Origin of the sequence: Ramlibacter monticola, assembly GCF_016722785.1 — a bacterium.
GTDB classification, from domain to species: Bacteria; Pseudomonadota; Gammaproteobacteria; order Burkholderiales; family Burkholderiaceae_C; genus Ramlibacter; species Ramlibacter monticola.
Genome location: NZ_JAEQNE010000007.1, coordinates 165,964 through 222,628, shown reverse-complemented (window position 1 = coordinate 222,628; position 56,665 = coordinate 165,964). Strand labels below are relative to the sequence as shown.

The window sequence follows — 56,665 nt, the reverse complement described above, 5'->3', positions numbered from 1 at the left end:
GAGCTCGTCGGCCGCCTGGCGACGAACTCGATCCACGACAACTGCTTCACCCAGGGCTGCGGTATGCGCGACCTGTCGGCCTCCGGCAAGGTGGGAATCGGGCTGGACAGGGCCAATCGCTTCCGCATCGCCGCGGGCATCACGGACGTCGGCGGCTCGGTGACGTTTTTCCGCTCCGCCTACGGCGTGCTGACGTACTCGCGGGACACCGTCGAAGTGAGCGGCGGTTACGCGCGCCGAAGCGGGAGCGGAACCGTGACCGCGAGATCGCCGCTCGACGGCGTCTTCGGCAGCGCCGCCTGGCAGCCCTTGTCCTGGGCGCGCGGCCATGTGGAGTACACGGACGGCAACGCGTGGGCGGGCGTGCGGCTGTTCGCGCCGGCCTCCTGGCTGCCGCAGGGCTGGGCCGCGCACGTCGGCGCGAACGCGCGGCTGACGAACGCGACGGTCACCGATCGCACGTGGTTCTCCGCTGGGATCACCATTCCCCTCTACAAGGTGCCGGAGTTGCGGTCGGCGACTCCGGCGCCGCTGGCCGCGCCTGCGCCCGCCGCCGTCCCAAGCGCACCCGTCGTCCAGACCGCACCCGTCGTCGGCGCAGCACCCGTGCCGCCGCAAGCTCCCGCCGCCTCGCCGGCACCCGCCCCCGTGCGCAGCGCCAGTGACGCGGACCTCGAAGCTCTCGCACGCGACCTGCAGTCGCGCGGTCTGGAAGACATCTGGGTCGGCCGCCTGCCGGACGGCTCCATCGCGATCCGCGCCAACAACGCCACCTACAACTGGAATGCCGTGGACGCGCTGGGCGCGGCGCTGGGCGCCACCGCGAGCAGCCTCGGCGCGCAGCGCACCGTGTACCGGCTCGTGCTGACGCAGCGCCAGGTGCCGCTCGTCGCCGTCACCGGGCAGGCCGATTGCCTGCGGCAGTGGATCGAGCAGCCGGCCAGCACGTGCGCGGGAGGAGAGTTGTCCACGCCCGGCACCCTGTCGATGGACGCGGTCCAGCAGGGCGCGGCCTGGGTCGTGCGCGGCCTGCAACCGAGCTGGAAGACCTTCCGGGTGCAACTCAGCCCCGTCCTGCGCACCGCCATCGGGACGGAAGTCGGGGCCTTCGACTATTCGGCCGGCGTCAACGTCGGTTTCTCGCAGCCCCTGTGGGCCGGCGCCACCGCGGACTGGCGCATCCAGGGCGAAGTGGCGCATTCGGATGACTTCGGGCCCGGCGGCGTCTTCGAGCGCCGGCACGTGCTCCAGGGCACCGAGCGCCTCGCGCTGACCCAGACCGTGCAGTTCCCGCTCTCCCGTTGGCTGGGGGGCGCGAACGAAGCGGGCACGAGCCCGGGCGGCCTGTCGGCGGTCTCGGCGCAAGGCACGATCGGGCGCATGGGCCATCACTTCGACGGCGTGCACGGCTCGCTGCGCTGGGAGCCGGGCCAGGGCCGCCACCGCTGGACGGCGCAGGGCGGCTGGTTCCACAACAGCAAGTTCGGGCTGGTCCCGGGCGAGCCGGAAACCGCGACGCCCCTGCTTCTTTCGTATCGCTACAACCTGAATACGACCCGCACCTACCTGGAGGCGACCGGCGGGCGCTTCATGAACAACGATGCCGGCCTGCAGCTCGGGATGCGGCAGTGGTTCGGGGACGTCGCCGTGCAGGTCTACGTGCGTCGCACCAGCTTTTCCAACACGAACGCCCGCAGCTTCGCCGGACTGGAACTGTCGGTGCCGATCGGGCCGCGCCGCGACATGCAGCCTTCCGCCTTCCAGGTCACGGGCACGCCGCGCTTCTCGCACTCGATCGAGACCCAGGTCAATGCCGACGCCCCGGGAAACCCGATCGTGGTCGGCCTCGGCGTCCTGCCGCCGGCCCCTTCCATCGAAACGGTTTACAACTCCGACCGCGCGAGCCTGGTCTACTTCGAGAGCAACCTCGGCCGGATCCGGGACGCTGCAAGATGAACGACCTTCGGGGCAGCCCTCCCCGTTAGGAGGAACACCGTGAAGGGCCCGTGCAAGCACGGGCCCTTTGCGTCTGGCGCGCAATGATCAAAAGGATGAGGCCCAAGTAGAAGAACGTACTCGGCCGCAAGTTAAGATGGCGCGCCCCCATGAAGTCCCTCGCCCCACGCGCCTGCGGCCGTGTCCGCGACGTCCGTCCGCCGGCGCAGTGGACTCCATCTCGCCACCGGAGATTCCACCGGATGCGGCTTCAGGCCCGACGCGCGCGTGGCGGATCGCCATCGATCCCCCTCGCAAACCCGAATGTGCTCGACCACGGCGTCCTGCCGCTGGCGCCGTTCATCGAACGGCTTTACAACTCAGGTCGCCGGGCCCCATTCAAGATGAAAGACGCCCTGTGCAGCCATCCGCATTTCTGCAAGTATTGGGAACTACCCTCCCGCAGACGCAAAGTACTCTAAGCTACATTTCCGCGCTACCTAATATAAAGATGATGGGAACCTTGAGCCTCCGCTCCCTTTTCTGTTTCCTGCTCGCCGCAGCGACCCTGGCCCTGCACGGGTGCGCAGCACCGGGCTTCGACATCGTCGATCCGTCGTACCAATCCAGCGTCACGTTCGGCCAGTCCGCGCCCGCGGACCCGAATGCGCCTCCGCAGGGCGTGATCACGCCGATCACCGCGACCCTGATCCAGGCCCAGCGGGTGTCGCTGCCCAAGGGCGTCCCGCCGGGCGTCCAGAGCCTGTTCGCGGAGCCGGTGCCGTACACGATCGGCCCGGGCGACATCATCAGCGTGTTCGTGTACGACCACCCCGAACTGCAGCCGCTCGGCGCGCAGGTGATCGGGGGCAGCAGCGACCCCACGGGCATCAGCGGCGCTCCCGGCTTCATCGTCGACGCCCAGGGCGACGTCTTCTATCCGTATGCCAAGCGGGTGAAAGTGGCCGGCCTCACGGAATCGCAGGCCGCCGAACTGATCGAGCAGCGGATCCGGCACGTCATCAAGGACCCGCAGGTGACGGTGCGGATCACCTCCTTCCGCAGCCGCCGGGCCTACGTCGACGGCGAGGTGCGCACCCCCGGCACCCAGATCTTCACCGACGTGCCGATGACGCTCAGCGAAGCGATCAACCGCGCGGGCGGGATCACCCCCGCGGGCGACCGCTCCTTCATCACCCTGACGCGGCACGACGTGACGACCGTCATCGACCTGATGCGCCTGCAGGACCTCGGGATCAACCCCAGCCGCATCCTGCTGCAGCCGGGCGACCTGGTCACGGTCCGCAACCGCGAGGATCGCAAGGTGTTCGTCATGGGCGAGATCAGCCGCCCGTCCGCCCTGGCCATGCGCAACGGCCGCCTGAGCCTCAACGAGGCGCTCGGCGAAGCCGGCGGGCCGAACCTCGGGACCTCCAACACGGGCCAGATCTACGTGATCCGCAATTCGGGCCAGGAAGCGCCCACCCTGTTCCACCTGAACGCGAGCTCGCCGGCGGCGCTCGCGCTGGCGGAAAACTTCCCCCTGCAGCCGCGCGACGTGGTCTACGTCGACTCCGTCCCGCTGGTGCACTGGAACCGCATCATCAGCCTGATCCTGCCGAGCGCGCAGGCTGCGACGATCGGCCGCGACCTGATCATTCCGTGAACACGCTCCTCGTCGTGTGCATCGGCAACATCTGCCGCAGCCCGATGGCGCAGGGGCTGCTGGCGGCGCAGTTGCCCGCCTGGCAAGTGCAATCGGCGGGCCTGGAGGCCCTGGTCGGCGCGCCGGCGGACGACATCGCGGTCAGGCTCCTGGAAGAGCGCGGCCTCGACATCAAAGGCCACCGCGCGAGCCAGGTTACCCGTAAGATGTGCCGCGATGCAGACATGGTGTTTGTCATGAGCCGAGAGCAGCGCCGCCAGCTCGAGGGCTTGTATCCGGAAATCTGCGGTCGCGTGTTCCGGCTCGCGGAGCACTCCGATCGCGACATCCCGGATCCCTACCGCCAGCCGGAGGCGGCCTTCCGCGATGCGCTCAAGCTCATCGATGAAGGAACGGCCTCCTGGGTGCAGCGTATCCGCAGACTCTGATTGAAAGATCATGAACGCTCCCCATCCCCTGCAGACCACACTGGCACCCGCGCCGGCCGGCCCGCCCGGGCAGGAGGAGGGGATCAACCTCGTCGAATACTGCGACATCCTGCTCGATAACCGCTGGCTCGTGCTCGCGGTGACGGCGCTGGCGGTCACGGCCGGGGGTACCTACGCGTACTTGGCGCTCCCGATCTACGAGGCCAACCTGCTGGTGCAGGTGGAAGACAACGTCGGCAATACCAAGAGCCTGCTCGGCGACGCGGCCGCCTTCGTGGACGTAAAGACCGCCACGTCCGCGGAATTGGAGATTCTGCGTTCCCGACTGGTTATCGGCCAGACGGTGGACAGCACCCGTCTTTACATTCATGCGCGGCCCCGCTACCTGCCGATCGTTGGCGCGGCCATGGCGCGCTACGCAGAAGGTCTGTCCGTCCCCGGGTTCCTCGGGTTTGCGGGCTACGTGACGGGCCGCGAGACGATCTCGGTGCCGGCATTCACCGTGCCGCACGTGCTGGAGGGCAGCACTTTCCGCATCACGGCGCAACAAGGCGGTGAGTACACGCTGTCGCATCCTCGCCTGTCCGCATCCCTGCACGGCCGCGTGGGTACGCCTCTCGCGGGGAACACACCGCTAGGCCGGATTGAACTCACGGTCGCCACCCTGGAAGGAAATCCGGGTGCCGAGTTCACGGTCGCCCGCCGCTCGCGCCTGGCCGAGATTGGCGCACTGCAGCGCGATCTGAAACTAGCAGAGAAAGGCCGGCAATCGGGGGTTGTGGATGCGACCCTGCGGGGCTCCGATCCCGACCAGTTGGTTCGCGTGCTCAACGAAATCGGCCAGCAGTACGTGCGGCAAAACGTCGAGCGCAAGGCCGCCGAGGCGGAGAAGACTCTCGCCTTCCTTGACGTGCAGGTGCCACAGTTCAAGAAGCAGCTGGTGCAGGCGGAGGACTACTACACCAAGTACCGCAACCAGCAGGGCACCATCGCGCTCGATGAGGAAGCGAAGATCGCATTGAGTCAGGCGGTCGACCTGCAAAGCAAGATGTTCGAGGCGCAGCAGAAGCGGCGCGAGCTGATAGTGCGTTTCACGCCGGATCACCCTTCGGTCAAGATGCTGGACTCGCAGATCAGCGCATGGAATGAAGAACTGGGCCGACTCAACGCGCGGATCCGCAAGATGCCGACGGTCCAGCAAGATGCGCTGCGCCTGGAACGCGACGTCAAGATCAACATGGATCTCTACCAGCAGTTGCGCAACAGCGCCTTGCAACTGCAACTCGTGCGTGAAGGCAAGATCGGCAACGTGCGGGTGATCGATCAGGCCACGAAACCCGAGGAGCCGGTGGGTCCGAACCGCCTCGCCATCGTCGGTGTCGCCGCCCTCCTCGGCCTCGTCGGCGGCGCGATGCTGGCGCTGGCGCGGAACGCGTTCTTCCGCGGCATCCGTAGCGCGCTGGAGATCGAGGCCGAGACCAACTTGAACGTCTACAGCACGATCCCGATCAGCCCCGACCAGGGGGAACTGAGCCGCAAGGCGGTGGAGAAGCAGCCCGGGGTGCACGTGCTGGCGGTCACGCAGCCGGAGGATCCCGCGATTGAGAGCCTGCGCAGTCTGCGAACCGCGCTTCAATTCGCGATGATTGATGCCAGTTCCAACCTCATCCTGATCACCGGTGCCACGCCCGACTTGGGCAAGAGCTTCGTGTCCTGCAACTTCGCCACGGTGCTAGCAGGGGCCGGCAAGAGAGTGCTGCTGATCGACGCTGACCTGCGAAAGGGCCACCTGAACCAATACTTCGGCGTGCCGCGCCAGGGCGGCCTCTCCGAACTCGTGGCCGGCACACTGCAGGCCGCGGACGCCGTCCGGCGCAACGTGCTGCCGAATCTCGACCTGTTAACTACGGGAGTGATGCCGCCCAATCCGGCGGAACTGATGATGAGTGGCGCGCTCGCCGCGCACTTGCAGCACTTCTCCGCCCGCTACGACTATGTCATCGTGGACACGCCTCCCGTGCTGGTCGCTGCGGACACTCCTGCGATCGCTGCGCAAGCCGGAATCCTGCTGCTCATCGCCCGAGCAGGCGAGACGCAGATGGGGGAGATTCACGAGGCCGCCAAGCGCCTGTCGCATGCGGGCAAGGCTGTGACTGGCGTGCTGCTGAATGCACTAGACCTGAGCCGCCGGCATTACGGCAAGTACGCGTACCGGTACGGCGGCTACCGATATCGCCAATATTCCTACTCGACAGGCAAGTAAGTTCCCCGCGGATTCACCCGGAAGCGCGCTGACCGCGCGATACTCCGGTGCTGACGTTCAAGTGGATCTCGCACCTGCCGGGAGACGGCCCCTGGGTCTCCCCGCTAGATAGTGCGTTGCAATCTGTTGAAGGTTGAAATAGAGTGCGTCCCTCTGTCACATCCACAATGGATTTGGCGGAAACGGGTGTGGTCCTGCCCCGACGACGACTGGGAGGAATACGTGGTGCTTTCCGTGAGTTCGCCCATGGCCATCGCGATAACGCTCCTCGCCTCGTACGTGATCGCGGAGGCGCTGGTCCTCAGCGGACACAAGTACGGCCAGATGACGATGGACTTGCCGGACGGGATCCGAAAGTTCCATGTCGATCCAACGCCCCGCGTGGGCGGCATCGCGATCTACATCGCCATCACCGCCGCGTGGATCGTGCTGCCCGGGCGCGCCGAGGGCAAGCTGCTGGCCACGGTGCTGCTTGCCGGCATGCCCGCCCTGATGATCGGCCTGATGGAAGACGTGACCAAGCGCGTGAACGTCGGCGCGCGCCTGCTGGTCACCATGGGCAGCGGCGGCGTCGCCGCGCTCTGGAGCGGCATGGGGATCACGCGGGTGGACATGCCCCTCGTCGACGCGCTGCTGGCCTACTGGCCCGTGGCGGTTCTCTTCACGGCTTTCTGCGTGGGCGGGGTGGCGAACGCGATCAACATCGTCGACGGCTTCCATGGCCTCGCCAGCGGCACCGTGATGATCTCGCTGCTGGCACTGGCCGGGATCGCGTTCTCGGTCGGCGACGCTCCGCTGGCCATCGTCGCCATCGTCGTGGCCACCGCGGTCGCCGGCTTCTGGCTGGTGAATTTCCCCTGGGGCCGTTTGTTCCTGGGCGACGGCGGCGCGTATTTCTCCGGCTTCACGCTGGCCTGGCTCAGCGTCGAATTGCTGGCGCGCCATCCGAAGGTGTCGCCGTGGGCCAGCGTGCTGCTGTGCGGCTATCCGACGGTCGAAGTGATCTACAGCATCGCGCGGCGCCGCAAGCAGCATCGCTCGCCGACGCAGCCGGACCACCATCACCTTCACAGCCTCGTGGCGATGCACGTCGTGCAGCCGCGGCTGCGGCAGCTCCATCCCGACTTGTGCAATTCGGCGGGCTCGCTGACGATGTGGACCTGCGCGATCATGCCCGTGCTGCCGGCGATCTTCTTCCCCACCCGGCCGGACGTGCTGTTGCCCTGGCTGGCGGGTTTCTTCCTGATCTATCACCTTTCCTACCGCCGGGTCGCCTCCCTGGAGTCGCCCGGCGAGCGCAAGGCGGCGACCCAGGAAGAAGGCGCGGTGGACGCGCAGACGTGAGAAAAGGGCGCGCTCAGCGCCCGTTTTTCACCGCGAAATCCTCCAGGCTGCGCCCGTCCTTCAACGCCTGCACCACCCATTGCGGCTTGCGGCCGCGCCCGCCCGACCACGCTTCGCCATTGGGGCCGCGGTATTTCACCGCCGATTTCGTCGCGGGTTTCGCCGGCTTGGCGCGCGAGGTCCCGGGGCCGCCGGAATTTTTCCCCAGGCCGAGATCCACCGCGGTCAATCCATAAAGCTCGATTTTTCGTTTGATCTCCGCGATGGCATCGGAGATTTCCTGCTCGCGGACGCGTTCCGCTTCGGCCATCAGTTTTTCGGCCTGTTCCTTCAGTTCCTGATAAGTCGCCACGAATATTCCTTTTTAATTCGGTGCGCGAATTATGCAAAAAGATTGGCGCGCCGGCGCATGGACGCGTGCTGCCGGACGGCGGCGGCGGGTTGCGCGCCCGCTGCTTTTGACGCATCCTGAACGGCCTACTCCAGGGGATCGGCCATGGCCTTTTCCGCCTTTGCCCGGGCTGCCGCCCGGTGCCTGTGCGCGCTGTCGATCTGGGCGGCGGCGGCGTTCGCTGCCACGCCGGCGGCCGCCCAGCAGGAAGCGATCGACGCCCTGACCCGCGCGGTGGACGCCGTGGTGGGCGTGCAGGTCACGGCAGCCGAGGACGCACGCTCCGCCGAGACCCTGGGGCGCCGTCGCAGCGGCTCCGGCGTGGTGATCGGCACCGACGGCCTGATCCTCACCATCGGCTACCTGATCCTCGAAGCGGACGCCATCCAGGTCACCACGCAGGACCATCGCGTGCTGCCGGCCCGTGCCGTGGCCTACGACCTCGCCACCGGCTTCGGCCTGATCCGGCCCCTGCTGCCCCTGCGGGTGCAGCCCGTGCCGCTGGGCACCGTCGCCGGGACGGCGGCGAGCGCGACCCTCATGGCGGCCATCGGCGGCGACGACGGCGGCGTGGCGGCCACGCAGCTCGTGAGCACGCGGCCTTTCTCGGGCTACTGGGAATACCACATCGAAAGCGCCCTCTTCACCAGCCCGCCGGTGGGCAACCACAGCGGCGCGGGCCTGTTCAACCGGCGCGGCGAGCTGGTCGGTATCGGCAGCCTGTTCGTCGGCGACGCGGGCGGCGACCGGGGCGCCGTGCCGGGCAACATGTTCGTGCCGGTGGACCTGCTCAAGCCGATCCTCACCGAGCTGCAGGAGACCGGCAGCACCCGCAGCAGCCGCAGGCCCTGGCTGGGGATCAACTCCACCGAGACCGAGGGGCGCGTGCAGATCATCCGCGTCAGCCGGGACAGCCCCGCGCTGGCGGCCGGCCTCGTCGCCGGCGACATCGTGCTCGCCATCGACGGCGAGAAGGTGAGCACGCTGGAAGGCTTCTACAAGAAGTTGTGGTCCCGTCCGCAAGCGGAGGGGGAAGTGGTGCTGACGGTGCTGCAGGGCTCGCAGATCCGGCAGGTTTCGGTGAAGACCGTCGACCGCATGACGACCATGCGGCGTCCGGCCGGCATCTGAGTATCTGCCAGCCCCGTCCGACACGGCCTCCGGAGAATTCCTGACAGGGAAGCGGGCAGCAGTCCTTAGCCTTGCAAGCTGCGCGGCAGATGTCCGTCCGCGCGCGTGCTGGCGAACCGGCACGAAATGGGGGGAAGCGATGTCGGCCGAAGTACCTGGATCCACGCAGCAGCCCGTCCGCGCGGGCTGGCGCGAGTGGCTGCGATTGCTTGCCGTGGCGCTGGCCTTGCTGGCGCTGTCGGAGGCCCTGTGGGTCTGGCAGACCTGGCCCGTGCGCGAACTGCTGAACCCGGCCGCGGCGGCCCCGGGAGGGCAGCGATGAAGGCCTGGCTGCGATCCCGCTTCGCCTCGCCCTCCGCGGCGGCGCTCACGCTCGGCTGGCTGCTGGTCGGCCTGTGGGGGCTCGGCGTCGCGGTGGCCGCCATCCAGCTCGGAAGCTGGCGGCAGGAGCTTTCGCGCACGCTGCTGCAGCTCAATGCCGATGCGCAGTTCCGCGCGCGCGTCCGAAGCCGCGACGCGGTCGATCCCGAGTGGTACCGGCACAAGGCCCTGGCGCTGCTGTCCGCCACGCAGCGCCTGCAGCAGGACGCGTTCTGGACGCTGTTCGTGCCGGGGTCCTGGCGCCCGTTCGACAACCTCGAGGAGCAGGTGCAGGACCGCATCGAGCGCGAGTTCGCCGACATCGTGGTCGAGACCATGCGCCGCGAACTCCACGCGCGCGCCAGCAAGCTCACCGGCGTGCCGCTGGTGCGCGGCTCCGGCGAGCTGAATTCGGGCGGCGAGTGCCAGTCGCCGGTACCGCAGAACCTGGATCGCAAGCTGTCCGCATCGGCGGAGGACCTGCCGGAATTCGTCGCGGTCACCGACTACGTCGCCGCCGTGGAGCGCCTCGACGACGCGGTGCAGTCCTTCCTCTCGCTGCAATACAGCGGCGGAGAGCCCGAGCAGCTGCGCAAGCTGGTGGCCTACACGCTGGACCAGCGGCTGCCCGGCGCGCTGGCCGGCGCGGTGCGCATGTTCCAGTCGGCCGACGACGAGGTGAAGCTGCAGCCCGTGCTGCTGCAGACGCGCCTGCAGTGGGCCACCCGCTGCGCCATGGGCAAGGCGATGAGCGCGCTGCACACGCGCCTCCTGAACACCAACGACCTGTTCGCGCTGGAACAGGGCTACGTGGAACGCAGCAACGGCCTGTTCGACACCCCGGTGAGGCCGGCGACCTTCGACCGCACGCTGGAGCGCTATCGCGCGGTGCACGCGCTGCTGGACGACCAGCATGCCCTGCTCTCCAAGGGGCACAACGACTGGATGGGACAGGGCACGCTGCAGCTCGGCCCCGCCTACCAGCAGGTGCTCTCGCGCATCGCGCGCACCCGGCTGCTCGGGCCGGAAGTGGTGCAGCAGTTGCAGAGCCAGTCGGGCGAGGCCTTCGCCGAATTCCGCCGCCAGTTCGCGCTGGCCTTCGGCAGCCGCGGCGAACCGGGCATCGTGTGGCTGGAAGGCGAAGGGCGCTTCGGGCTGTCGACCGAGCGCGCGGCGCTACGTGAGGGCCTGGGCGCCCTGCTCAAGACCTCGTTCATGGGCGAGGAGGCCGCGCGCGGCGCGCGCTCCAGCCGCGAATCGGCCTCGCTGGCCAAGGTGGTCCAGGACTCCCGCGCGCTCGCCGAAGAACGCGAGCAAGCGGTGGCCGCCATCGTGCCCACGTTCCCGCGCCCGGCCCAGCCCGTGGTGCAGCGCGTGATCGACACGCGGGTGTCCGAACTGATCTACCAGCGCGCCTTCCGCACGCTGAAGGCCGCGCTGCCGCCCGACGTGCACACCGCGATCGACCCGGTGACCTTCCGCCAGCAGCGCGAACAGGTGCTCGCGCTGCAGTCGGTGCTGAAGGAAACCGGCGGCGCGGCCCTCGGCGACAAGCTGGTGGGCACGCTCGACAGCGAGCTGCTGCGCCGGCTCGCCATCCTGCAGGAGGACTGGATGAAGCAGCCGCTGCAGGGTCCGCGCGCCGACGACTTCAACTGGTGGCAGGGAGAGCCCTTCTCCGTGGCCCAGACGGTGGGCGCCGGCGAGCCGCCCGCCGCGCCGTCGCTGGCCCGCATGGCGACGCGCCTGGACATCCTCACCCAGCAATCCAAAACCCTGCTCTCCCTCGGCAGCCCGGGGATGGCGGGCGATCCCGCCGCGGCCCGCTGGCAGCAATTGCGTTCGGAGCTGGAGCGCTACCAGGCGCGCGCGGCGGACAGCAGCCTGCTGCAGCTGGAGCGCTACCTGGCCACGCTCGGCCCGGACCTGCGCCGCGAGAACTGCCTCGAGCGGCTCGCCACGCAGCCCGCCGCCGCGCACGAGGACGAGATCGCCCAGCGCCATCGGCAGTTGCACCACGCGCTCTCGCGGCGCTGCCAGGAGCTGCGCACGGTGCCGCCGCCCCTGCCGTTCACGCCCGCGGCGAGCCTGACGCAGTAGCCGCGGCGCTCAGGCGCGCAGCCCGGTCTCCACCGTGGGGTGCCGCAGCCGCACCCGCAGCTCCTGCTTCATCCTGCGGTTGTCCAGCCGCCGCGACTCGCTCATGAAGCTCAGGAGCACGAGCGGCAGCGACTCCTGCGCCGCATTGCGCGGCACCCGCGGCGGCCGCGGCAGCCCATACAGGTCGGCGGCGAGGTCGAAGTAGTCGCCCATCTTCAGCGCGCTGTCGTCGCTCGCGTTGTAGACACGCTGCGGCCGGCCGCGCCACAGCGCCGCCAGCACCGCCCGCGCGAGGTCGTCGGCGTGGATGTGGTTGGTGTAGACGTCGTCGCCGGCCTCGAGCACCGGCGTGCCCTTCTCCAGCCGCTCTCGCGGCGTGCCGCCCACGCGGTCGCTGGCGTAGATGCCGGGGATGCGCAGCACGCTCGTGCGCGTGCCGCTGCCGCGCCCGAAGAAGCGCACCAGCCGCTCGGCATCCACGCGCCGCTGCGCCCGCGGCGTGTGCGGCGCGACCGGGCGGTGCTCCGGCACCCACTCGCCGGCGCAGTCGCCGTAGACGCCGCTGGTGGAGGCGTACACCAGCGCCGCCGGCGCGCCGCGCAGCCGCAGCGCGCGCAGCAGGGCCTCCGTGCGGCGGTCGCGCCACCATTGCTGCGCGGGCTCGGTGGATGGCGGCGCCAGGTGCACGACGCGGTCCGCGAGCCCGGCGATGCGGGCCAGCGTGCGTGCCTGGTCGAGGTTGCCGTGCAGGGGCGTGATCCCCTGCGCGCGCAGCTGCGGCATCCGCGCGGGCGAGGACGTCAGGCCCAGCACCCGCACCCGCGAGGGGAGCGCGCGGGCCACGCGCAGCCCCACGTCGCCGCAGCCGACCACGAGGATGCGCTGGCGGCGGAAGCGCGCGGGCAAGGCGCCGAGGGGGGTCTGGTTTGAGGGCAAAATCGGGGCGGCACGATACCGACAGCGCACTAGGATACCCAAAGCATGACCGCCGCCCCGGCCCCCACGGGCCCCTTCCAGATCACCGTCCAGCCCAGCGGCCGTCAGTTCAGCGTCGAATCCGGGGAAGCCATCCTCCCGGCGGCGATCCGCCAGGGCGTCGGCATGCCCTACGGCTGCAAGGACGGCGCCTGCGGCTCCTGCAAGTGCCGCAAGCTCGAAGGCACCGTGGTCCATGGGCCGCACCAGGCCAAGGCCCTGTCGGCCGAAGAACAGGCCCAGGGCCTGATCCTCACCTGCTGCGCCGTGCCGCAGACCGACGTCGTGCTCGAATCGCGCCAGGTCACCGACGAGAGCGCGTTCCCGGTGCGCAAGATGCCCTCGCGGGTGACGACCCTCGAGAAGGTCTCGCCCGACGTGATGATCGTGAAGCTGCAGCTGCCGGCCAACGACACGCTGCGCTTCCACGCCGGCCAGTACGTCGAATTCATCCTGCGCGATGGCGCGCGCCGCAGCTACTCGATGGCCAACGCGCCGCACATCGGGCCCGGCATCGAGCTGCACATCCGGCACATGCCGGGCGGCAAGTTCACCGACCACGTGTTCTCCGCGATGAAGGAGAAGGAGATCCTGCGCCTCGAAGGGCCCTTCGGCAGCTTCTTCCTGCGCGAGGACTCCGACAAGCCCATGATCCTGCTGGCCTCGGGCACGGGCTTCGCGCCGATCAAGGCGTTGATCGAGCACATGCAGTTCAAGGGCATCCAGCGCGAAGCCACGCTCTACTGGGGCGGCCGGCGCCCGGCGGACCTCTACATGGATGCGTGGATGCGCGAGCGCCTGGCCGAGATGCCGAACCTGCACTACGTGCCGGTGATCTCGAACGCGCTGCCCGAAGACAACTGGAAGGGCCGCACGGGCTTCGTGCACAAGGCCGTGATGCAGGACTTCCCCGACCTCTCGGGCCACCAGGTCTACGCCTGCGGCGCGCCCATCGTGGTCGATTCGGCGCGCGCCGAATACTCCGCCGCGTGCAGGCTGCCGCCGGAGGAATTCTTCGCCGACTCGTTCACCAGCGAGGCCGACAAGCACGGGAAGCAGGCCTGAGCCCGCTTCCCGGGGCGTGGCTCAGCGCCGCGCCTGCAGCCTGCGCCAATCCTCGTAGGCCGCGTTGATCCGGTCCTGCCGCCCCCGCGCGTTGAGGTCCGTCACCGGGCCGGAGGGGCCGGCGCCCATCGCGTGCGTGTTGTGATGCTCGGCGTGGGCCCGTGCATGCATCTCGTGGTGCTGGTGGTGCGCCGCCTTCGTGTGCATCTCGTGGTGGTTCTTGTGGTGCGTCGCGCTGGCGTGGTGCTGCGCGTGGTCCTTCTTCGCCTTGGCCGAGACCTTGTTCTTGTGCACCTTGGCCGGGGCCGCCTCGGTCGTCTTCGCGGTGGCCGAGCTGTCGCTGTAGGACCCGGAAGTGCCGTACGACTGCGCGAACGCGGTGCCAGTGGCGGCCAGGGCCATCGCGACCAGGAGGGCGTGGATCTTCATGGTGTCTTTCCTTTCTGGATTGGTGTGTGGGCCTCTACTCAACGCGGTGCGCCGATGCCGGCTTGTCGGAGCGCACGGATGCGATGCGTCAGCCCGCTCCGGCGCGGGGTTTGCCCGGCTTGAGAGAATGGATGGCATGAAACGCCGTCAACTCCTCCTCTCCTCGGCCGCAGCCGCGGCGGCCGCTGCCGCTCCCGCCGTCTTCGCCCAGGGTCGCCCCATCCGCCTGATCGTCCCCTACGCGGCGGGCGGCCCGATCGACGTCACGGCCCGGCTGCTCGCGGAACGCGTGAAGGACTCGCTGGGCACGGTGATCATCGACAACAAGCCGGGCGGCGGCGGCAACATCGGCGCCGACGCGGTCGCCAAGGCCGCGCCCGATGGCCTGACCATCGGCATCTCCGCGGTGGCCACCCACGCCATCAACCCGTGGCTGTTCTCGAAGATGCCCTACGACCCGGTGAAGGACTTCGCCGCCATCACGCAGATGGTCCGCGTGCCCAACGTGCTGGTGGTGAACGCGGAGACGGCGCAGCGCCTGAAGATCGAGACGCTCGCGGACCTGATCGCCTACGGCAAGCGCAATCCCGGCAAGCTCAATTACGCCAGCGGCGGCAACGGCAGCGCCGGCCACCTCGCAGGCGAGATGTTCAAGCGCGACGCCGGCCTCTTCGCCGTGCACATCCCCTACAACGGCGGCAACCCGGCGCAGCTGGCGCTGCTTTCCGGGCAGGTGGACTTCAACTTCGACAACCTGGCGACGGCCGCGCCCAACATCCGCTCGGGCAAGCTCAAGGCGCTGGCGGTGACCACGCTGAAGCGCTCGCCCAACCTGCCGGAGGTGCCCCCGGTGGCCGACACGCTCAAGGGCTTCTCCATCGACACCTGGTGGGGCCTGGTGGCGCCGGCCGGAACGCCGCGCGATGCCATCCAGAAGCTCAATCACGCCTTCGTGGCGGCGCTGAACTCCCCGGAAGCGAAGACGCGCTTCGCCACGCTGATGGCCGAACCCGTGCCCACCAGCCCGGAGGAATTCGCCTCCTTCATGAAGGCCGAACTGGCCAAATACGAAAAAGTGGTGAAGGCCTCGGGTGCTAAGGTCGATTAACGGCTGAGCCGTTGCGCCTACAGTGCGTGTGGGACTTGTCCGACACGCCCTGTCGCGGTGCCCCTCCACATTGGCTCTACCAAGCAAAACGAGGGAGCCCGCGATGTGGTCTCGGCGCAATGTCCTGCTGTGGGTCCTGGGCTTCGCCGCCGTCTCGGCGGCCTGGGCGGAGCCGGAGGGCAACGGGGCACTGCGATGGCGTGGAGGCGGCGCCGCGCTGGGGCTGCAACCCGCGGCGGTGACGCCGCAACTGCAGTGCGGCCCCTTCTCCCTGGCCTGCGGCTCCTCGACCATCGTGCCGCTCTATGCCAGCCCCGTGACGCCCCGCAGCGTCAGCCTGCAGATCGGCCCCGGCGAGGAACCCGCCACAACCCTGAAAGTGGCGCGCACGCAAGGGCTGAGCCTCGCGGTCGTGGGCAAGCCGGGCTTCTTCTCCGAACTGGGCGTCTATGGGCGCGTGGGCACCGTGGGGGGCCGCGGCAGCGGCCTGGTTGCCCTGCCAGGCGCGGACGGCGGCCTCACCTACGGCGTCGGCCTGAGCTGGGACTTCTCGCGCCGCGCCTCCGCCGTGCTCGGCTTCGACAGCTACGACTTCCGGGGCGCGAGCGGCGAAATGCGTGACGTGCGCTCGACCAGCCTCGGGCTGCAGTGGCGGTACTGATTCCGATCAGGAAAACGGCATTGGCCGCCTCCTGATGCTTAAGCGCGTTGCCTAAGCACGACAGGCAACGGTGAAAAAGACCTGAAATGCCGGTTGGCCCCCCATTTGGGGAGGTGCATTTTGCTCGACCGTGGATTACAACATGGTACATCTACGTCGGTCGATCAGAGTTCATCCCGAATGAAAAAGTACACAAAAGTCGAGAAAGCGGTGTTTCCCGTCGCCGGCCTAGGCACGCGCTTCCTGCCTGCCACCAAGGCGCAGCCCAAGGAGATGCTGCCCATCGTGGACAAGCCCCTGATCCAGTACGCGGTGGAAGAGGCCTACGACGCCGGCATCCGCCACATGATCTTCGTGACGGGCCGGAACAAGCGCGCCATCGAGGACCACTTCGACACCGCGTACGAGCTGGAATCCGAGCTGGAGGCCAGCCGCAAGACGGAGCTGCTCGATCTGGTGCGGTCGCTGGCGCCGGCGGACATGGATTGCACGTACGTGCGCCAGCCGCGCATGCTGGGGCTCGGCCACGCCGTGCTGTGCGCGGCCCCCATGGTGGGGAATTCGCCTTTCGCGGTCCTCCTGGCGGACGACCTGATGAAGGGCGCCAACGGCGGCCCGAACGTGCTCGCGCAGCTGGTGGAGGCGTTCGATCAGGTCCAGACCTCCGTGATCGCGGTGCAGGAAGTGCCCCTGGAGCACGTGAAGCGGTACGGCATCGTGGCCGGCGAGGCGAAAGGCGAGCGCCTGGTCAAGGTGCAGCGGATGGTGGAAAAGCCTTCTCCCGAGAACGCACCCTCGCGGCTCGGCGTTGCGGGCCGCTACGTGCTCACGCCCTCCGTGTTCGAGAAGATCCGCAATCAGCCTCGCGGCAGCGGTGGCGAGATCCAGTTGACCGACGGCATCGCGCAGTTGATCGAAACCGAAGGCGTGCATGCCTATCGGTACGAAGGGAAGCGCTACGACTGCGGGACCAAGCAGGGATTCCTGGAGGCGACGGTGGAGTTCGCGCTGGAGCATCCGGAAGTGGGGCAGCACTTCCGTGACTATCTTCGCTCGGGGCAACTTGCTCCGTAGCCGTGTGCGCTCGCGTATCCTCAGTCGATGCTTTTCAAACGACCGTTTGCCGCCCTGGGGGCGGCGATAGTGCTTCTGCTTGTGGGTACGACGATGCCAGGCAGCCTGAAGGCCGAGATCGAAGGCCAGTTGTGGAGCGCATGGCCATGGTCCGCCTCCGCGCACTTCGTGATGTTCGCGGTGATCGCGGCCATTCCGGCCTACGGTGCGGGGCGATGGTGGCCGGCTCGCGTGCTTGCGCTGGCGATCGGCCTCGCGCTGCTCACCGAAACGCTCCAGAGTTTCGTGCCTGGGAGGCACCCTCTGCTGAGAGATGGCTTGATCGACCTGGCCGGCACTGCCACCGGCCTCCTCGCTACCTTCGTCTGGGCCAGGACCCTGACCTCACACTGAAGAACGAATGACCACCAGAAAAGAAATGCTCTCCTCCCCGCCGAACATCCGCCCCGTGATCCTCTGCGGGGGTTCGGGCACGCGCCTGTGGCCTCTTTCGCGCAAGGCGTTCCCCAAGCAGTTCATTCCGCTGGTGGGTGGCAAGAGCCTGCTGCAGCTCACGGTGGAGCGCCTCGCCGCATTGGGCCCCCAAGCCGCGGCCAACATGCTGGTGGTCTGCGGCGAAGAGCACCGGTTCATGGTGCAGGAGAACCTGGAAGCCGCCGGCGGAGCCGGTCAACTGATCCTGGAACCTGCCGCGCGGAATACGGCGCCCGCGATCGCCCTCGCCGCACTCGCGGCGCACCCCGGCGACCTGCTCCTGATCTGCCCCTCGGATCACCACGTGCCTGACAGCGCTGCGTTCGCGCAGCTGGTGAAGAGCGCGGTGCCGGCCGCGGAGGAAGGCGCCATCGTCACCTTCGGGGTGGTGCCGAGCTTTCCGAGCACCGCGTACGGGTACATCGAGCAAGGCGAGCCGCGCGCCAGCGGCGGCAGTAGCGTCGTGCGCTTCATCGAGAAGCCGCCGGCCGAACTGGCCGAACAGCTGGTCCTCGGAGGCAAGGACCTGTGGAATGCGGGCATCTTCTTCTGCCGCGCCGACACGCTGCTCGACGCGCTGCTGCTGCACTGCCCCGACATCCTTGGTGCGTGCGAAGTCGCGGTCCAAGCCGCGGTGCGTGACGGTTCCTTCATTCGCCCGGATGCCGGCAAGTTTGCGGCCAGCCGTTCCGAAAGCATCGATTACGCGGTGATGCAGAAGCACCGCAACACGGTCGTCTTCCCCTTCAGCGGCGCATGGAGCGATGTCGGCAGCTGGAATGCCGCCGCAGACCTGACGCCGGCTGACACCGAGGGAAACCGCGTCGTCGGCGCGGGTCGCACCGTCCGGTCCCAGAACACGTTCATCCACGCGCCCCATCGGCCGGTGGTGGCCCTGGGCGTGAGCGACCTGCTGATCGTGGACACGCCGGATGCAGTGCTGGTGGCCGCGCGCGATGCCGCCGAGGAAGTGCGCCAGGTAGTGATCGATCTCGAAGCGAGCAACAACAGCCAGGCCGTCATGCACCGCAAGGTGTTCCGCCCCTGGGGCTGGTACGACTCCGTCGACAACGGGGATCGCTTCCAGGTCAAGCGGATCTGCGTCAAGCCGGGGGCTTCGCTCAGCCTGCAGATGCACCATCATCGGGCGGAGCACTGGATCGTCGTCCGCGGGACGGCCGAAGTCACCTGCGGCGGCAAAACATTCACGCTCACCGAGAACCAGTCCACGTACATCCCGATCGGCGAGACGCATCGGCTGCGCAACCCGGGTAGGATCGGGCTCGAGCTGATCGAGGTGCAATCCGGCAGCTACCTGGGCGAAGACGACATCGTGCGACTGGAAGACACGTATGGGCGCGCGCCGGCGAGTGCCGAGAGCAATTGAGCACCGGGTGAGGGGCTTCGCAGGAGGACGCGTTCGGCGCTGTCGCCGCAACGCCTCGGCCACCTTCACGATTACCACAGCTTCCCACCGCGTCGGTCGGCAATGCCAATCCCGCATTGCGCAACCGCGATAATCCTGGGTTCACAAAGTAAGAAAATGACCAAGCGCGCACTGATCACCGGCGTCACGGGCCAGGACGGCTCCTACCTTGCCGAATTCCTTCTGGAGAAGGGCTACGAGGTGCACGGCATCAAGCGCCGCGCCTCGCTGTTCAACACGGACCGCATCGACCACATCTACCAGGATCCGCACGTCGATAACAAGCGGTTCATCCTGCATTACGGCGACCTGACGGACACGTCGAACCTGACGCGCATCCTGCAGCAGGTGCAGCCTGACGAGGTCTACAACCTGGGCGCCCAGTCGCACGTGGCGGTCAGCTTCGAATCGCCCGAGTACACGGCCGACGTGGACGCGATCGGTACTCTGCGCCTGCTGGAAGGCATCCGCTTCCTGGGCCTGGACAAGAAAACGCGCTTTTACCAAGCCTCCACCTCCGAGCTGTACGGCCTGGTGCAGGAGACCCCGCAGAAGGAAACCACGCCCTTCTACCCGCGCTCGCCCTATGCCGTCGCCAAGATGTATGCCTACTGGATCACGGTGAACTACCGCGAGGCCTACGGCATGTACGCCTGCAACGGCATCCTGTTCAACCACGAGTCGCCGCGCCGCGGCGAAACGTTCGTCACCCGCAAGATCACGCGCGGCCTGGCCAACATTGCCCAAGGCCTGGAGAAGTGCCTGTTCATGGGCAACATGGATTCCCTGCGCGACTGGGGACATGCGAAGGACTACGTGCGCATGCAGTGGATGATGCTGCAGCAGGACCAGCCGAAGGACTACGTCATCGCCACTGGTGCTCAGATTTCCGTGCGCGACTTCATCCGAATGACGGCGGAAAACCTCGGCCTGCGGATCCGCTTCGAGGGCAAGGGCGTGGAGGAAAAGGGCATCGTCGACGCGATCACGGGCAACAATGCACCGGCGCTGAAGGTGGGCGACGTTGTCGTCTCGGTCGACCCGCGCTACTTCCGTCCGGCCGAAGTCGAGACCCTGCTCGGTGATCCGTCCAAGGCCAAGCGCGAACTGGGATGGACGCCGGAGGTCACGGTCGATCAGATGTGCGCCGAGATGGTGGCATCGGACCTGCTGGAAGCCAAGCGGCACGCGCTGCTGCGCGCGCACGGCTACAACGTGCCGGTGTCCGTGGAGAACGGGTCGTGAGCGCAGTCTTCGTCGCCGGCCATCGCGGGATGGTCGGTTCCGCCATCGTGCGGCAGTTGGAGGCCAAGGGTCACAAGAACATCCTCACGGCCACCCGCGACGAGGTGGACCTGACCCGCCAGGAACAGGTGGAGGCGTTCTTCCGCAGTCACAACATCTCGCAGGTTTACCTGGCCGCTGCCAAGGTGGGTGGCATCCACGCCAACAATACATACCCTGCGCAGTTCATTTACGAGAACCTGATGATCGAGTGCAACGTGATTCACTCAGCGCATCTGACGAACGTGCAGAACTTGCTACTTCTGGGGTCCTCGTGCATCTATCCGCGCGCGGTACCGCAACCGATGCGGGAGGACGCGCTGCTCACCGGCGTCCTGGAGCCGACGAACGAGCCCTACGCGGTGGCAAAGATCGCCGGCATCAAGCTATGCGAAAGCTACAACCGTGAGTACGGGCGGGATTACCGGAGCGTGATGCCCACGAATTTGTACGGCCCGAACGACAACTTCCATCCCGAGAACAGCCACGTGATCCCGGCGTTGATCCGGCGCTTCCACGAGGCGGCGCAGAAGGGAGCCGAGGTGGTGACGATCTGGGGGACCGGGACGCCGAAGCGGGAATTCCTGCATGTCGACGACATGGCAGCAGCTTCTGTGCACGTCATGGAACTGCCTGTTGAGCGTTATCGGGAGTTCACACACCCGATGCTGTCGCACATCAATGTTGGTACGGGCGCGGACTGCTCCATCCGGGAGTTGGCCGAAGCTATTGCGGATGTCACCGGCTTTAATGGAACCATCGTTTTCGATGCGAGCAAGCCGGACGGGGCACCTCGGAAGTTGATGGACGTAACCAACCTTCGCGCTCTCGGCTGGACCGCGAGGATTGGACTCCATGAAGGACTTCGCCAATCTTATGCTTGGTTCTTGGCGAACCAGAGCGAAGTCCGACTCTGATGGAAGTCGCACGGCCAGCGTCGGCTATCTCCCGGGATGCGACACGGCGCATCCAAACACTTTGACATTCGCGTCAGCGCCATGAATGCACCCCACCTACTGCAGCGCCAATTCGGGCCTGCGACTGAAACTAAAATCCTGGAAGAGGACACCCACGCGAACGTACGAGAGTACTGGGACATTGTCGTTGACAATAGGTGGCTCATTGCAGGCATCACCTCCCTAGCAATCGGTATAGGCGCCGCCGTCGCCTTCCTTTCGCGACCCACGTACGAAGCTAACCTGTTGATCCAGGTTGAAGACTCGGCGGGCTCTGCTGGGAGCTTGCTGGGTCAAGCTGGCGCACTCTTTGAATTAAAAACACCCGCCATTGCGGAGATCGAGATTATTCGCTCGCGTATGGTCATTGGTGAGGCGGTCGACAAGACGCGCATGCAAATTCAGGCCAAGCCGCGATACCTTCCTTTGGTGGGGGAATGGCTCGCAGGTCGCGCTAATGGATTGTCGGAGCCTGGTTTTTTTGGATTGCCCGGCTATGTGGCGGGAAAGGAAACCATCGACGTCGGGGAGTTCAGCGTCCCTGAACTGTTTGAGGGAACACAGTTTCGTTTGCGGCTCTCTTCCGCCACCACCTTTGTTCTAAGCCACCCCGAATTAGACGGAGTACTTACGGGAACCGTCGGCACTCCGCTTGCAGCTGAGACGCCCGTAGGGAAGGTCTCCCTTTCGGTTACTCAAATCACCGCTCTTCCCGGCGCTGAATTCGATTTGGTCAGCAACTCCCGAGTCGAAACGATAGAACGACTACAAGATGGCTTGAAACTCTCAGAAAAGGGCAGGCAATCGGGCATCATTGAGGCGCGTCTCGAGGGGTTTGATCGCATTCAGGTAGCGCGTTTACTGAATGAGATCGGCCGGCAATACGTTCAGCAGAATGTCGAGCGCAAAGCTGCGGAAGCTCAGAAGACCTTGGCCTTTTTGGACACGCAACTGCCGCAATTTAAGAAGCAACTGAATCAGGCAGAAGAGGCCTATAATAGCTACCGACATCGGCAGGGAACGGTTGCGCTTGACGAAGAAGCGAAGCTGATTTTGAGCAGATCTGTTGAGCTCCAAGCCAGACTGCTGGAAGCGCAACAGAAGCGCCGCGACTTAGTAAGTCGATTTACGCCTCAGCATCCTCTGGTGACTACCCTGGACGGGCAAATCGCCGCTTGGAATGAGGAGATTAATGCCCTAAATGCGAAGGTCCGCAGCCTTCCCGCGGTACAGCAGGACGCGCTCCGGTTGGAGCGTGACGTGAAGGTAAATAACGAGCTTTACCAACAACTCAGGAACAATTCCCTCCAACTACAGCTGATTCGCGAGGGCAAGATTGGCAATGTTCGCGTAATCGATGCAGCAGTTCAGCCCAAGCAGCCCATCCGCCCGCGCCGAGGAATAACTTTGGCTCTCGCAGCTGTGTTGGGGTTGTTTGGGGGCATTTTGGGCGCCTTTTTCCGCAGTTCGTTTCTCCGCGGCATCCGCAATGCTCAAGAAATTGAAGCACGCACCGGCCTAAGCGTGTATAGCACAATACCTCTGAGCAAAGGCCAAGAGGGGCTCGTGGCAAAGGTGAAGGGCAAGCAGAAGGGTACTCATCTACTGGCATCCACTTCACCGCAAGATCCAGCTATCGAGAGTATGCGGAGTCTTCGAACTGCCCTTCAGTTCGCTATGTTGGATGCCCCAAATAACCGCGTTTTGATTACCGGTCCGACCCCCGGCGTTGGAAAAAGCTTCTTGTCTGCGAACTTCGCGGCCGTGGTGGCCAGTACCGGTAAGCGCGTTCTGCTAATTGACGCGGACCTCCGTAAGGGCTACCTGAACAACTACTTCGGCGTCTCTCGCGATCGTGGGTTGTCTGAAGTTATAGCTGGAAGTGCCAGCCCTGCAGAGGCGATTCACCCAGGCGTAGCGCCGCACTTGGATCTCTTAACTACCGGCGTGCTTCCGCCGAACCCTGCTGAGCTGCTAATGAGTAGCGCGCTGGCCTCATTGCTTGCGCAGTTCTCCAATGCTTACGACATCGTGATCATCGATACCCCGCCGGTCCTAGCAGCGGCGGATACACTCAATGTCGCACACCAAGCGGGCACGTTGCTACTTGTCGCGCGCGCGGGGGAAACCCAAATCGGCGAACTGTTGGAAAGCGGCAAACGCTTATCTCAAGCTGGCAAGGTGGCCAGTGGAGTGATCTTCAATGCGCTTGATCTAAATCGCCGGCACTACGGGCGATATGGGTACCGGTATGACAGCTATCGATACCAGCAATACGCGTATGAGGGCGCGAAAGTTTAGCCATATGCTAGGCGCCGCCATTGTGCCGATTTCGGGTTCGGTGTGTAGTACTACGCGTGGCGCCTGCATCGGCCCTGAAAAGGCTCTAGCCCGAATGTGTTGCAGCACGTCTATTCGGAAGCCCAACTGGGCGCGGGGGCCACTCAGAAGGTTCAACTGGCAATCGGATGGCAGCTGTTTCTGGTCCGGGGCTGAGGTCCTTAAGAGCCTGCGAGGACGGATCTCGTTGTAGTACGCCCGCCGCTGAGCCGCCAAGGTATGCCGCGCCTCGGTCCGCGAACACCGCCCAGTTGACGTTCAGGCGTTGGTCGCGCAGCAATTCATCGAAGGTTTCCAATTGCTGTTGACCGTGAGTACTCGGGCGGCTGGAAAACCGCAGTATGCGTTTGAACCGGCACTTACCGGCGCAGTTGTTCTCCAGCGGCTTCAGGCGCACGCGCCTGAAGCCGCGTTCGAAGACAAACACCTCCGGACGATTCAACGAGCTCTGGAGAAGTGGAGGTCTGAGGCAGGCCGCTCATTGATCCAGCGAATCCATGACGAACAACAAGCCTCTACGCTCGCAGAACCGTCCCGGTAACATTCCTCCCTGAGGCAACATGGGGGTAAGCGGCTGGCCGTCCCACCTTGAGACGTGAGGTCAGGACGGCGACGATGGTGTCCATCTAAGTTTGATGGACGTCTATGCGTGCCAATCAGAAGCCGCGCCGCCGGCAGAGCGAGCAGTTCAAGGCCCAGGTGCTGGCGGCCTGCGCCGAACCTGGCGCGTCGGTTTCGGCGGTGGCGCTGTCGTTCGCGTTGAACGCCAACCTGATGCACCAATGGCGCCGCGGCCGAGGGTACAAGGAGGAACGCCCAGCCCCGCCAGAGGCCGCGAGCGCATCGTCGCCGCAGTTCGTCGCACTGGCGTTGCCGGCGCCGCTGCCCGCCACACCACCCGCCGTGGTCGCTGCGCCGGCAGCGGCCGACTCGATCCGCGCGGAAATCAAGCGCGGTGCTCTGGTCGTGAGCGTGACATGGCCGGTGTTGGCGGCTGGCGAGTACGCAGCATGGCTGGGCGAGCTGCTGCGGTGATCCGCATCGACGCGATGTGCTGGCGGTACACCCGGTGGACCTGCGCTGCGGCCCGGAGCGCCTGCTGGCGCACGTCGTGCAAGTATTCGGCGCGGCCAGGGCGCACCACGGATACCTGTTTGCCAACCCCCGACACACGCGCGTGAAGCTGCTGGTGCATGACGGCTTCGGCCTGTGGTGCGCAGTGCGTCGGCTCAATCAAGGCAGGTTCTGCTGGCCCGATGGGGATTATTGGAAGACCACTGACAGCGATGCTCGACCCGGGCGCGGGCAAGACCAAGCGCGCCTACGTGTGGGCCTACGCTCGCGGCGAATTCGACCCGACGCCGGCCGTGGTGACCTGCTCCCCTCCTGCCGTTACCAGCCGATAGTTTGCGAAGTCCGTCAACCAGGAGAATGACGGACATGAAGAAGAGCAGATTCACGGAGGAGCAGATCATCGGGTTCATCCGCCAAGCCGAGGCGGGGATACCGGTGAAGGAGCTATGCCGCAAGGGCGGCTTCAGCGACGCCACGTTCTACAAGTGGCGCGCCAAGTACGGCGGCATGGACGTGCCCGACGCCAAGCGACTGCGTGAGCTGGAGAGCGAGAACGCCAAGCTGAAGAAGCTGCTGGCCGAGGCCCACCTGGACATCCACGCGCTCAAAGGCGTCTTCGGGGTAAAGCGTTAGCCCCACAGGCCAAGCGCAAGACGATCGCGACCATGGTGGATCAGTTCCACCTGTCCGAGCGCCGCGCCTGCCGTCTTGTGGGGCTCGCCCGCGACAGCTACCGACACCCGCCCGAGGAAAGCGAGATGAACCAGGCCCTGAGCGCCAAGATCATCGAGATCGCCCATGTGCGCCGGCGCTTTGGCTACCGTCGCATCCACGATCTGTTGCGCCCCTACTTCGCCGGGGTGAACCACAAGCGGCTGCTGCGGCTGTATCAGCAGGCCAACCTGTCGGTTCGCAAGCGCAGGAAGGCCAAACGCCCCGTGTCCGAGCGCGTGCCGCTGCAGCTGGCCAGCGTCGTCAATGAGGTCTGGAGCATGGACTTTGTCAGCGACAGCCTGGCCAACGGGCGGCGGATTAAGTGTTTGACGGTGGCGGACGACTTCACCCATGAGTGCGTGCAGATCGGCATCGACTTCGGCATCTCCGGCGAGTACGTCACGCGGCTGCTGGACGAAGCGGCCCGATTCCGCGGCTACCCCTTGGCCGTGCGGACCGATAACGGTCCGGAGTTCACCAGCCGGGCATTCATGGCCTGGGCGCAAAGCCACGGCATCCGCCACCTCCTCATTGAGCCAGGGCGCCCTATGCAGAACGGCTACATCGAGAGCTTCAACGGCAAGTTCCGCGACGAGTGCCTGAACGAGCACTGGTTTCAAACGCTGACCCAGGCCCGTGCTGCCATCGCCGCTTGGCGCCAGGACTTCAACGAGGTCAGACCACACAGCAGCCTTGGGCGCATTCCGCCGGCCAGGTTCGCCGAGCAGCATCGCCAGCGAGCTGGCGATGCTGCGGAAGACCAATTAGTCAACAGCCAAATCGATTAACCTTTCAACCCCGGACTTCGTACCTTGGATTGGTACGGCGGAGGGGGGCAGGTCAGTGGTGTACGACTTCTGCCTGGGACGCGGGGCGCAGTACCCCATCGAGTTCCTGCGCGGCGAAGACCGACCCGGAGGCCGACGAAGTTGGCAGGGCACGCTGGTGCGCGACGAATACGCGGGCTACGACAGCGCCCTGGATCCGGAAAGCTGGCCCGGACGCACCGGGGCAGGTTGTATTGCGCACGCCAGACGCAAGTGTGACGAACTGCTCAAGGCCGGCGGCGGCAGCAGCGTGGCCGACGAGGTCCTGCGACGGATGGCGCGGATCTGGCGGCTCGAACGCGAGTTCGCGGGCATGGGCGCACCGCGGCGCCTGGCCGCACGCCAGGAGCTTGCCAAGCCCCTATGGCAGGACCTGCACGAGTGGCTGCAACTGGAACGTGCCCGGGTGGCTGACGGCGGCGCGACGGCCAAGGCCATCGACTACAGCTTGAACAACTGGCCGGCGCTGACGCGCAACCTGGACGACGGCGAGTGCCGGTTTCGAACCACCACATCGAAAACCTGATACGTCCCTGGGCGGTCGGCCGGAAGGCGTAGTTGTTCTGTGGCAGCGAACTCGCCGGCCAACGCGCCGCGATGGTCATGAGCCTGGTGCAGTCCGCCTAGCTCTGTGGGCGCGATCCGCACGCCTACCTGCGAGACATCCTGCAGCGCCTACCCGAGCATCCGGCCAGCGCCCTCAACGAACTGCTGCCGCATCGCTGGAAATCCCAGGACTGATCGCCTCCGCTCGCGACCGTCAAGGTGGTGCGCCCAGCCGCTTACACATGGGGGGTCAGTTTCTCGTGTCTCCTGACACAGCTTGAGCGCAGATGCACTTGCTGAATCGATGCGGCAAGGATGCTGCGACCCTCGATCCCCCCTTCGCGTCGCACCAAGACTATACGCATGCACCAGAACCTGGGCGCCTGCTTGCTCCGCAGTTGGCCATTAGAAGCGACCACCTTTGCCCCCTCGAGGCCTTCGACCAAGGTCGCATCCGACAGGTGGCGAATCATGGCAGGCGAACTTTACCCGTTAGGTGTCGGACGGCTTGCGCGAGCTCGGATTCCGGTCCCGCAGGGCGCCGCTCGGCCACCCACAAGCCTGCGAGAGCCGCGCAATGCGCTATTGCCCCAACCAGTACGGTCCCCGCCAAGTTCAAGACGGGATTGTCGGCAAGCACGTGCCCAAGAAGCCTTTCATAGGTGAGGATTGCCGCCACCATAATGGCAGTGGCTGCAAAGGTCCGTCGGCTTGCCCACACCTGCGCACGTATACCCGGACCCGCCAACTTCCGCGCCAATGAGAGGTTCAAAACCGTGCCTAGCACACCGGCAACAGCGCGGCCAAGAAGCAGGCCCGGGATCCCGTAGGCGAAGAGGCCGAAATACACAACAGGAACTCGTACCAGAAGGTATTGAACTTCGCGAATGAAAATAGACCTCGGCGCGCCGAGCGCTAATGCCAGCGGCTGAACCTGGGACGATAGTGTTTGCAGCGCCATCACCGGCGCTGCGATCTTGATAACTAATGCAGCGCCCGCCCACTGCGGGCCAAGCACCACAGCCACGAACAGATCCGAAACCGCGGCAAAGCCGACGCCTAGGGGAAGCGCTATCGCGAATAGTGCGGACTGCGCCCTTCCATACGCACTGGCGAGTCGCAGCCGATCACCTGAAATTTTGCTGAACGAAGGCAAGAGCGTAGTAGCTACTGGTTCTGACACCTCGCGGACAGCGATCAAGCTAAAGCGCTCACCAACACTGTAGCTGCCTAAGACGGACTTACCTAGCACGTATCCGATTACCAGTTCGTCAAGCCTGACAGCCGCAGTTATCACCATCTGCGATAGAGACAGCCAAACGGAAAACGACAGCATCTCCTTCGCCCTGCTAATAGACAAGCGCGGCCGATAGTGAACTTGCATGTAGGAATACACAACAGTGGCTATTCGACCCATCAGAGGTCCGAGCACGAGCGCCCAGTACGAGAGATATAGCGCCGCAATGGCGATCCCAACGACGATCCCAACTAACCGCTCAGTGAGGCTTCTCGCAATTTCAGCACGGAAATCTATGTCGCGCGTGAACAGCACTATTTTTGGATTCAGCAGGCCACCGATAAAGGTCGTCAATGCAATGACCAGCATGATGGCGACGAGCCGCCGATCACCATACAAGGAAGCAAGCGGGCTTGCCAGCGATGCAAGAAGGCCACCCAAGAGAGTTGAACGAATCGCCTCAAGCGTAAACGCCGTAGCTAGATGGTCATCCGAAATTACAGGAACGCGAATGAGGGCCTTTACCAACGACAGCTCTGTAAGCGAGTTGGAAATTGCGAGCACGCTGATTGCAATGGCAACCAAGCCGAAATCTTCTGGCGTGAGAAATCGGGCGAGTAAAATCGTGCTAAGCGTGGCCAGCACGTTCACCACAGCGCGAGCGGCCGCGACCGTCATTACGCCGGACCGTACGCGCCCGGATATTGTCATTTCAGCGCCTCACCGCCCGCCTGCCTAGTTCGGGGATTCATTGAGGACTCCAACCGTCACCGCTGAATGTGGGGGGCATATTTCTTCAGGATCGCACAAGCACGCTCATTAAGCCGACCGACAGCACGTTCTATTGATTCGTCGCTACTCAGGCTTGGCGTGACATTGGTTAACATGGCCAAGCTTTCCGCTGCCCGCTCTGTCATGCGGCGGTCTAAAGTCTGAAGGAACCGGCGGCGTAATCCCGTCACGCCATCCAGGCGGCGGCCACTTCGCCCCCAACGCACCAACTGTTCCTGCACTGAGGAGGCACGAATTGGGCGCGGCCTAAGATCAACGTCCAACGCGCTAGCCCAATCGTTCCACTTCACATGGTGAGCCTTGCTAAACGGAAGAATTGGCACCCAGGGAACTCGGAGTGCGTCTGCAACAATCGCGCCGTGCATGGCTTCCGTAAGGACAACTTCCGACGCCTCAATTGCATGTAGCACCTCGGGGACCGGTGCGGTCGGGTCAATAAAGTGGACATTTGCAAGTCGGCAAGCCTCCTTCCAGCAGCCGCGTTCGAGGCTCTCCCAATGGGGAATGAAGGAAAACTTGTGCTGCTTGGTCCGGGTTGGGTTCCGGTAATCGTAAATTAGGATGCCACTATCCCCGACTGAGTAGCTCGGGTCCAAACCTAACGTACGAGCTGTAAAGTCACCGCGCACGCAAAATATATCCCAAGTCTCGTCCAATACCGGAGGAGCCGTATATCCACCATAGCCCGAGCCGAACACCACCTTTACCACACCGGCAGGATGATGATCAAACAGTACGGAGCCAATACCGAGCATCATGGCACTCGGGTCGTCATTGAAGAGACCGGGGAATACTTTCGGAAGAAGATAGTGATTTAGCTCGTCTCCAAAATTCGGAGATTTACCTCTGTAGAAATAGAGCCTCACGCCGAATGGGACCTTTCGTTGAAAAAATAGCTCATCACACCCCGAGTCAGCGCCCCAACTCTCCCCGGCTGCACTCGTGCATGCCATGCGTCCTCTGCAAAAGCGCGTACAACTCGCGCAACTTGGGCGCTGACCAAGTGTTTGGCGTATGTCGCGCCGGCTCCGTAGTCGTAGAACTGAAGCCGGTCAAGCGCGTCTTCTTCGCCTCGCCCGTGGTCATGCGCCACGACCGGCCCTGGAAAGAGTCCGCCCCTCCATCCGTGCCGAAGAGCCCTAATGGCCATGTCCCAGTCCTCACCGGCCCATGGAGTGCCCGCACCGAAGCGCTCATCAAAAGAGCCGATATCCGTCAAACAACGAGCGGCAAATGCCATGTTTGACCCCTGAATTACTCCCCGAGGAATCCATTCTGAAGAGGCATACACGCGCTCGGAATGAACAGGCCTACACCCGAGGGGGGAATGCTCAGTATTAAATCGCTCAATTGAACCAGTTCCAAACCCAATCCGCGGGTCTGCAAAAACATCAACCCAGGCATCGATAAAACCCGGGCGCACATAACAGTCATCGTCGATGAAGATGAGAAGACTTGAATTTGCAACACGGATCGCGTCGTTTCGCGCAGCAGAGTTTCCAGGGCGGACGCAGGTAAGTAAAGTAGTACGCCCGCAAAACCGGGCGGCAAACTCATTCAACACATCTGGCGTGCGATCCGACGAGCCATTGTCGACTAGAATGACTTCAAAGGGTCGCTTGCTTTTTATTCCAAGCACGTAAGCCAGAGCTCTCTCGAGTCCCGAGGCTCGATTCTTCGTGGCAAGAATCAAGCTCGCGCAGATTTCAGCTTTCACCGAGTTGCTCCCAGGCCTCGACACATTGCCAGCGATTTTGCGTAGCATAGACCTTCATTGGCGGCCCCACCCAATGTCCAAATCAACGTCTACGCATTCCCGTGGTTTCACGGGCTTGCACGGACTTCCAAAGCAGACGTAATTCTTGGGAAGATCCGAGAAAACGGAACTTCGCGCACCGACCACAACGCCGTCTTCAATCTTAACCCCTGGCGCAACAAATACGTCTGCAGCGAGCCAGGCCCCTGAACCGACAGTAATCGGTCGCGCGCGGATGGGAAACGAGCTCACGCGATAGTCGTGATCGCCCGCACAGAGATAGCACCCCTGAGAGACGACGGAATCGCTTGCAACGGTGATTTCACCTAGGCTATATAGGACGGCATTATCTCCGACCCAAACATCGTCGCCGAGGGTAATCTTCCAAGGGTATGTAAACTTGGCTGACGGTCGCAGCAATACTCTTCGACCCACGGTGGCGCCGAACCGCCTCAACAGCCAAGCGCGAAACGGATAAGCGAATTGCGGAGACCACGCAAAGATCGTCTCCTGAACAATCCACCACAATTGAACTTCGACCTTGCTTCGCCCTCGAAAACCCTCTGGAACACGAAAATGCCGCAATTTTTGAGGCATGCCATTCACCGTCGACCGAGGACACTGAAAGTCACAAGCACCGCCAGTCCCGTTAACACCCGTCTGCACGCCGACGTTATTCGGACAGGCAATCCCAATCCGAGTACCTGATCTTGAACAGCCCATGCTTCGGAAGCGAGCCTCAAAAAGGACCCGGTAGACACGCCGCCTAGCGCGAATATAGACACTACTTTGGGAATAGAACGGTGGGTACACCCTTGCCGCAGAAGTTGCGCAGCCAAGAAGTAGTCACCACAAATCTTGTAGTCGACAGGCCACTGAAGCCCACGCAGGATTTCCACATTGTAGAATGTAGATTGCTGAATCGCAGGGACCGAATAGGTTGCAGCAGAAAGCGGCCTTGGACGCCGCAACCTATCGCCCCCAAAACCTCGGATGAGCGTTGAGAAGAAGACCACGTTAGCACCATCCAGGTGCTCAACTGCTTCCCCTAGGGCATTAGGGCCGGCTAATTCATCACCAGCGTTAAGGAACACAACGTACGCACCGGAAGCCTTTTCTAATCCCTTCCGCATTGCGTCGTAGATGCCGTTATCGGGCTCTGATATGCACAAGCAGGCAGGCCCTAGCAGACGGCAAAATTCAACTGTTCCATCTGATGACGCACCATCGATTACAAGCCATTCAAACTCTCCAAATGTTTGGGTCAGCACAGAATTCGCGGTTCTTCGCAACCCCGAAATATTGTTGTAAGTGACGCTTACGATTGTGACCTTTGGAGTTATCATTTCCACCCGCAATCACCAAACAAGAAATCCATAGGAGAAGAAGTCGATCATAATAGAAAAGCTCGCCATTAAGGAACGCAAAGGCGATGACCAGATGCCAGAGGCGTCGAGGCACGACCACAAAGGCCAGCCATATGAAGCCGACACCAAGGACGCCGTAAAACATTAGCTGGTTCAGCATCCAGTTATCAAACACCCCCGCACCATTCGGCGATAGCGCGCGAAGCGCCCCCTCGCTGGCGCCAAAAAACCAATTCCGCCTAAGCAGTTCGGAAATGAGTCTCACGGGCTCGAAAATTCGAACTGCCGCGGAGGCGTCCTCTCCCGACACGACGCTGATAATTCGAGTGCTCAAGAGGGGGCTGTACAGCAAAATCGCGACCGCAATGGCGAACACCCCAAGGCTCGGCAATAAGGCCCCCATGCGAGCTTGACGTCTTTGCTCTGTGATGGTGATGAAGACCCCAAATAGTAGCCCACTTAACGACATCGAGAGAGCGATTGCCAAGAATGAGAGCCAACGAAGAATCCGATTCGAGTACGAATATGATGCAACAATCCCCACCAAGCCAAGCGCCACTAATGCACTCGGCTCGGAAAAGGACGCACTCGGCCGGATGAGATACCCTGCTTGAGATAGCCACTCGCGCTGCTCAGAAAAAACTGTCCCGTAGTCGATCGCAAAGAATCTTTGCGGGATGTCGAACAGGCCACGATTGAGGTATAGTGAATCGACTAGCTGGCCAGCGGCCAAAACACATGACGCGAGAATCGCAAGGAAAAGTCCTGAGAACGCATGGCCGCCCAGACGCTTCGCTGCTGAAGGGGGCATGGCGAGCTGCGCGGCAAACAGGACTAGCATAACGACTCCCATTCTCAGGCTACGCAGCACGGTATTTAGCTCGTGGTCAGCAAGAATGTATCCCGCTCCTAAGAGGACCAGGACAGCAACACCTGGAGCGTATAAGCGCACCAGCCGCTCAAATTTCAAGTTGACGGCTAGCATTGAGAGTAAGGCGAACCCGGCAAACTGAGTCGATAGATACTCGTTGATGCCGAGGTGCAGCGCGCAGAGGGCGGCGGCAACAGCAATGGTCGCGAATACGCTCGATTTATATTCAAGGGTGCGCACCGATGCCTCAAGACGCCCCATACTGCCGCTGCAAACCATGGTCCGCGCTCGCTATCACTTGCTCATACAGATCTGCATGCAGGGCGGCAACGACGGGATAGCTAAATTTTTCTATTGCACGGCGCCGGGCAGACATCCCCAGGGTCCTCCGACGCGTGGGATCACCAAGTACCCAGCCTAATCCATGAGCAAAATCAGTCGCGTCAAAAGGTTCGGCTAGGTAGCCGGATTCTGCGTGGGATATGACGTCCTTGAGTCCCCCGATTCGGAACGCCACAACAGGGACGCCACAGGCTTGCGCTTCAGCGGCGGTTTGCGAAAAGCTCTCCTGTCGCGACGGAACCACCACGACGTCAGCCGCAGAGTAAACCAACGCCATGGCTATGTCGTCGCTCAAATGCCCCATCCACTCTACCGGACAGGGAAAGCCGCCGGCCTGCTGAGGCTCACTCTGCCCGACACAAATCAAACGGATCTTTCGCGAAGGATGTTTTTGAACTAATTGATGTAGAGCTTCACTCAGCAGATCAAACCCCTTGTTGGGATCTGATCCGCCTCCCAGTGCACAGTAGAGAATGACCCAGTCGTCATTCGGGATGCCAGCTATTTCCCGCGCCAATGCGCTGTCTACCGGTTTGTAGACGTTGGCATCGAGCGCATTAGGGATCACGCGAACCGGCCAACCCGCAAACAGTGCGCTTTCTGCGACCCGATCAGCCATCCAAGCGCTGGGAGCGACCAGTTGAAATGGCTGCTGCCAAGCCCTCCGCTTTCGCGACCATGTCCATCGATCAATATCAATTCCGCGATGCCCAATTGGCTTGTTGCCACTGCTATAGCCTCGACGCCATCGAGCTGCGTCATCAGGTGCTAAATGTTCAGTGCCGCAGAACGCCCACATATCGTGAAAGGTCCAAACTTTTGGCTTTCGGATCTTCGCGATCTGCTCTATGGACAAAAAGCCGCCGCAGACCCAATGCAGATGGAGAACCGAGAAATTGCACTGGTTAAGAGCCTCAGCCTTTACAGCGCTGAGGACGGATGGTGACCGATGCCCGGCACCTGCACGTTGAAGCTTCAGCATTATTCGGTCAAGTGCCGGACGCGCAATGGCCATTCCGCGCCCGAGTACGCCCGAGCTGGCTGCCACTGTCCAATCGTCCGTTCCTTTATGGTCAACACGCATGAGAGAAGGTATACCTTCCATCCGCAGCGCCTTGTGCAATCTGAACGCCGCGCGTGCCGCACCACCTTTCGAATCCGAGCGCGACAACAACAATGGAGTGAGACTCATGAAACGACCGTATCGGATGAAGGGCGCGCAATCTTCTTAAGCCCAAGCACGCGCGCTCGCATAGCGTGAGTCATCTCCGCTGCGCGGGTGCCAAGTTGTCGCCCAAGAAGAGCAGGCAAGCTGATTCGTCGACGTAACGAATTTCTGTCGGACAACAACGTGCTCCCTGTTTCCTCAGGCGGATGATCGATTAGGTCAACATACGATACCAGCGCATTGGAATGCTTGAGCAAAGCGTGCCATTCGTCAGCCCTTCTCAGCATTCCCTGCTGGCTTTCAAGAAGATGCTTCGCCAACTCGGGACCGACCCCATAGCAACACGTGCGCCACAGATAACGATACGTAATTGGATGGATTCGGTATACCCGCCCTGCCGCAGGCGCAGCGACGCGGCAGGGGCGGCCTCTTATGTGTCGGACGCTGCTGAGGCCGTTCTGACCACCAAGGAATAGGAGCTCATTGGGAGCGAGCTCGGAGACAAGTTGTGCGGCTTCACGCAACGCCTGATCCGTTCCTGTGACATCATCCTCAAGCACCAACACAGGCTGATTTGCCTTTACGGCTTCCTCGTAGCACCTCATATGGCTAAGGGAACAACCTACTTCTCCGGGGCTCATGACATCACGGCTAGACTGGAAGTACGGCGTGATTGCGCGAAAATAGTCTACGGACGAGATTTTTGACCCGTCGACTGCCTCCACAATCTCGAAGAGCGGGAACATCGCCGGGAATGTCCGCTTCAACTGCTCTCGTCGACCTACGGCCGATTTAAGAGAAACCACCAGAAGCTTCGAATTCAAGTTCCACCCCTCATCCTGTTAACCCTCGTCGAATCTCAACCGGAGCGTCGGTTTCCGTATTCATATGACATCTGTTGGCAGCGCGACGGAACTTCAACTTCCTTGGTGTCGATCTGAAAGTCGATTTCTACACAGCGCCTGCGACGCATCACGCATGGGCATCATTGTAGATTGAGCTTTTCTCTTGTCTGATCCTGCCCTGAAGCATCCGATGAGAACCGGTCCAGGATTTCGTTGATATCTAAGTGCTGCTCTGCATACGCTCGCGCAGCCAACCCCATCTCCATGCGGCGGCCACCGTCACCCGCAAGTTGGCGAATTGCTTTAGCCAACGCGGCCGGGTCATCAGGTGGCACAAGCAATCCACACCGGGCGTGGGTTATGACGGTGCCAAGTTCCGTTTCTGCGAGCGCTGTGGCGATCACCGGGCGGCCGCTCGCCAACATTCCCGTAAGCTTCGACGGAAGCACCAGATCTGCGGCGTCTGCGCGCTGCGGAAGAAGATGGATATCGGCCGCTCCGAGCAGGTCGTTTAGAGCCTCTTGCGGTTGGAGGGCAAGGAACTTAACGTTTTTTAGGCCGGCGCATTGCTGAACCAGTTCGTCTTTGCCGGCACCGTCACCGCAGAGCACAAAGAGGATCTCCCCGTCTTGAGACAAATCTCGCGCGACCCGAGCAACGACCTCTAAACCCTGCTTGGTACCCATGTTTCCGGAGTACAGCACAACCACGGTTCGCTCCCCAGCACCCATGGTCTTGCGGTAGACGCTCGTCGTCCGGATAGGTCTAATAGCAGAGATATCCACCCAGTTAGGCAATGGCACGAGTTGATCTCTATGAACGCCCTTCTTTGCGGCCAATTCCAGCATCCGACCGGAGATAGTGGAAACGATGTGAAATCGTTGCATCAGCCAACTCTCAACGCGGAGAGCAATGGACTTTAGGCCTCTGCCCTTCAATAGACCCATTGCGAAGGCAGCGTCCACTTCGTAGTCCTGAATGTGGAGCCAACTGCGCGCGGAGCTCAGGCGTGAAACCAATAACGCAGTCGGCGCACAAAACAGCGCTGGTTCGACCACCCAAACGATCTGCGGGCGCCATTTGAGTTGTCCCAGCATTGCGAGGAAACTCGTACAAGCGAATGAACCTAGGTGCAGAAGTCGACGTATCCCGTTCGCACGTGCCGGAACCCATAGGGGACACCGTATAACCGTGACGTTATTCCACATTTCGCGGCGAAATTCGTTGGCTTTATAGCCACTGTGCACCCTCCATTCCGGATAGTAAGGGTGACCCGTCACGACTCGCACATCATGCCCGCGTTCCGCCAGCCACTTTGCCATTTCGCCGGTGTACTTGCCGATCCCAGTCAGTTCGGGTGCAAAATTCAAGCTATACAGAAGAATTTTCACTTTTCCCGTTGATTTAAAATTCGTGCGGACGAAGCTGGCGCACTGCTTTGCCTACCTTGCGGTTCGACAAAGACTCTCCATCCGTGAATAAACTTGGATTACCTGCTCTAATCCGGCGAAGGCTGAGATGCAGGCGCAATATGTTTGGAGGGAAAGCCGAAGCCCATTCTGCAGTGGATGGGCAGACGCTCGCTACCGAGCAACCCAAGATAAGGAAACTCTGTCAGGCAACCGACTGTGGACGCGCCGCTATCACGTAACACTTTCTCGGCTGGAGCTATGCGCAACGGTCGACTGTAGCTGATCTCTTAGACCTCCTGTGCTCGTCAGGATGTCTGTCAGCGAGACCCCTGCGCAGTCAGAACAACGCTCACCGTGCGCGCGAGAATCTGAATATCCCGCCAGACTGACCAGTTGCGCACGTACTGAGCGTCTAGCAGCACCCTTTGCTGGTACGTAAGCCGGTTCCGGCCACTTACTTGCCACAGGCCAGTCAACCCTGGGCGGACAGCACAGTAATGACGCCAGTACACGCCGTACAGGTCCTTCTGGTTCGGCATGCAAGGTCGCGGCCCGACCAGGCTCATATCACCCACCAGCACGTTCCAGAACTGCGGAAACTCGTCGAGGCTCGTCTTGCGGATGAACTTCCCGAAAGCCGTGATCCGGGGATCCCGATCCAGCTTCTGGTACTTCTCCCACTGCGCCCGCGCCTCGTGGTCGCTGTCCAGGAAGGAGGTGAACACCTCCTCCGAGTTCTCCACCATGGAGCGGAACTTGTAGAACCGGAATTTCTTGCCGCCCAGACCGATCCGCTCCTGCGAGTAGATGATCGGGCCGCGGGAACTCATGCGCACGCCGAGTGCGACCACCAGCAGCAAAGGAAGGAAGAAGACCAGCAGCGCGACAGCCCCCAGGATGTCCATCGCCCGCTTGACGCCCGCATTCAGGCGCACCTCTCGTTCGGCACCGACTCCCGCCTCATGGACCCACTCACCGTCGGCGCCCACGTACTCATCGTTCGACCGATACATTATCCCTCGCCCATTTGTTACAAATTGATAGTTCGGAAACTACAAGGCAGCCGCGATGGTACACAGCCGAGGCAACGGAGGGAAGCCGCCATTCGTCGAATAGCGGTAATAGTGAAGGACTGCTCCTGGATGAGCAGGGGCCCGTCGCAGGAACGCGACTAGGTAGGGACCCTTAGGTGAAACGCGTAGTCGGAACTAAGAAGGAAGTCCGACATAGGTAGAAGAATATCCGACCCGGAGATCAGAGGAAACCGAGGAACGCAAGAACGCTGACCCATGTCAAGAGACAGAGCACACCGCCGATCCAGAAAGCCGGGCTGGTCAGCAGGCCCCCCTCTTCCGGTTCGCGACTGTCGTCATCCCGCGACGCCGAGCGAACATGGCCGCCGGGCGGATGCTGCAGCCCGTGCCTGAGTACCTTCTCGTGTTCAGCCATGCTTGTCTCCGGATTTGTCGCCTGGGCCCGTCCAGCACGGATCGTGCCGTGCCTTCCCTGCATTGGATCAAGGATCCGTCAGAAAATGGTAAGCAATTCGGCGCCGTTTGGGAACGGGGCGGTGGCTCCGCGACATTTCGCAGACGCGGGGTGGGGAGAATTCCCGGGGCTGGGGTGGGAAAAGAGGAGTATTGGAGCGGGGGCGTGCGCGCCCCAGCCCAACCCTTCCCCCGGAGGGGAAGAAGGAAAGCCCTTATTCGCCCAGGTAGGCGGCGCGGACCTTCGGGTCGGTCAGCATGTCCCGGGCTTCCCCGCTCATGCTGATCACCCCCGACTCCATGACGTAGCCGCGGTCCGCGATCTCCAGCGCGCGGCTGGCGTTCTGCTCCACCAGCAGCACGGTCACGCCCTGGTCGTGCACCTCGCGCACCACCTCGAAGATCTTGTCCACCATGATCGGCGACAGGCCCATGGAGGGCTCGTCCATCAGCAGCACCTTGGGCCGGCTCATGAGCGCGCGGCCCATGGCCAGCATCTGCTGTTCGCCGCCCGACATGGTGCCGGCGAGCTGGTCGCGGCGTTCCTTCAGGCGCGGGAAGGTGGCGAAGACCCGCTCCATGTCCTGCGCCACGCCCGCCTTGTCGCCGCTGCGGATGTGCGCGCCCATCTGCAGGTTCTCGGTGATGGTCATGCGGGTGAACACGCCGCGGCCTTCGGGCACCATCGCCAGGCCTTCCTTCACCAGGTCCCAGGGGCCGCGGCCGCGGATGCTGCGGCCCAGGTACTGGATGTCGCCGGCGTTCAGGGCCAGCAGGCCGGTGATGGCCTTCATGGTGGTGGTCTTGCCGGCGCCGTTGGAGCCGATCAGGGTGACCAGTTCGCCCTCGTGGACTTCGAAATCGACGCCCTTGACGGCCTGGATGCCGCCATAGGCCACCTTCAGCCCGCTCACCTTCAGCAGGGTCTGGCTCATTGCTTCTCTCCCACGGCGGCGGCGCCGGCCTTTTCGCCGGTCGGCTTGTGGCTGTGACCGAGGTAGGCCTCGATCACCTTCTCGTTGCGCTGCACGTCGTAGGGCGAGCCTTCGGCGATCTGCTTGCCGTAGTCCAGCACCGTGACGCGGTCGCACAGGCCCATCACCAGCTTCACGTCGTGCTCGATCAGCAGGATGGTGCGGCCGTCCTTGCGGATGCGGTCGATCAGCTCGCGCAGCACCACCTTCTCGGTGGAGTTCATGCCGGCGGCGGGCTCGTCCAGCGCGATCAGCTGGGGGTCGGTGGCAAGTGCGCGCGCGATCTCGAGCCGGCGCTGGTCGCCGTAGGACAGCGTGCGCGCCTTGTACTCGGCGAAGCGGCCGATGCCCACGTAATCGAGCAGCTCCTGCGCGCGACTGGCGATGGCGGCCTCTTCCGCCTTGAAGGTCTTGGACCGGAAGATCGCGCCGAGCAGGCCCGAATGGGTGCGCACGTGGCGGCCGACCATCACGTTCTCCAGCGCCGTCATGTCGGCGAAGAGGCGGATGTTCTGGAAGGTCCGCGCGATGCCGGCCCGCGCCACCTCGTGCACCGCGCTGGGCGTGTAGGGCTTGCCGGCCAGCTCGAAGCTGCCGGTGTCGGGCGTGTAGAGCCCGGTGATCACGTTGAAGAAGGTGGTCTTGCCCGCACCGTTGGGGCCGATCAGGCCGTAGACCTGCCCGCGCGCAATGGTGAGGCCTACTTCCGACAGGGCCTGCAGGCCGCCGAACCGCTTGGAAATGCCCGCGACGCGGAGAACGACATCGGTCATGCGCTGCTCCTCACTTGCCCGCGGAAACCTGCAGCGCCTTGCCGTGTTCCGGCGTGGGCCACAGCCCGCGCGGTCGCAGCAGCATGACGATGATCATCGCCAGCGCGATCAGCAGCTGGCGAAGGATGGCGGGGTCGAGGCGGCCGCCCGAGACCGACTGCAGGTCCATCGCGCCGGACACCCAGCGCAGCACCTCCGGCAGCGCCGACAGCAGCACCGCGCCCAGGATCACGCCCGGCAGGTGCCCGATGCCGCCCAGCACCACCATGGCGACGATCATGATCGACTCCGTGAGGCTGAAGGACTCGGGCGAGACGAATCCCTGGAAGGCCGAGAACAACACGCCGGACACACCGCCGAAGGTGGCGCCCATGCCGAAGGCCAGCAGCTTCATGTTGCGGGTGTTGATGCCCATCGCCTTGGCGGCGATCTCGTCCTCGCGGATCGCCATCCAGGCGCGGCCGATGCGAGAGAGCTCGAGGCGGTGGCAGACGACCACGCTCAGCACCGCCAGCGCCAGGAACAGGTAGTAGTAGAGCGTCACCGAGTTGATCGCATAGTCCTCGGTGATGTCCAGCGCCTTTCCGAGGTTGAGGCCGGGGATCCCCAGCCAGTCGAATTTCAACAGGGTGATCGAGTCGATCTGGCTCAGGCCCTTGGGGCCGTTGGTGATGTTGACCGGGTGGTCCAGGTTGTTCAGGAACACGCGGATGATCTCGCCGAAGCCGAGCGTCACGATGGCGAGGTAGTCGCCGCGCAGCTTCAGCGTCGGCGCGCCCAGCAGGATGCCGAAGAAGCCGGCCAGCGCCGCGCCCGCCGGAACCACCAGCCACAGGGAGGCGTGCAGGCCGTTGGGGAACATCTGCGCGAACCAGGGGAAGGCTTCCGACAGGTGCGGCGACGCCATCAGCCCGTACATGTAGGCGCCGATCGCGAAGAAGGCGACGAAGCCCAGGTCCAGCAGGCCGGCGTAGCCGACCACGATGTTGAGGCCCAGCGCGAGCAGCACGTACAGCAGCGCGGTGTCGGCAATGCGGACCCAGAAGTTGCCGGCGGACTGCAGCACCAGCGGCAGCACGAGGAGCACCGCGGCGGTGATCACCCACGCCACGGTCTTGTTCTGCTTGAAGAAGGATTGCATGGCGGATTCCTCAGGCGCGATCGGCCACGCGCTCGCCCAGCAGGCCGGAGGGGCGCAGCGTGAGCACGACGATCAGCACGATGAAGGCGAAGATGTCGGAGTAGTGGCTGCCCAGGACGCCGCCGGTCAGCACGCCCAGGTAGCCGGAGCCGATCGACTCGATCAGCCCCAGCAGCACCCCGCCCACCACGGCGCCCGCCAGGTTGCCGATGCCGCCGAACACCGCGGCGGTGAAGGCCTTGAGGCCCGGCAGGAAGCCCATGGTGTGCTGCACCGTGCCGTAGTTCGAGGCATACATGACGCCGGCGATCGTCGCCAGCACCGCGCCGATGATGAAGGTGGCGGAGATCACCATGTCCGGCTTCACGCCCATGAGGGCCGCCACGCGCGGGTTCTCCGCCGTCGCCCGCATCGCGCGTCCGAGGCGGGTGTAGTTCACGAGGTACATCAGCACGGCGAGCGAGACGGCCGTCATCGCCAGGATCATCACCTGCGTGGTGGTGATCACCGCGCCCGCGAACTGGATCGGCGCCGCGGGCAGCAGCGTCGGATAGGGCTTGTAGTTCGGCTTGAAGATGATCATCGCCAGCGTCTGCAGCAGGATCGACATGCCGATGGCGGTGATCAGCGGCGCCAGCTTGGGGCTGTTGCGCAGCGGCCGGTAGGCGATCTTCTCGATGGCGAAGTTCAGGGCCGCCGCGACCACGCAGGAGATCACCAGCGCGACCAGCAGCAGCAGCCAGCCGGGGATCCCCGGCATCGCCTCCTGCGCGGTGGTGATGATCGCCCAGCTGGTGAGCGCCCCGACCATCAGGACTTCGCCATGGGCGAAGTTGATCAGGTTGATGATGCCGTACACCATGGTGTAGCCGAGGGCCACCAGCGCGTACATGCTGCCCAGGACCAGACCATTGATGATCTGCTGCAGCAGGATCTCCATAGAGGGTATCTCCGTTTATTGGCCGGCCCGGGGGCCGGCGCCGCCTTTGTGAGGCGCTTGCGTCCAGCAAAAAACCCGCCCGGCGGATCCCCAGGCGGGTTGTTGCGGCGGCGATTGTAGCGGTGTCATCTTACGGCCTACTTTTGGCCGGCAGGGGTTTACCCTCTACTTCTTGCCTTCATTGAGCGAACGCAAGTCGCGCAGCTTTTCGGCGATGCGGATTTCCAACCCCCGCTCCACCGGACGGTAGAAGCGCGGCGGCTTCATGCCTTCCGGGAAGTAGGTCTCGCCCGCCGCGAAGCCGCCTTCCTCGTCGTGGGCGTAGCGGTAGTCCTTGCCGTAGCCCAGGTCTTTCATCAGGCGTGTCGGCGCGTTGCGCAGGTGCAGGGGCACCGGGCGGGTCCCGTCCTTTCGCACCAGGGCGCGCGCCTCGTTGTAGGCCGCGTAGACCGCGTTCGACTTGGGCGCGACGGCCAGGTACACCACGCACTCGGCCAGCGCCAGTTCGCCCTCCGGCGAGCCCAGGCGCTCGTAGACCTCGGAGGCATCCAGCGCGAGCCGCAGGGCGCGGGGGTCGGCCAGGCCGATGTCCTCCACCGCCATGCGGATCATGCGCCGGGCGATGTAGCGCGGGTCGGCGCCGCCATCGAGCATGCGCACGAACCAGTAGAGCGCCGCGTCCGGGTCCGATCCGCGCACCGACTTGTGCAGGGCGCTGATCGTGTCGTAGAACTGCTCGCCGCCCTTGTCGTAGCGGCGCATGCGCTCGCCCAGCACCCGGAGCAGCCATTCGTCCGTGATTTCGGCGCGCTTTTCCTTGGCGGCCGCGACGGCGAGCGTCTCCAGCGTGTTGAGCAGGCGGCGCGCGTCGCCGTCGGCGTACGCGATCAGGCGGTCCAGCGCCGCTTCCTCGATGGGCGGCACGGCGTCGATCGCGCGGGCGCGCTGCACGATCTGCCGCAGGTCGTCTTCCGACAGGGGTTGCAGGACGTAGACCGCGGCGCGCGACAGCAAGGCCGAGTTCACCTCGAAGGAGGGGTTTTCGGTGGTCGCGCCGATGAACGTGAAGAGCCCCGACTCCACGTGCGGCAGGAAGGCGTCCTGCTGGCTCTTGTTGAACCGGTGCACCTCGTCGACGAAGACGATCGTGCGGCGGCCGTGGCCCTGCGCGACCTGCGCCTGCTCCACCGCGTCGCGGATGTCCTTCACGCCGCCGAGCACGGCGCTGATGGTGATGAACTGGGCGTCGAAGGCGTCGGCCATCAGCCGGGCGATCGTGGTCTTGCCGGTGCCGGGCGGCCCCCACAGGATGCAGCTGTGGGGCTGGCCGGATTCGAAGGCGATGCGCAGCGGCATGCCCTCCCCCAGCAGGTGCTGCTGACCGATCACTTCTCCCAGCGATTGCGGCCGCAGGCGCTCGGCCAGCGGCGCGTGGGCGGGGTTGGCCTTGCTCATGCGGGCAGTTTACTTGGGGGGCGCGTGCGCGGCCCACGGAGCGCGCGAGATCACGAACGGTCGCGCGTGTCAATCGCTCCTCGGAAGAATGAAGCACGCGGGGATCGACGCTTTGTGCACCTTTCCTCTGTAGAGCACGCATTGGCAGGCGCCAACCTTTGAGGCACCGCAAGGCCAAATGCGGCTTCCAAGCAACTATTAACCTGTCGTTACAGTCGGGCATCCGGTGTGGAACCTAGCTCAGCCGGACACTAGCCTGTTCACGTCTGTAACCAAAGGTCACTATGAATACTTTCCGTCGCTCTGCTGTCGGCGCTGCCGCGCTCACAACCACCCTGCTCCTTGGGGGCTGCTTCGGTGACGGGGGCGACGAATCGCCGGTGGTGGCTCCGCCGCCGGTCGTGCAGGAACTGCAAAACGCCCGCTACCAGGTCAGCTTCGTCGATGCGGTGACGGGGGCGGCCATCGCCGATCCGCTGAAGGTCTCGTTCGCGGGCGAAGCCCAGCTGAAGGCGGCCGACGGCACCAGCCTGAACGGCAAGAGCCTCACCACGTCCGCCGGAACGGTGTTCGTGAGCGCCGATTTCACCTCCACCGCCAACGAGTTCACGGTGCAGGTCGCCGACGCGGGCACCAAGGGCTGGGTGCCCAGCGGAACCCGCGTGATCGGGACGGCCAACCTCAAGGGCGACCAGGCGATCGAAGTCCGCATGGTCAACACCACCAAGGCCGCCGCGGTGAACGCGTCTCCCGAGCCCATTGCCATGGCGGTGGTGACGGGTAGCGTCACCGCCAGCGGCGCGACGGCCGCCGCGATCACGTCCACCACGACGCCCAAGACCGTGACGACGGAAGAAGGGGTCTCCGAGGTGATTGGCACGGCCAGCGTGGCGATCTCCGCCGGCACCGTCGGCAAGACGGCTTCGGGCGCCGCGGCGGCTCCCGGTCCGCTGACGGTGTCCAACACCTACTTCAGCAACGCGACGCTGGATGCGCTGGAAGCTTTCCCGGGCGGCTTCGCCGCGACCGTCGTCGTTCCGGCTGCCAACGCCGCCGTCCTGAATGGAGTTGCCCCCGATGCGGGCACGTTCGTGACTGCCGGTTTCGCGCAGTTCAACGTGACCGACAGCGCCGGCAACGCCATCAAGACCTTCGACAAGCCGCTCACGCTGGGCATCGACATGCCCAAGGGCACGGCCGGCGCCAACGGTGCCGCCCTCGTCGCCGGGGACCAGTACCCGGTGTGGAGCTATGACGACAATGCCGGCACGTGGAAGTTCGAAACGCTGGGCACGGTGGCGGAAAAGACCCCCGTCGACTCGAAGAACTTCACCGTACAGTTCCAGACGACCCACCTTTCCACGTGGAGCCTGAGCCAGTACCTCGCCAGCTGCACGGCAAGCGTCAACCTGACGGGTCGCCCCGCCAGCGACGTCCGCCTCCTCGATGTGGAAGTCGTGGGCACCACGGGTCAGCGCTACGGCACTTCGCTGCCGGTGACGGACTCGAACCTGACGCTGCTGCGTGCGCCCCAGATCAACGCCACGATCACCGTCCGGGACCGCGGCACGGTGGTCGGCCAGGTGACCAACCAGGCGTTGTGCGGCGGCGCGATCAGCGTGCCGGTCACCCTGCCCGTCCTCCAGCTTGGCAACGTGCGCATCGAAACCCTTGAGAGCTGCACTGACGGCAGCAGCGAGCGTGCGATCGCGGCTGCCGCGAGCGTGCGCTACACCTCGGGAGAGGACTACTCGCGGAGCGCCTACACCACGCACCTGGCGACGGCCGACACCTTCTCCCAGGCGACCGTCAGCGGCATCCCGGCTGGCGCCGTGACCGTGCGCGCGCAGAACCCGCGCACCGGCGCCTGGGTCGAGCCCACCAGCATCGTCGGCAACAGCTCGGTCGTGACGACGGGGGCCACCACGGCGTTCCGCTTCCGGTTCCCGATGGACTGCAAGCCCGTCACGGGCGCGCTCTGATCCTTGGCGAAAGGGGCGGCCAGCAGCCGCCCCATCCCTCCAGGCGCCTCAGGGCGCCTGGACCACGTCCGCCCCCTTGGGCGGCTGGAAGCGGAAGGCATCCGCGCTCACGCCGGCGTTCACCTGCATGCCGCTGAAGGTCAGCACCGAGTGCTGGCCGAAGCTGTCCAGGATGTCCAGCGCCGCGAGCTGGTCGCCGCGGAAGCCCACCTTCATGCTGGCGAGCTGGCCTTCCTTCGCGCGCGGCGTGGCCTGCACCCACTGCAGGCCGTCGCGGTCCGGCAGGGCCTGCAGGTCGAAGTCCTTCTTCAGCGTCTCGAGGTCGGGCGACGCCGCGATCAGGGCGGCCGGCGTGGAGCCCAGCACCTTGGCCTGCTTGCGGTGCGTCACCTGGTTCAGGTCCTTGTCGTGCAGCCACAGCGTCTGGCCGTCGGCCACGATGGTCTGCTCGAAGGGCTTGCGGTACTCGAAGCGGAAGCGGTTCGGGCGCTGGAATTCGAAGGTGCCCGAGGAGGTCTTCGTGCGTGCGGCCTGGCCGTCCTTCGGCGGCGCGGTGATCACCTGGGTGAAGTCGGCGCGTCCGCTTTTCGCGTTGCGGATGAAGCTTTCGAGGCTTTCCAGGCCGCCGGCATGGGCGGCGGCGGCCAGCGCGGTGAGCGCCAGCGTGGCGAACAATTTCTTCATAAGAGGATTCTCCCAACAAGGCATTCTGCGTTGGGTGGGCGCGCCGCAGGGAAGTTCGTCAACTTCCCGTGAACTCTGCAAAAAGGCGGGCGACGGGCGGCGATCGGGGAAGCCGTCCTACTCCGCCCGGCCGGGCACCAGGATCTCGCGCTGCCCGCGGCCGTTCATCGCGCTCACCAGCCCGGCCTTTTCCATCGCTTCGAGCAGGTTGGCGGCCTTGTTGTAGCCGATGGCCAGGTGGCGCTGCACCAGCGAGATGCTGGCCTTCTGGTTCTTGAGCACCACCTCGACGGCGCGGTCGTAGAGCGGGTCGGCTTCGCCACCGCCTTCGCCGCCGAGGCCCGCGGCCCCGCCGTCTTCACCGTCGACCGTGCCGCCCTCGAGCACCCCCTCGATGTAGTTCGGCTCGCCCTGCTCCTTCAGGTAGTGCACGACGCGGTGCACCTCCTCGTCGCTCACGAAGGCGCCGTGCACGCGCACCGGAAGGCCGGTGCCGCTGGCCATGTAGAGCATGTCGCCCATGCCGAGCAGCGCCTCGGCGCCCATCTGGTCGAGGATCGTGCGGCTGTCGATCTTGCTGGAGACCTGGAAGGCGATCCGCGTGGGGATGTTGGCCTTGATCAGCCCCGTGATCACGTCGACGCTGGGCCGCTGCGTCGCCAGGATCAGGTGGATGCCGGCGGCGCGCGCCTTCTGCGCCAGCCGCGCGATCAGTTCCTCTATCTTCTTGCCGACCACCATCATCAGGTCGGCCAGTTCGTCGATCACCACGACGATGTGGGGCAGGCGCTCGAGCGGCTCGGGGCTTTCCGGCGTGAGGCTGAAAGGATTCGGGATCAGTTCGCCCTTGACCTTCGCTTCGTCGATCTTGTGGTTGTAGCCGGCCAGGTTGCGCACGCCCAGCTTGGACATCAGCTTGTAGCGGCGCTCCATCTCGGCGACGCACCACGTGAGGCCGTTGGCGGCCTGCCTCATGTCCGTGACGACCGGCGCCAGCAGGTGCGGGATGCCTTCGTACACCGACATCTCCAGCATCTTCGGGTCGATCATCAGCAGCCGCACGTCGCGCGCTTCGGACTTGTACAGCAGGCTCAGGATCATCGCGTTGATCCCCACCGACTTGCCGGAACCGGTCGTGCCGGCCACCAGCACGTGCGGCATCCGGGCGAGGTCCGCGACCACCGGGTTGCCGACGATGTCCTTGCCGAGGCCCATCGACAGCTGCGACCGGGCCTCGTTGTAGGCCTGCGAACCCAGGATCTCCGACAGCTTGATCGACTGCCGCTTGGCGTTGGGCAGTTCCAGCGCCATGAAGTTCTTGCCCGGGATCGTCTCGATCACGCGGATCGACACCAGCGACAGCGAGCGCGCCAGGTCCTTGGCCAGGTTGACGATCTGCGAGCCCTTCACGCCCGTGGCCGGCTCGATCTCGTAGCGCGTGATCACCGGGCCGGGCGCCGCCGCGACCACGCGCACCTCGACGCCGAAGTCCTTCAGCTTCTTCTCGATCAGGCGCGAGGTCATCTCCAGCGTGTCGGCCGAAACCGTCTCCTGCCGGGCGCCGGCGGCATCCAGCAGGTCCACCTGCGGCAGCTTGCTGTCGGGCATCTCCGCGAACAGCGGCTTCTGGCGCTCCTTGGCGACGCGCTCGCTCTTGGGCACGTCGACGATCACCGGCTCGATCAGCACCGGCTTGGGGTGGTGCTCCTCGATCTCGATGCGCTCTTCCTGCACCGTCTCCTCGCGTTCGCGCGCGGCCCGCTGGCCCAGCGCCAGGTCCTCGGCGATCTCGCGCTTCTCTCGCCGCGCGGTGATGAAGCCGTCCACCTGCGCGCCGATGCGTTCGGCCACGTGGCTCCAGGAGAAGCGGAACACCACCGCCATGGCCAGCACCAGCAGCGCGACGAAGAACAGGCCCGAGCCGGTGAATCCCAGCCACTGCACGGCGGCCGGTCCGACCAGGTAGCCGAGGGCCCCGCCCGCATGGTCCGGCAGGCGCCCTTCGAAGCGGTACAGGCGCGACCACTCCAGCCCCGTGCTGGCCAGCAGCAGCAGAGCGAGGCCGACCCAGAAGGTCCAGCGGCGCTGCAGCCAGCGGCTTCCCTGCTCCGGCGGCGCCGCCTCCTCGGCGCGCATCCAGCGCGCCAGCGACGCGAGCCAGGCGCGCACGCCGGCGGCCACGCACCACCAGGCCGAGTAGCCGAGAAGGAAGAAGCCGCCGTCGGCCAGCCAGGCGCCCAGCCGGCCGCCCCAGTTGCGGATCGCGCCGCCGCTGCCGGAGGTGGAGAAGGCCGCGTCCGCCGGGGAGTGACTGAGCATGGCGAGCAGCCAGAACACGAGGGCGACCGCGCCCAGCACCAGCGCGGTCTCGTGGGCGAAGCGGGCCAGGCCCGGGCGGGAACCGGACGCCGCGGGCGCCGCGTCCGTGAGGGTGTTCAGCGAGTACGTCATGCGCAGCCGCGAGCTTAGCGCAGGGAGGACTCACATCCCCCAGGACGAAGGGCGAGCGGCGGGCGGTTGTTGCGCGTTGCCGTCAGCCGAGCGTGGTGAGGCGGTCCTTCACCAGCATGGAGCCGTCCTCGCGGGTCTCGATGAAGCCGCGGTCTTCCAGGTCCTTCATCACCCGGCTGACCATTTCGCGCGAGGCGCCGACCATCTTGGCGATGTCCTGGCGGGAGATGCGCTCGCGGATCGTCATGAGGCCCTCGCGATCGGGCTGGGCGAATTCCAGCAGCGCGCGGGCCACGCGTCCGTACACATCCATCAGGGCCAGCGATTCGATCTTGCGGTCCGCCTGGCGCAGGCGCTGCACCAGGCCCTTCATGATCGCGTACGACATCGAGCTGTTCTCCGGCAGGCAGCGCGCGAACTCGGCCCGGCCGAGGGTCAGCATGTCGGTCTGCACTTCCGCCCGGCAGGTGGCCGAGTGCGGCTCGTTGTCGATGAGGCTCATCTCGCCGATGTAGTCGCCGGGATTGAGCGTTGCCAGGATCACTTCGCGACCGCGCTTGTCCGACGTCACCACGCGGACGCGCCCGGTCAGGATGATGTAGAGCGTGTTGGACTTCTCGCCCTGCTCCACGATGGTTTCGCCGCGCTTGAAACGGCGCTTGATCACGGCGTCAGCCACGGCCTCCGCCTGGGTCGATGTCAGCAGGGCAAATAGCGGCACCCGGCGAATCAGCTCCAGGTTGGACAGCATCGACATGTTTCAAATCCCTCCGGTCCGGTGGCTGGCGATGGGTTCTTACAATCTTCGCTATTGAGAAGTCGCAAGCATGCGGCATGCCCGCATCAGGGATACTTCTCCAACCGGGCAGAAATGTACACCGTCATGTGGCATTTGCCACACAGGTTTTTCCATCATGAACAGCAAGCACGCCAAAGTCCTGATCCTCGGCTCCGGCCCCGCCGGCTACACCGCCGCCGTCTATGCGGCCCGCGCCAACCTCGACCCGGTGCTGATCACCGGCATCGCGCAGGGTGGCCAGTTGATGACGACCACCGAGGTCGATAACTGGCCCGCCGACGTGCACGGCGTGCAGGGTCCCGAACTGATGCAGCGGTTCCTGGAGCACGCCGAGCGCTTCAAGACCGAGATCCTGTTCGACCACATCAACAAGGTCGACTTCTCGAAGCGCCCCTTCACGCTCACCGGCGACAGCGGCACCTACACCTGCGACTCGCTCATCGTCGCCACCGGCGCCTCGGCCAAGTACCTCGGCATCCCGTCCGAACAGGAATTCATGGGCAAGGGCGTGAGCGCCTGCGCGACCTGCGACGGCTTCTTCTACCGCGACCAGGTCACCTGCGTGATCGGCGGCGGCAACACCGCGGTGGAGGAGGCGCTGTACCTCTCCAACATCGCCAGCAAGGTGTTCCTGGTGCACCGCCGCGACAAGTTCCGGGCCGAACCCATCCTGGTCGACAAGCTGATGCAGAAGGTGGCGGAAGGGAAGATCGAGCTCAAGCTGTTCAAGGCCCTGGACCAGGTGCTCGGCGACGCCACCGGCGTCACCGGCGTGCGCCTGAAGGACCTGCAGACCGGCGCCACCGAGGACGTGACGCTGCAAGGCTGCTTCATCGCGATCGGCCATTCGCCCAACACCCAGATCTTCCAGGGCCAGCTGGAGATGAAGGACGGCTACATCCTCACCCGCGGCGGCCTCAACGGCTTCGCCACCATGACCAGCGTGCCGGGCGTGTTCGCGGCCGGCGACGTGCAGGACCACGTGTACCGGCAGGCGATCACCAGCGCCGGCACGGGGTGCATGGCGGCGCTGGACGCGCAGAGGTTCCTGGAGCAGGACTGACGGCCTTCGCCGATCCACGCTATAATCTCGGGCTCGGCTGAAATCCCCCTGGGAAGGGGGCTTGCGGCCATCACGGGTTACCGCCACCCTTCTGGCGAGGTGAGGCGCTCACGCACAGTGACCGCCGTTTGAAGTTATCGGAGAGTGCTGATGGCACGCGTCTGCGACGTGACGGGCAAGGGCCCGATGGTGGGGAACAACGTCTCCCACGCCAACAACAAGACCAAGCGCCGGTTCCTGCCGAACCTGCAATACCGCCGTTTCTGGGTCGAGACCGAGAACCGCTGGGTCCGCCTGCGCGTCACCAACGCCGCAGTCCGCCTGATCGACAAGAATGGCATCGAAGCCGTGCTCGCCGACATGCGCGCGCGCGGCCAGGCTTAAGCAATCGAATGACTTTGGGGACAGATCTTTAGCTCTGCCCCCAACTGAAAGGAAGCACCATGGCAAGCAGCAAAGGCGGCCGCGAGAAGATCAAGCTGGAGTCCACCGCGGGCACCGGCCACTTCTACACCACGAGCAAGAACAAGAAGACGATGCCCGAGAAGATGTCGATCATGAAGTTCGACCCGAAGGCTCGCAAGCACGTCGAATACAAGGAAACGAAGCTGAAGTAATTCAGCCGGCGTCCGACGAAAGCCCCGCATCGCGGGGCTTTTTCATTGGTGCGCGTCCTGCCGGCGCCCAACCCGCTGCGCACGCGCCCCTCTCCGACAAGCCCGGCCGGCCGGGCCCTCCGAAGATCGGGAGGCGATCCCGCACTCCCTCGGAGAACACGAATGAGCATCCTCGGAAAGATCTTCGGCCGCCTCTTCCCCGGCGCGCGCGCGCAGCAGCCACAGGCCCCGGCCAGTCCCCAGCCCGCGCCGTCCGGCTCGGCGCCCCAGCAACCGCAGACGCAGGCCCCGGCCGGCACCGCAAGCGCCGGCACGGCTCCCGCCGCACCCGCCGCCACGATGGAGCGGGTCGACATCGAGAAGACCCTTGACGGCATGGCGGCCAGCAACGCGCAGAAGCTGAACTGGCGCACCTCCATCGTCGACCTGATGAAGCTGGTCGGCATGGAGAGCACGCTGCAGGAGCGGCGCGAACTGGCCGACGAACTCGGCTACCACGGAGACAAGCAGGACACGGCGGCCATGAACATGTGGCTGCACAAGGCCGTGATGAAGAAGCTCGAGGAAAACGGCGGCAAGGTGCCCGCCAACCTGCTCGATTGACGCGCTGCGAAGAAAAGCCCCGCGTCTCCTGGCCGCTCTCCCAAAGAGTTGGTAATCCCCGCCTGGTGGCGCCGCGATCCGCCCCAGTCAGCGAAGGAACTGGTGTCATGAGTGAGACGGCGATCCGAGGGGCCACAACCGATGGGCTTGTGCTAGAACTGCTAGTTTCATATACTTATCTAGCAGAGATAGCCAGCCTGCTAAAGCCATGGCCCAAGTCGCCTTCGAACTAAACGACGAACTCTCCGCACAGGAGCAACTGAGCCTCCAGCAGGTTCTTCCTGGGCTGGCGCAGTCTGTCGTGGAACTGCAGCGCAGGCGCGACCAGGACAACTATGAGCGACTGGTCCAGCTCTTCCTCGGAGACGCCACACCGAGGTCGCTCGATGTCCAGAGGGCCCGTCTGCAAGCCGAGGCGCGACGTGCGGTGTTCGAAGGGTCGGAGTGGCTCACGGTCAACGAGTGGGCTGCTAACGCCGGCTTGGGCGCGAACCCCCATGCGACGATCAACCGCTGGAAGCAGGCTCGCCGCGTCTTCGCCATCCGTCGAGCCGGGAGGGACTACTTCCCCCGCTACGCGTTGGACGAAGATTTCCGACTGCTGGCCGCAATGGGCGGCGTCCTGCAGGTTCTGACAGGCTACAGCGACGAAGGGCTTGCGACCTGGTTTGAGAGCACCTCAAGCTTCCTGGGCGGGCGCCGCCCCCGAGAACTCCTGGGCACCGAGCCTGAGCGGGTGATTGCCGCGGCCCGTAACGCCGTCGAGGCCGAGGAGTTCCTGGGTTGAGCTTGGCCGACGCCCTGCGCGATGGCAGCCTGACCCCCGCAGATCTCGGCACCCGCAACTGGGCCCCGCAGGCGTGGTGGCGGGTGTACCCGCAGCGGTACGGGCCGACCGGCTTCAATGACACGCCCCACGGCAACGCCCGCTTCTCCCCGCTCGAGCACGCCGGTGCGATCGTGCCGGTTCTCTACGCAGGCACGACTGTGGGCGCAGCCCTTATGGAAACCGTCCTGCATGACGTGCCCTCGCCATCAATCGGGTTCCTGCTTCGCCTGAGCGCCAAGACTGAGAAGCGCCTGGGTTCCTTCCAGCCTGCCGGTGACCTGGTTCTGGCCGACCTCTCCGCCTTGGGGCTGCGCCGGCTCGGGCTGGATCGGGCCGACGTGATCGACTCCGACAAGGCGCAGTACCCCATCACCCGCCAGCTCGCCCAATGGATCTACACGAACCGGCCGGACGTGCAGGGGATCTCGTGAACTTCCCGACAGCACGACGAGGAGCAGGCGATCATGCTCTTCGAGCCCCGGCTGGCCGGCAGGGTGCTGCAGGTTCAGGCGATGGACGAGACCTTTGTGGACGGCATCCACCTCGGCACCCTCATGACTTTGTTGGACCGGCTCGGGGCCAAGCTGTTCCTCGACCAGTAGCCGCCCCTGCCTCAATTCAGGGCGCATAGCCCTACGGCGACCCCACCGTTTGACCTTGCAGGCGCTCTACGCGGGCGAACAGGACAGCGACCCAAAGAAACGCCCCAGTCATTGACTGGGGCGGATCGTGGCCCTATCCGACCGGGCTTGCCAACTCCCTTGGAGAACGGCTAGCCCGCGGCGCGGGGCTTTTTCATGGACGCTCAGCGATAGCGCGGGTCGTCCGGGTAGCGGTCGTAGCGGTTGATCACGCCGTCGCCGTCGCGGTCGCGCCGGTTGGCCTGGGCATAGTTGCGGTAGGCGTTGTTGCCGTACACGTTGTTGCCGTAGATCGGCCGGCCCCAGGCGTCGTAGCCCGTGATGCCGTAGTTGGTGTTCGGCTGCACGTAGACCTGGCGCCCGTCCGGATCGACGTAGACCTGCCGCGCGGTGCCGTTGGGCACGGTGTACACCTGCCGGCCATCCGGATCGACATAGACGCCAGTTCCCGCCACCACGGCCGGATTGCTGGTGGTGTAGCCCGGCGAACCGAAGCCGAGGATGTTGGTGATGACGGCGCCGAGGTCCTGCGCCGACGCCAGCGAGCCGACGGCGAGGCCGCCCGCCGCGAGCGCCATGACGATCAATCTTTTCATGCTGAATTCTCCTGTCCGCGGGTCTTCCGCTTCCGTCCATTGCAGCGTGCACGGGTCGCGCGCGCCAGCGGCGACGGCCGCTTCCGGCGTGCGACATGCCCGACCGTCGCAGTAGGCCGGAGACTGCTCAGCGGCGGAAACGAAAAAGCCCCGCAATGGCGGGGCTTCGTTCGTGGCGGGCTTGGAAGCTCAGGCGTGGGCGGCGCGCAGATTCAGCGAGAACTGGCGCAGGGCCTCGACCCCGCTTTCCTCCGCGCGGCGGCACCAGGCCTGCAGGTCGGCGGCGAGCTGCTCGCGCGAGTGGCTGGTGTTGAGCCACATCTGGCGCAGCTCCTCGCGCATGCTGGCCATCTTGTCCAGCGCCGGGTGCTGGGCCCGCACCTGCGCCAGCTGTTGGCGGGCGGCGGCCGGCACGCGGTCTTCGTCGCGCGGCAGCCAGCGCTTGGCGGCCTTCAGCATCGCGAAGTCCTGGCCCTTGGCCTTCAGCTGCGCGATCTCCGCCTTGCAGGCCAGGCGCATCTCGCGGCCGTAGCGGGCCATCACCTCGTAGCGGTTGGCGATCACCGCCTCCAGCGTCTTCTCGTCGGCCACCGGCTTGATGTCGCCCAGCACCAGCTTCGGCGGCACCTTCTTGACCGTGGCCCAGCCGATCCTGCGCATCAGGCTGATGTAGACCCAGCCGATGTCGAACTCGTACGGCTTCACCGAGAACTTGGCCGAAGTCGGGTACGTGTGGTGGTTGTTGTGCAGTTCCTCGCCGCCGATGATGATCCCCCAGGGGGAGATGTTCGTGCTGGCGTCCGGCGCCTCGAAATTGCGGTAGCCCCAGTAGTGGCCGATGCCGTTGATGATGCCGGCGGCGTTCACGGGGATCCAGAGCATCTGCACCGCCCACACCGCGGCGCCGACCGCGCCGAACAGGGCCAGGTTGATGATCAGCATCAGGCCCACGCCCTGCCAGCTGTAGCGGGTGTACAGGTTGCGCTCGATCCAGTCGTTGGGCGTGCCGTGGCCGAACTTGGCCATGGTTTCCTGGTTCTTCGCCTCGGCGCGATACAGCTCCGCGCCCTTCCAGAACACGGTCTCGATGCCGCGCGTCTGCGGGCTGTGCGGGTCCTCCGGCGTTTCGCACTTCGCGTGGTGCTTGCGGTGGATGGCGACCCACTCCTTGGTCACCATGCCGGTGCTGAGCCACAGCCAGAAGCGGAAGAAATGGGAGGGGATCGCGTGCAGGTCCATGGCCCGGTGGGCCTGGGCGCGGTGCAGGAAGATCGTCACGCCGGCGATCGTGATGTGCGTCGCCACCAGGGTGTAGAGCACGACCTGCCACCAGGACAGATCCCATAGACCGTGGGCGAGCCAGTCGATCGCCGCGTTCAGGACGGCCCAGTCGGGAAGCAACATGAAAGCGTTATCTCTTTCTCAGGAATGAGCCCACCTGAATCCGCGGGCAAAGGAACGTGTAGGACGGATTCTAGGTGCCAGGGTTCCCCCCGAAGCTAAACATTGAGCTCAGTGCTGGACTTTTTCCCAAACTGCTGCGTAGAAACCGTCGGTCCCATGTCGCTGCGGCCACAGCCGCAAATCCTGTCCGTCCTCACTGCAGAGCTTCGAACTGTCGCCGACACGGGCAGATTCAAGCAATTCCTGGACCGAAAGCCGCTTGAAACCCGGATGGGCTGCCGTGAAGGCCGCCGCAATGTCCTCGTTTTCGGCCCGCAGCAGGCTGCAGGTGGCGTAGACGATCCGACCGCCGGTCTTCAGCAGGCGCGCCGCGCTGTCCAGGATCGCCGCCTGCCTGGTCGCCAGCTCCGCCAGAACCTCGGGCGACTGGCGCCACTTCAGGTCCGGATTGCGGCGAAGGGTGCCGAGCCCGGAACAGGGGGCGTCCACGATCACGCGGTCGATCTTGCCGCCCAGCCGCTTGATGCGCTCGTCGCGCTCGTGCGCGATCGCGGCGGGGTGCACGTTGGAGAGCTTGCTGCGCGCCAGCCGCGGCTTCAGGTTCTCCAGCCGGTGGGCCGAGACGTCGAAGGCATAGAGCCGCCCGGTGTTGCGCATCATGGCGCCCAGCGCGAGCGTCTTGCCGCCCGCGCCGGCGCAGAAATCGACGACCATCTGGCCGCGCCGGGCGTCGGCGAGCAGGGCCAGCAGCTGCGAGCCTTCGTCCTGCACCTCGATCGCGCCGCGGGCGAAGGCGTCCAGGCGGGTGAGCGCCGGCTTGCCCTCCAGCCGCAGGCCCCAGGGGGAGTACGGCGTCGGCTGCGCGCGGATGCCGGCCAGGGCCAGCTCCTGGCGGATCTCCTCGCGCTTGTCGCTCAGCGCGTTCACGCGCACGTCCAGCGGCGCGGACTCGTCCAGGCTCTCCACCAGCGGCCAGAAGCCGTCGCCCAGCTGCTCCTTCAGCGGCGCGACCAGCCACTCCGGCAGGTTGTGGCGGTGCCGCTCCGACAGCGTGGACGGATCGACCGCGGTGACGCGGTCCAGCCAGGCCTTCTCCTGGTCGTTGAGCGCGCTCTTGAGGAAATCGCGGTCGCCGGCGAAGCCGAGGATCGCCAGCCGGCGCTCGCGCGGGCCGCTGCCGGAGGCGGCGAGATGCTCGAACAGCAGCTTGCGGCGGACCACGGCATAGGCCGTCTCGGCCAGCGTCGCGCGCTCGCGCGGGCCCAGCGCGCGGCGCTCGCGGAAATAGCGCGACACCACGGCGTCGGCGGGATGATCGAATCGGAGGACTTCTCGGACCAGCTCGGCGCACGCCTCGAGCAAGGCTTTGGGATGCATCCCCCGATTGTCGCCGGCGCGCGCGTTCAGACCGCGACGCGCGTGTCGTACAAGGGCCGGACCCTGCGCCGGAGCTCGGCGAGTTCAGGCGACTGTCCGCTCCAGAGCAGCAGCACCGGGCCGGGCAACCCCAGGCGCGGCTCCAGCGCCCGGCACACCGCCTCGGCCTGTTGCGGCGCCAGCCGCGGCAGGTCCAGCACCAGCAGGTAGCAGCGGCGCGCCGGGAACTCGCGCACCTCCTTGCGCAGCAGCCAGGTGCGGCTCAGGTCGGCCCAGCACGCCAGCTCCGCTTCCAGTTCCCAGCGTTCGAACTCGTTCAGGTCCGCGGGCGAGGTGTGCGCCAGCACCGGCTGTTCGGCGAGTTCGGCCCAGGCCCGGGCCTCGGCCGCCTCGGACTCCTTCAGGCGGATGCGCCACAGCTTCAGGGCCTCGTCGTCGTGGCGGGGGTCGTCTTCCAGCGCCGCCACCGCGTTCTTCGCCGCCCACCA

56 protein-coding genes (2 of these 56 running past the window's edge) are annotated in these 56,665 nt (G+C 64.7%); 30 read left to right on the top strand and 26 right to left on the bottom strand.

Going from position 1 to position 56,665, the window contains the following annotated elements:
- The 5 genes from JJ685_RS23645 to JJ685_RS23625 form a co-directional block, all read left to right on the top strand.
- Positions 1–1,956, top strand: the 3' portion of a protein-coding gene (locus JJ685_RS23645; protein ID WP_201676818.1) for a YjbH domain-containing protein. Its footprint begins 234 nt before the window's first position; the window shows 1,956 of its 2,190 coding nt (coding positions 235–2,190); its start codon lies off the left edge, out of view; it ends in the stop codon at positions 1,954–1,956.
- 493 nt (positions 1,957–2,449) lie between these two features.
- The gene (locus tag JJ685_RS23640; protein ID WP_408015492.1) at positions 2,450–3,601 is read left to right on the top strand and encodes a polysaccharide biosynthesis/export family protein; all 1,152 of its coding nucleotides are present in this window, start codon (positions 2,450–2,452) and stop codon (positions 3,599–3,601) included.
- Complete coding sequence (locus JJ685_RS23635; RefSeq protein WP_201676816.1) at positions 3,598–4,029, top strand: low molecular weight protein-tyrosine-phosphatase; 432 nt, start codon at positions 3,598–3,600, stop codon at positions 4,027–4,029. The genes JJ685_RS23640 and JJ685_RS23635 overlap by 4 nt, the downstream gene beginning before the upstream one ends.
- Positions 4,030–4,039: 10 nt before the next feature.
- On the top strand, positions 4,040–6,292 hold the full coding sequence (locus JJ685_RS23630) for a polysaccharide biosynthesis tyrosine autokinase (RefSeq protein ID WP_201676815.1): 2,253 nt from the start codon (positions 4,040–4,042) through the stop codon (positions 6,290–6,292).
- 246 nt (positions 6,293–6,538) lie between these two features.
- Positions 6,539–7,636 carry an MraY family glycosyltransferase gene (locus JJ685_RS23625; RefSeq protein ID WP_201676814.1) on the top strand — a complete coding sequence of 366 codons (1,098 nt, stop codon included), beginning with the start codon at positions 6,539–6,541 and terminating at the stop codon, positions 7,634–7,636.
- Between the two features lie 13 nt (positions 7,637–7,649).
- On the opposite strand, the gene JJ685_RS23620 is transcribed toward JJ685_RS23625, so the two are convergent.
- The gene (locus JJ685_RS23620; protein ID WP_201676813.1) at positions 7,650–7,988 is read right to left on the bottom strand and encodes an H-NS histone family protein; all 339 of its coding nucleotides are present in this window, start codon (positions 7,986–7,988) and stop codon (positions 7,650–7,652) included.
- A gap of 144 nt (positions 7,989–8,132) precedes the next feature.
- On the opposite strand from JJ685_RS23620, the gene JJ685_RS23615 reads away from it, so the two are divergent.
- From JJ685_RS23615 to JJ685_RS23605, 3 genes are all read left to right on the top strand, one after another.
- On the top strand, positions 8,133–9,158 hold the full coding sequence (locus JJ685_RS23615) for a S1C family serine protease (protein WP_201676812.1): 1,026 nt from the start codon (positions 8,133–8,135) through the stop codon (positions 9,156–9,158).
- 139 nt (positions 9,159–9,297) lie between these two features.
- Positions 9,298–9,480 (top strand): hypothetical protein, encoded by a 183-nt coding sequence (locus tag JJ685_RS23610; RefSeq protein WP_201676811.1) that lies wholly within the window; start codon positions 9,298–9,300, stop codon positions 9,478–9,480.
- Complete coding sequence (locus JJ685_RS23605) at positions 9,477–11,618, top strand: hypothetical protein (protein WP_201676810.1); 2,142 nt, start codon at positions 9,477–9,479, stop codon at positions 11,616–11,618. Before JJ685_RS23610 ends, JJ685_RS23605 begins: the two co-directional genes overlap by 4 nt.
- A 9-nt stretch (positions 11,619–11,627) precedes the next feature.
- On the opposite strand, the gene JJ685_RS23600 is transcribed toward JJ685_RS23605, so the two are convergent.
- Entirely contained in the window at positions 11,628–12,554 is a 927-nt protein-coding gene (locus JJ685_RS23600; RefSeq protein ID WP_201676809.1) for an SDR family oxidoreductase, read from the bottom strand.
- Between the two features lie 45 nt (positions 12,555–12,599).
- Here JJ685_RS23600 and JJ685_RS23595 point away from each other — a divergent pair, with 45 nt between their 5' ends.
- Positions 12,600–13,658 carry a CDP-6-deoxy-delta-3,4-glucoseen reductase gene (locus tag JJ685_RS23595; protein WP_201676808.1) on the top strand — a complete coding sequence of 353 codons (1,059 nt, stop codon included), beginning with the start codon at positions 12,600–12,602 and terminating at the stop codon, positions 13,656–13,658.
- A gap of 21 nt (positions 13,659–13,679) precedes the next feature.
- Here JJ685_RS23595 and JJ685_RS23590 read toward each other — a convergent pair whose 3' ends face one another.
- A complete protein-coding gene (locus JJ685_RS23590) occupies positions 13,680–14,087 on the bottom strand; it encodes a hypothetical protein (protein WP_201676807.1) in 408 nt (135 codons plus the stop codon).
- Positions 14,088–14,223: 136 nt separating this feature from the next.
- On the opposite strand from JJ685_RS23590, the gene JJ685_RS23585 reads away from it, so the two are divergent.
- The 13 genes from JJ685_RS23585 to JJ685_RS23525 all read left to right on the top strand — a co-directional run bounded on the left by JJ685_RS23585 (position 14,224) and on the right by JJ685_RS23525 (position 26,766).
- Positions 14,224–15,195, top strand: a complete 972-nt coding sequence (locus JJ685_RS23585) for a Bug family tripartite tricarboxylate transporter substrate binding protein (protein WP_201676806.1) — start codon at positions 14,224–14,226, stop codon at positions 15,193–15,195.
- A 103-nt stretch (positions 15,196–15,298) separates the two neighbouring features.
- Positions 15,299–15,856, top strand: coding sequence for a hypothetical protein (locus JJ685_RS23580; protein ID WP_201676805.1), 558 nt, complete (start codon positions 15,299–15,301; stop codon positions 15,854–15,856).
- Between the two features lie 180 nt (positions 15,857–16,036).
- The gene (gene galU / locus JJ685_RS23575) at positions 16,037–16,930 is read left to right on the top strand and encodes a UTP--glucose-1-phosphate uridylyltransferase GalU (protein WP_201676804.1); all 894 of its coding nucleotides are present in this window, start codon (positions 16,037–16,039) and stop codon (positions 16,928–16,930) included.
- Positions 16,931–16,957: 27 nt separating this feature from the next.
- A complete protein-coding gene (locus JJ685_RS23570; protein ID WP_201676803.1) occupies positions 16,958–17,323 on the top strand; it encodes a VanZ family protein in 366 nt (121 codons plus the stop codon).
- A 7-nt stretch (positions 17,324–17,330) separates the two neighbouring features.
- Positions 17,331–18,791, top strand: a complete 1,461-nt coding sequence (locus JJ685_RS23565) for a mannose-1-phosphate guanylyltransferase/mannose-6-phosphate isomerase (protein ID WP_201676802.1) — start codon at positions 17,331–17,333, stop codon at positions 18,789–18,791.
- Positions 18,792–18,947: 156 nt separating this feature from the next.
- Positions 18,948–20,075, top strand: a complete 1,128-nt coding sequence (gene gmd, locus JJ685_RS23560) for a GDP-mannose 4,6-dehydratase (protein WP_201676801.1) — start codon at positions 18,948–18,950, stop codon at positions 20,073–20,075.
- Positions 20,072–21,031: a GDP-L-fucose synthase gene (fcl, locus tag JJ685_RS23555; RefSeq protein ID WP_330901830.1), complete on the top strand. Its 960-nt coding sequence runs from the start codon at positions 20,072–20,074 to the stop codon at positions 21,029–21,031. The genes gmd and fcl overlap by 4 nt, the downstream gene beginning before the upstream one ends.
- An 81-nt stretch (positions 21,032–21,112) precedes the next feature.
- Positions 21,113–23,371: a polysaccharide biosynthesis tyrosine autokinase gene (locus JJ685_RS23550; protein WP_201676800.1), complete on the top strand. Its 2,259-nt coding sequence runs from the start codon at positions 21,113–21,115 to the stop codon at positions 23,369–23,371.
- A 684-nt stretch (positions 23,372–24,055) separates the two neighbouring features.
- Positions 24,056–24,445, top strand: coding sequence for a transposase (locus JJ685_RS23545; RefSeq protein WP_201676799.1), 390 nt, complete (start codon positions 24,056–24,058; stop codon positions 24,443–24,445).
- 16 nt (positions 24,446–24,461) lie between these two features.
- On the top strand, positions 24,462–24,845 hold the full coding sequence (gene tnpB, locus JJ685_RS30505; RefSeq protein WP_408015489.1) for an IS66 family insertion sequence element accessory protein TnpB: 384 nt from the start codon (positions 24,462–24,464) through the stop codon (positions 24,843–24,845).
- Between the two features lie 5 nt (positions 24,846–24,850).
- Positions 24,851–25,986, top strand: a protein-coding gene (locus JJ685_RS23535) for an IS3 family transposase (RefSeq protein ID WP_236599224.1) whose coding sequence is annotated in 2 segments (ribosomal slippage) — positions 24,851–25,100 and positions 25,100–25,986 — 1,137 coding nt in all. Because the reading frame shifts where the segments join, the coding sequence is not laid out codon by codon here.
- A gap of 58 nt (positions 25,987–26,044) precedes the next feature.
- Positions 26,045–26,551 (top strand): IS66 family transposase, encoded by a 507-nt coding sequence (locus JJ685_RS23530; RefSeq protein WP_201676796.1) that lies wholly within the window; start codon positions 26,045–26,047, stop codon positions 26,549–26,551.
- Positions 26,552–26,679: 128 nt separating this feature from the next.
- Positions 26,680–26,766, top strand: a complete 87-nt coding sequence (locus tag JJ685_RS23525; protein WP_201676952.1) for a hypothetical protein — start codon at positions 26,680–26,682, stop codon at positions 26,764–26,766.
- Positions 26,767–27,040: 274 nt separating this feature from the next.
- Here JJ685_RS23525 and JJ685_RS23520 read toward each other — a convergent pair whose 3' ends face one another.
- The 16 genes from JJ685_RS23520 to JJ685_RS23445 all read right to left on the bottom strand — a co-directional run bounded on the left by JJ685_RS23520 (position 27,041) and on the right by JJ685_RS23445 (position 43,131).
- Complete coding sequence (locus JJ685_RS23520; RefSeq protein ID WP_201676795.1) at positions 27,041–28,486, bottom strand: lipopolysaccharide biosynthesis protein; 1,446 nt, start codon at positions 28,484–28,486, stop codon at positions 27,041–27,043.
- Between the two features lie 89 nt (positions 28,487–28,575).
- The gene (locus tag JJ685_RS23515; protein WP_201676794.1) at positions 28,576–29,466 is read right to left on the bottom strand and encodes a polysaccharide pyruvyl transferase family protein; all 891 of its coding nucleotides are present in this window, start codon (positions 29,464–29,466) and stop codon (positions 28,576–28,578) included.
- Entirely contained in the window at positions 29,463–30,317 is an 855-nt protein-coding gene (locus JJ685_RS23510; RefSeq protein WP_201676793.1) for a glycosyltransferase family 2 protein, read from the bottom strand. The genes JJ685_RS23515 and JJ685_RS23510 overlap by 4 nt, the downstream gene beginning before the upstream one ends.
- 54 nt (positions 30,318–30,371) lie before the next feature.
- The gene (locus JJ685_RS23505; RefSeq protein ID WP_201676792.1) at positions 30,372–30,953 is read right to left on the bottom strand and encodes a WcaF family extracellular polysaccharide biosynthesis acetyltransferase; all 582 of its coding nucleotides are present in this window, start codon (positions 30,951–30,953) and stop codon (positions 30,372–30,374) included.
- Between the two features lie 5 nt (positions 30,954–30,958).
- Entirely contained in the window at positions 30,959–31,702 is a 744-nt protein-coding gene (locus tag JJ685_RS30500; RefSeq protein WP_408015491.1) for a glycosyltransferase, read from the bottom strand.
- Complete coding sequence (locus JJ685_RS23495) at positions 31,599–32,834, bottom strand: hypothetical protein (protein ID WP_201676790.1); 1,236 nt, start codon at positions 32,832–32,834, stop codon at positions 31,599–31,601. The genes JJ685_RS30500 and JJ685_RS23495 overlap by 104 nt, the downstream gene beginning before the upstream one ends.
- Positions 32,835–32,841: 7 nt before the next feature.
- Complete coding sequence (locus tag JJ685_RS23490) at positions 32,842–34,128, bottom strand: glycosyltransferase (protein WP_201676789.1); 1,287 nt, start codon at positions 34,126–34,128, stop codon at positions 32,842–32,844.
- Positions 34,125–34,928 (bottom strand): glycosyltransferase family 25 protein, encoded by an 804-nt coding sequence (locus JJ685_RS23485; protein ID WP_201676788.1) that lies wholly within the window; start codon positions 34,926–34,928, stop codon positions 34,125–34,127. The genes JJ685_RS23490 and JJ685_RS23485 overlap by 4 nt, the downstream gene beginning before the upstream one ends.
- Before the next feature lie 161 nt (positions 34,929–35,089).
- Positions 35,090–36,340, bottom strand: a complete 1,251-nt coding sequence (locus JJ685_RS23480) for a glycosyltransferase WbuB (protein WP_201676787.1) — start codon at positions 36,338–36,340, stop codon at positions 35,090–35,092.
- Between the two features lie 338 nt (positions 36,341–36,678).
- On the bottom strand, positions 36,679–37,350 hold the full coding sequence (locus JJ685_RS23475; protein ID WP_330901829.1) for a sugar transferase: 672 nt from the start codon (positions 37,348–37,350) through the stop codon (positions 36,679–36,681).
- 265 nt (positions 37,351–37,615) lie between these two features.
- Positions 37,616–37,810: a hypothetical protein gene (locus tag JJ685_RS23470; protein WP_201676785.1), complete on the bottom strand. Its 195-nt coding sequence runs from the start codon at positions 37,808–37,810 to the stop codon at positions 37,616–37,618.
- A gap of 253 nt (positions 37,811–38,063) precedes the next feature.
- Positions 38,064–38,783, bottom strand: coding sequence for an ABC transporter ATP-binding protein (locus JJ685_RS23465; RefSeq protein WP_201676784.1), 720 nt, complete (start codon positions 38,781–38,783; stop codon positions 38,064–38,066).
- Positions 38,780–39,595, bottom strand: coding sequence for an ABC transporter ATP-binding protein (locus JJ685_RS23460; RefSeq protein ID WP_201676783.1), 816 nt, complete (start codon positions 39,593–39,595; stop codon positions 38,780–38,782). Before JJ685_RS23460 ends, JJ685_RS23465 begins: the two co-directional genes overlap by 4 nt.
- A 10-nt stretch (positions 39,596–39,605) precedes the next feature.
- Positions 39,606–40,736, bottom strand: coding sequence for a branched-chain amino acid ABC transporter permease (locus tag JJ685_RS23455; RefSeq protein WP_201676782.1), 1,131 nt, complete (start codon positions 40,734–40,736; stop codon positions 39,606–39,608).
- Positions 40,737–40,746: 10 nt separating this feature from the next.
- Complete coding sequence (locus JJ685_RS23450; RefSeq protein WP_201676781.1) at positions 40,747–41,676, bottom strand: branched-chain amino acid ABC transporter permease; 930 nt, start codon at positions 41,674–41,676, stop codon at positions 40,747–40,749.
- A gap of 165 nt (positions 41,677–41,841) precedes the next feature.
- Complete coding sequence (locus tag JJ685_RS23445) at positions 41,842–43,131, bottom strand: replication-associated recombination protein A (protein WP_201676780.1); 1,290 nt, start codon at positions 43,129–43,131, stop codon at positions 41,842–41,844.
- Between the two features lie 383 nt (positions 43,132–43,514).
- Here JJ685_RS23445 and JJ685_RS23440 point away from each other — a divergent pair, with 383 nt between their 5' ends.
- Positions 43,515–45,113, top strand: a complete 1,599-nt coding sequence (locus JJ685_RS23440; RefSeq protein WP_201676779.1) for a hypothetical protein — start codon at positions 43,515–43,517, stop codon at positions 45,111–45,113.
- Between the two features lie 48 nt (positions 45,114–45,161).
- Here JJ685_RS23440 and lolA read toward each other — a convergent pair whose 3' ends face one another.
- From lolA to JJ685_RS23425, 3 genes are all read right to left on the bottom strand, one after another.
- Positions 45,162–45,797, bottom strand: coding sequence for an outer membrane lipoprotein chaperone LolA (gene lolA, locus JJ685_RS23435; protein WP_201676778.1), 636 nt, complete (start codon positions 45,795–45,797; stop codon positions 45,162–45,164).
- A 117-nt stretch (positions 45,798–45,914) separates the two neighbouring features.
- Positions 45,915–48,248 carry a DNA translocase FtsK gene (locus JJ685_RS23430; protein WP_201676777.1) on the bottom strand — a complete coding sequence of 778 codons (2,334 nt, stop codon included), beginning with the start codon at positions 48,246–48,248 and terminating at the stop codon, positions 45,915–45,917.
- 82 nt (positions 48,249–48,330) lie between these two features.
- Positions 48,331–49,005 carry a Crp/Fnr family transcriptional regulator gene (locus JJ685_RS23425; protein WP_201676776.1) on the bottom strand — a complete coding sequence of 225 codons (675 nt, stop codon included), beginning with the start codon at positions 49,003–49,005 and terminating at the stop codon, positions 48,331–48,333.
- A 157-nt stretch (positions 49,006–49,162) separates the two neighbouring features.
- Here JJ685_RS23425 and trxB point away from each other — a divergent pair, with 157 nt between their 5' ends.
- From trxB to JJ685_RS23390, 7 genes are all read left to right on the top strand, one after another.
- Positions 49,163–50,110 (top strand): thioredoxin-disulfide reductase, encoded by a 948-nt coding sequence (trxB, locus tag JJ685_RS23420; RefSeq protein WP_236599222.1) that lies wholly within the window; start codon positions 49,163–49,165, stop codon positions 50,108–50,110.
- 150 nt (positions 50,111–50,260) lie between these two features.
- On the top strand, positions 50,261–50,494 hold the full coding sequence (gene rpmB / locus JJ685_RS23415) for a 50S ribosomal protein L28 (RefSeq protein WP_201676775.1): 234 nt from the start codon (positions 50,261–50,263) through the stop codon (positions 50,492–50,494).
- 59 nt (positions 50,495–50,553) lie between these two features.
- Complete coding sequence (rpmG, locus tag JJ685_RS23410; protein ID WP_201676774.1) at positions 50,554–50,727, top strand: 50S ribosomal protein L33; 174 nt, start codon at positions 50,554–50,556, stop codon at positions 50,725–50,727.
- A 162-nt stretch (positions 50,728–50,889) separates the two neighbouring features.
- On the top strand, positions 50,890–51,330 hold the full coding sequence (locus JJ685_RS23405; RefSeq protein ID WP_201676773.1) for a DUF3597 domain-containing protein: 441 nt from the start codon (positions 50,890–50,892) through the stop codon (positions 51,328–51,330).
- A gap of 208 nt (positions 51,331–51,538) precedes the next feature.
- Positions 51,539–52,117: a hypothetical protein gene (locus tag JJ685_RS23400; protein WP_201676772.1), complete on the top strand. Its 579-nt coding sequence runs from the start codon at positions 51,539–51,541 to the stop codon at positions 52,115–52,117.
- A 2-nt stretch (positions 52,118–52,119) separates the two neighbouring features.
- Entirely contained in the window at positions 52,120–52,590 is a 471-nt protein-coding gene (locus tag JJ685_RS23395) for an RES family NAD+ phosphorylase (protein ID WP_201676771.1), read from the top strand.
- Positions 52,591–52,623: 33 nt separating this feature from the next.
- A complete protein-coding gene (locus JJ685_RS23390) occupies positions 52,624–52,761 on the top strand; it encodes a hypothetical protein (RefSeq protein ID WP_201676770.1) in 138 nt (45 codons plus the stop codon).
- Positions 52,762–52,964: 203 nt separating this feature from the next.
- Here JJ685_RS23390 and JJ685_RS23385 read toward each other — a convergent pair whose 3' ends face one another.
- The 4 genes from JJ685_RS23385 to JJ685_RS23370 all read right to left on the bottom strand — a co-directional run.
- The gene (locus JJ685_RS23385) at positions 52,965–53,396 is read right to left on the bottom strand and encodes a hypothetical protein (RefSeq protein WP_201676769.1); all 432 of its coding nucleotides are present in this window, start codon (positions 53,394–53,396) and stop codon (positions 52,965–52,967) included.
- A 189-nt stretch (positions 53,397–53,585) separates the two neighbouring features.
- Complete coding sequence (locus JJ685_RS23380) at positions 53,586–54,800, bottom strand: DesA family fatty acid desaturase (RefSeq protein ID WP_201676768.1); 1,215 nt, start codon at positions 54,798–54,800, stop codon at positions 53,586–53,588.
- A 108-nt stretch (positions 54,801–54,908) separates the two neighbouring features.
- Positions 54,909–56,177 carry an RsmB/NOP family class I SAM-dependent RNA methyltransferase gene (locus JJ685_RS23375; RefSeq protein ID WP_201676767.1) on the bottom strand — a complete coding sequence of 423 codons (1,269 nt, stop codon included), beginning with the start codon at positions 56,175–56,177 and terminating at the stop codon, positions 54,909–54,911.
- 26 nt (positions 56,178–56,203) lie between these two features.
- Positions 56,204–56,665 carry the final stretch of a M48 family metallopeptidase gene (locus JJ685_RS23370; RefSeq protein WP_330901828.1) on the bottom strand. It continues 1,371 nt past the right edge of the window, so the window shows 462 of its 1,833 coding nt (coding positions 1,372–1,833); its start codon lies beyond the right edge, outside the window — the gene reads right to left on this strand; its stop codon occupies positions 56,204–56,206.

Excerpts from the sequence above, each read along its gene's own strand:
- JJ685_RS23545 (WP_201676799.1), top strand. The coding sequence starts at position 24,056 with ATGCGTGCCAATCAGAAGCCGCGCCGCCGGCAGAGCGAGCAGTTCAAG.
- trxB (WP_236599222.1), top strand. The coding sequence starts at position 49,163 with ATGAACAGCAAGCACGCCAAAGTCCTGATCCTCGGCTCCGGCCCCGCC.
- JJ685_RS23405 (WP_201676773.1), top strand. The coding sequence starts at position 50,890 with ATGAGCATCCTCGGAAAGATCTTCGGCCGCCTCTTCCCCGGCGCGCGC.
- JJ685_RS23455 (WP_201676782.1), bottom strand. The coding sequence starts at position 40,736 with ATGCAATCCTTCTTCAAGCAGAACAAGACCGTGGCGTGGGTGATCACC.
- JJ685_RS23445 (WP_201676780.1), bottom strand. The coding sequence starts at position 43,131 with ATGAGCAAGGCCAACCCCGCCCACGCGCCGCTGGCCGAGCGCCTGCGG.
- JJ685_RS30500 (WP_408015491.1), bottom strand. The coding sequence starts at position 31,702 with ATGATAACTCCAAAGGTCACAATCGTAAGCGTCACTTACAACAATATT.
- JJ685_RS23380 (WP_201676768.1), bottom strand. The coding sequence starts at position 54,800 with ATGTTGCTTCCCGACTGGGCCGTCCTGAACGCGGCGATCGACTGGCTC.
- JJ685_RS23520 (WP_201676795.1), bottom strand. The coding sequence starts at position 28,486 with ATGACGGTCGCGGCCGCTCGCGCTGTGGTGAACGTGCTGGCCACGCTT.
- JJ685_RS23450 (WP_201676781.1), bottom strand. The coding sequence starts at position 41,676 with ATGGAGATCCTGCTGCAGCAGATCATCAATGGTCTGGTCCTGGGCAGC.
- JJ685_RS23590 (WP_201676807.1), bottom strand. The coding sequence starts at position 14,087 with ATGAAGATCCACGCCCTCCTGGTCGCGATGGCCCTGGCCGCCACTGGC.
- JJ685_RS23460 (WP_201676783.1), bottom strand. The coding sequence starts at position 39,595 with ATGACCGATGTCGTTCTCCGCGTCGCGGGCATTTCCAAGCGGTTCGGC.
- JJ685_RS23425 (WP_201676776.1), bottom strand. The coding sequence starts at position 49,005 with ATGTCGATGCTGTCCAACCTGGAGCTGATTCGCCGGGTGCCGCTATTT.
- JJ685_RS23570 (WP_201676803.1), top strand. The coding sequence starts at position 16,958 with ATGCTTTTCAAACGACCGTTTGCCGCCCTGGGGGCGGCGATAGTGCTT.
- JJ685_RS23605 (WP_201676810.1), top strand. The coding sequence starts at position 9,477 with ATGAAGGCCTGGCTGCGATCCCGCTTCGCCTCGCCCTCCGCGGCGGCG.
- rpmG (WP_201676774.1), top strand. The coding sequence starts at position 50,554 with ATGGCAAGCAGCAAAGGCGGCCGCGAGAAGATCAAGCTGGAGTCCACC.
- JJ685_RS23490 (WP_201676789.1), bottom strand. The coding sequence starts at position 34,128 with ATGAGTCTCACTCCATTGTTGTTGTCGCGCTCGGATTCGAAAGGTGGT.
- JJ685_RS23565 (WP_201676802.1), top strand. The coding sequence starts at position 17,331 with ATGACCACCAGAAAAGAAATGCTCTCCTCCCCGCCGAACATCCGCCCC.
- JJ685_RS23400 (WP_201676772.1), top strand. The coding sequence starts at position 51,539 with ATGGCCCAAGTCGCCTTCGAACTAAACGACGAACTCTCCGCACAGGAG.
- JJ685_RS23550 (WP_201676800.1), top strand. The coding sequence starts at position 21,113 with ATGAATGCACCCCACCTACTGCAGCGCCAATTCGGGCCTGCGACTGAA.
- JJ685_RS23390 (WP_201676770.1), top strand. The coding sequence starts at position 52,624 with ATGCTCTTCGAGCCCCGGCTGGCCGGCAGGGTGCTGCAGGTTCAGGCG.
- JJ685_RS23430 (WP_201676777.1), bottom strand. The coding sequence starts at position 48,248 with ATGACGTACTCGCTGAACACCCTCACGGACGCGGCGCCCGCGGCGTCC.
- JJ685_RS23470 (WP_201676785.1), bottom strand. The coding sequence starts at position 37,810 with ATGGCTGAACACGAGAAGGTACTCAGGCACGGGCTGCAGCATCCGCCC.
- JJ685_RS23615 (WP_201676812.1), top strand. The coding sequence starts at position 8,133 with ATGGCCTTTTCCGCCTTTGCCCGGGCTGCCGCCCGGTGCCTGTGCGCG.
- JJ685_RS23640 (WP_408015492.1), top strand. The coding sequence starts at position 2,450 with ATGGGAACCTTGAGCCTCCGCTCCCTTTTCTGTTTCCTGCTCGCCGCA.
- gmd (WP_201676801.1), top strand. The coding sequence starts at position 18,948 with ATGACCAAGCGCGCACTGATCACCGGCGTCACGGGCCAGGACGGCTCC.
- JJ685_RS23505 (WP_201676792.1), bottom strand. The coding sequence starts at position 30,953 with ATGCCTCAAAAATTGCGGCATTTTCGTGTTCCAGAGGGTTTTCGAGGG.
- JJ685_RS23585 (WP_201676806.1), top strand. The coding sequence starts at position 14,224 with ATGAAACGCCGTCAACTCCTCCTCTCCTCGGCCGCAGCCGCGGCGGCC.
- rpmB (WP_201676775.1), top strand. The coding sequence starts at position 50,261 with ATGGCACGCGTCTGCGACGTGACGGGCAAGGGCCCGATGGTGGGGAAC.
- lolA (WP_201676778.1), bottom strand. The coding sequence starts at position 45,797 with ATGAAGAAATTGTTCGCCACGCTGGCGCTCACCGCGCTGGCCGCCGCC.
- JJ685_RS23385 (WP_201676769.1), bottom strand. The coding sequence starts at position 53,396 with ATGAAAAGATTGATCGTCATGGCGCTCGCGGCGGGCGGCCTCGCCGTC.
- JJ685_RS23580 (WP_201676805.1), top strand. The coding sequence starts at position 15,299 with ATGTGGTCTCGGCGCAATGTCCTGCTGTGGGTCCTGGGCTTCGCCGCC.
- galU (WP_201676804.1), top strand. The coding sequence starts at position 16,037 with ATGAAAAAGTACACAAAAGTCGAGAAAGCGGTGTTTCCCGTCGCCGGC.
- JJ685_RS23595 (WP_201676808.1), top strand. The coding sequence starts at position 12,600 with ATGACCGCCGCCCCGGCCCCCACGGGCCCCTTCCAGATCACCGTCCAG.
- JJ685_RS23610 (WP_201676811.1), top strand. The coding sequence starts at position 9,298 with ATGTCGGCCGAAGTACCTGGATCCACGCAGCAGCCCGTCCGCGCGGGC.
- JJ685_RS23625 (WP_201676814.1), top strand. The coding sequence starts at position 6,539 with ATGGCCATCGCGATAACGCTCCTCGCCTCGTACGTGATCGCGGAGGCG.
- JJ685_RS23465 (WP_201676784.1), bottom strand. The coding sequence starts at position 38,783 with ATGAGCCAGACCCTGCTGAAGGTGAGCGGGCTGAAGGTGGCCTATGGC.
- JJ685_RS23375 (WP_201676767.1), bottom strand. The coding sequence starts at position 56,177 with ATGCATCCCAAAGCCTTGCTCGAGGCGTGCGCCGAGCTGGTCCGAGAA.
- JJ685_RS23630 (WP_201676815.1), top strand. The coding sequence starts at position 4,040 with ATGAACGCTCCCCATCCCCTGCAGACCACACTGGCACCCGCGCCGGCC.